Source organism: Streptomyces sp. F001 (genome assembly GCF_004187715.1).
GTDB lineage: Bacteria > Actinomycetota > Actinomycetes > Streptomycetales > Streptomycetaceae > Streptomyces > Streptomyces flavusporus.
Genome location: NZ_QZWF01000007.1, coordinates 229880 through 286192, shown reverse-complemented (window position 1 = coordinate 286192; position 56313 = coordinate 229880). Strand labels below are relative to the sequence as shown.

Here is a 56313-nt window from a genome sequence, read left to right as displayed (position 1 = left end):
TTCCCGGAGCAGCTGCGCCAGATAGGCGACTTCGTCCGGCGGGACGAACCGGTGATCTTCAGCCTGCCCGGCTTCCCCTGCAAGTCACCCAACCCGGACAAGGTCCTCAGCCACTTACCGGACCACGGGGAGCGGCTGGCGCTGCGCTTCCTGGGCTCCCTGTGCGCGGAGATCGCCAAGGTCTACGCCCCCGGCGCGAAGATCCTGATCTGCTCCGACGGACATATCTTCGGTGACGTCATCGGCGTCCCCGACGAGCACATCGACGCCTACGGCAGCGAGCTGCGCGCGATGATCCGCGCCGAGGGCCTCTCCGCGTATCTCGACACCTTCGACCTGAAGGACGTCTACGGCCCCGACCTGTCGTACGACGAGAAGCGCAAGGTCGCCGCCGAGACCCTCGGCCCGTCGGTCGAGGAACTCCGCGAGGAGGTGCGCAGCGACGAGTCCACCCTGCGCATGTACCGCGGCATCACCAAGTTCCTGATGGAGGACGTGGCCGAGTGGGACGGCTCCCGCTCGGCGCTCCAGCGGGACTGCCGCCGCCGCGCCTACGAGGTCATCGTCCGCAGCCGGGCCTGGGGCGAGCTGATCGCCGAGCACCACCCGCGCAACGTCCGGCTGTCCATCCACCCGCAGAGCCGCGGTGAGGCCAAGTTCGGTATCCGGCTGGTCGGCGCGGCCGACGTGTGGACCACACCGTGGCACTCCGTGGTGCTCCGGCACGCCGACGGCACCTGGCAGCTGATGCACCGCCGGGACGCCGAGCGCCTGGGCCGCGAGGTGTACGAGGACGGCCGGCCGAGCCACTTCGAGGCGACGGCTGCCGACGGGGCGGCCGAGGGGACCGGCGCATGAAGGGGATCATCCTGGCCGGCGGCCACGGGACCCGGCTGTATCCGATCACGCTGGGCGTCTCGAAACAGATGCTGCCGGTCTACGACAAGCCCATGATCTACTATCCGCTGTCCGTGCTGATGCTGGCCGGCATCACCGAGATCCAGATCATCGCCGCCCCGCAGGACGTCCCGGGCTTCCAGCGGCTGCTCGGCGACGGCTCCCGGCTCGGACTGCGGCTCACCTACGCCGAACAGGACAAACCCCGGGGCATCGCCGACGCCTTCGTCGTCGGCGCCGAGCACATCGGCGACGACTCCGTCGCGCTGGTCCTCGGCGACAACCTCTTCCACGGGCCGGGCTTCGGCGAGATCCTGCGCACCAGCGCGCGGGACATCGACGGCTGCGTCCTGTTCGGCTACCCGGTCGGCGACCCCGAGCGGTACGGGGTCGGCGAGGTGGACGCCGCCGGCCGTCTCCTGCGCCTGGAGGAGAAGCCCGAGGCACCGCGCTCCAACCTGGCCGTCACGGGGCTGTACTTCTACGACAACGACGTCGTCGACATCGCCCGCGGGCTGCGCCCCTCCGACCGCGGCGAACTGGAGATCACCGACGTCAACCGGGCCTATCTGGAGCGCGGGAAGGCCGAGTTCGTCCAGCTGGGCAGGGGCTTCGTCTGGCTCGACACCGGCACCCACGACGCGCTCACCGAGGCCGGCCAGTACGTGCAGATCCTCTCCCGCAGACAGGGCGTGCGCATCGGCTGCATCGAGGAGATCGCCTGGCGCATGGGCTACATCGACGCCGACACCTGCCACCGGCTCGGACTGGCCCTGTCCCACTCGCCGTACGGCCAGTACCTGCTGGAGATCACCACTGCCAAGGAGAAGAGCGAGTGAGCGTCATGCAGGTGCGCACGCCGGCCATCGAGGGCGTCCGCGAGTTCACCCCCCAGGTCTTCGGGGACGACCGGGGATGCTTCGCATCGCCGTACCAGGAGGCCACGTTCACAGCGGCCCTGGACCGGCCGCTGTTCCCGGTCAAGGACATCAGCCACAACATGTCCGCCCGCGGGGTGCTCCGCGGCATCCACTACACCGCCACCCCGCCCGGCCGGGCCAAGTACGTCTACTGCCCGTACGGACGGGTGCTGGACTTCCTCGTCGACCTCAGGGTGGGGTCGCCCACCTTCGGCCGGTGGGAGGCCACCGAGCTCAGCGGCGCGGACTGCCGTGCGCTGTACATCCCGGTCGGCGTCGGCCACGCCTTCCTGTCCCAGCAGGACGACTCGATCGTCGTGTACGTGATGTCGCAGGGGTACGTCCCCGAGCACGAACTGGCGGTGTCCCCGCTGGATGCGGCGCTCGGCCTGCCGCTGCCCGACGCACCCGAGCTGCGGCTGTCCGCCCGGGACAGCAGCGCCCCCACGCTCGCCGAGGCGCGGGAGAAGGGCCTGCTGCCCGCCTACGACACCTGCCGTGAAGTGGAGGCCGCGCTGTGGCCGTGACCCCCACCATCGCCCTGCTCGGCGCCACCGGCTTCGTCGGCTCGGCCGTCCTGCGGGAACTCGCCGCCCGCCCGGTCCGGATCCGGGCGGTCTCCCGGCGCCCCGCGGCCGTCCCGCCCGGGGCCCGCGCCGACGTCGAGGTACGGGCCGCCGACCTCACCGAGCCGGGCGCGACGGCCGCCGCCGTGGCGGACGCCGACGCGGTCGTCCTCGCCACGCTGTACAGCTCGGCCACCGCCACCTGGCGGATCGAGGACGGCGACACGGCCGCCGAGCGGGTCAACGTGGGCCTCGTCCGCGACCTCGTCGACACCCTCGCCGACCGCTCGTCCGGGCCCCGCACGAAGGTCGTGTTCACCGGCGCCGCCTCCCAGGTCGGCCCGACCGGCAAGGCGGTGCTCGACGGCACCGAACCGGACCGCCCGAAGGGCCCCTACGACCGTCAGAAGCTGGCCGCCGAGCGGCTGCTGCTCGACGCCGACGCCCGCGGTGTGCTGTGCGGGACGTCGCTGCGGCTGCCCACCGTGTTCGGGCCCGGCGCCGGGCCCACGGCCCGCGACCGCGGCGTCGTCTCGGCGATGGCCCGCCGCGCGCTGGCGGGGGAACCCCTGACGATGTGGCATGACGGGACGGTCCGCCGCGACCTGCTGTACATCGACGATCTGGCCCGTGCCGTGGTCGCCGGTCTGGACCACGCCGAGGCGCTGGCCGGGCGCCACTGGCTGCTCGGCACCGGCGAGGGCCGGCCCCTCGGGCCCGTCTTCGAGCAGGTCGCCGACCTCGTCGCGGTACGCACCGGGCGGCCGCGCGTACCGGTGCTGTCGGTGCCGCCGCCCGAGCACGCCGAGGCCGGGGACTTCAGCAGCATCACCATCGACGCCTCCGCGTTCCGGTCCGTCACCGGCTGGGAGCCGCGCACCGAGCTCGGCGAGGCGCTGCGGCGGACGGTGCACCATCTCGCGGACCAGACGGATCCGGCCGCAGAGGCGGTCGGGGGAGGCCGGGCATGAGCACCGCCGCGCTGCTGCGTCCCCGGGTCGCGGCGGACCTGCCCGCGCGGCTGGCCCGGTCCGCCGCCGTCACCGGGGCGGGCCGGCACCTGCGCACGGAGGACGTCACCGGCTGGCTCGCCGAGCGGGCCCGCGCCCACCGCTTCACCGTCCGCCGGGTGCCGCTGGACCGGCTCGAGCAGTGGTCCTTCGCCCCTGACACCGGTGACCTCGTGCACCGCAGCGGCCGGTTCTTCGCCGTGCGCGGCCTGGCCGCACGGGTCGACGAGGGGCCGTACGGCAGCTGGCAGCAGCCCGTCATCCACCAGCCGGAGGTGGGCATCCTCGGCATCCTCGCCAAGGAGTTCGACGGCGTCCTGCACTTCCTGATGCAGGCGAAGATGGAGCCCGGGAACCCCAACCTGATCCAGCTCTCGCCGACCGTGCAGGCCACCCGCAGCAACTACCAGCGGGTGCACGCCGGTTCGTCGGTGAAGTACCTGGAGCACTTCACGGGCGCCCCGCCCCACCTGGTGCTCGCCGACTCGCTCCAGTCGGAGCACGGTGCCTGGTTCTACCGCAAGGCCAACCGCAACATGCTGGTCGAAGCCGCCGACACCGAGGTTCCCTGCGGCCCCGACCACATCTGGCTGACCCTCGGCCAGCTCGGCGAGCTGCTGCGGCTGGACAACCTCGTCAACATGGACGCCCGTACCGTCCTGGGCTGTCTGCCGCTGCCCGAGACCGAGGCGGGCGCCCTGCACTCCGACCTCGAACTGCTCTCCTGGTTCACCGCCGAACGCGCCCGGCACGACGTCGACGTCCGGCTCATGCCGCTCGCCGACGTCGAGGGCTGGACCCGGGACGCGGACGGCATCCGCCGCCCCGACGGCCGCTTCTTCAAGGTCACCGGTGTCGCCGTCGAGGCCGGGAACCGCGAGGTCACCGGCTGGTCCCAGCCCCTGATCGAGCCGTGCGGCACGGGCGTGGCGGCCTTTCTGTTCCGGCGCCTGGGCGGCGTACCGCATCTGCTCGTGCACGCGCGCGTGGAGGCGGGATACCTGAACCGGGTCGAACTGGCCCCGACCGTGCAGTGCGCCCCACGCGACTGGGAGCCGGTCCCCGCCGCGGACCGGCCGCCGTTCCTGACGGCGGCCTTGCGGGCCGCGGAGCAGGGCGGCGCACCCTACTCGGCCGTGCACTCCGAGGAGGGCGGCCGGTTCCTGGACGCCTGCGTGCGGTACCTGTTCGTCGCGGCCGACGAGGACACCGCGCCGTCCGAGCCACCGCCCGGCTACACCTGGGCGACGGTCGGACAGCTCAACTCTCTCGCCGCCCACGGCCATTACCTCAACGTCCAGGCCCGCACCCTGCTGGCCTGCGTCAACTCCAGTGCCGTACGCCTGTGAGAGGGCGGCCGTCCAACCGGGCGGCCGCCCGGCGTGCGGGTGACAAAGTGGCGCGGCGCGCACGGCGCCGCGGCAGCTTGCGATGACACCATGCGGCCCATGAAGGCTGCCTACATCGAGCGACTCGGCCCGGCGGACGCCATTCGCGTCGGCGACCTCCCCCCGCCCCGAGGAGGGCCGACGGACGTGCTGGTCGACGTCCTCGCCACGCCGGTCAACCCGGTTGACACGTTCGTCCGCTCCGGGGCCTGGCGGACCCCGGTGACCTTCCCGTTCGTCATCGGCCGTGACCTGGTCGGCACGGTCGCCGCCGTCGGCGACGGCGTGGCCGGCTTCGCGGTCGGGGACACGGTGTGGTGCAACAGCCTCGGCCACGCCGGACGGCAGGGCGCGGCGGCTCAGCAGGCGCTGGTGCCGGTCGACCGCCTCTACCGTCTGCCGGACGCGGTGCCGCCGACGGACGCGGCAGCCGTGCTGCATCCGGCAGCCACGGCCCACCTTGCCCTGTTCGCCCACGGCGGGCTCCGCGCCGGCGAGAGAGTCCTCGTCGCGGGAGCCGCCGGAAACGTGGGCAGCGCCGCCGTGGTACTCGCCGCCGAGGCCGGCGCCCGGGTGATCGCGACCGCCGGTGCCGGCGACGCGGAGTACTGCCGGACGCTCGGTGCCCAGGCCTGCGCGGACTACCGCGACCCGGAACTCCCGCAGCGGCTACGGGACCTGGCGCCGGACGGCATCGATCTCCTCGTCGATGCCGCCGGCTGGAACGACCTGCCGGCCGCGGTCGACCTCCTCGCCTTCCGCGGCCGGATCGTGGTGCTCGCCGGCCTGCGCGCACGCCCCGTCCTCCCGGTCGGGCCGCTGTACCTCAAGGACGCCACGGTCACCGGCTTCGCCATCTCGCACGCCACGACCGCCGAACTCGCCGACGTCGCCCGCTCCGTGAACCGGCTGCTGGCCCGGGGGAGTCTGCGCGCCCGGGCGGTCGAGGAGGCACCGCTGAGCGCGGCCGCCGAGGCCCATGCCCGGCTGGAACGGGGCGAACTGCGCGGCAGACGTCTCGTGCTGCGTCCGGACCTCGACTCCTGAACGCCCGAGGCGACTTGACGGACCCGGTCGGCGTGCGTTGACCGGGTTCCGTGCCACTGGCGAGGCTTCCGGCCATGACGGATACCGAACTCGAGAACTTCAAGGACTCCAAGAACCTCGAGAACCTCGAGACCACCGCGCTCTTCCAGGTCAGCGCCGAAACCCATGTGCGTGCGTCCGCGGACGAGGTGTACGCCACGGTCAGCGACCTGCCGCGGAGCGGGGAGTGGAGCGTCGAGTGCACCGGCGGCCAGTGGGTCGAGGGAACCCCCGCAGCCGTGGGCGCGGTCTTCCGGGGCGAGAACCACCGCCCCGCCGACGTGGTCGCCTGGGCGCCCGTCGTCCGCGGCGCATGGACCACCGACTCCGAGGTCGTCGCCGCCGAGCCGGGCCGCAGCTTCCGCTGGGCGATCCGGGACAGTTCCGGACGGCGGCAGGAGAGCGTCTGGTCGTTCGACCTCAGGGCCGCGGACGACGGCTGCGTCCTGGTGCACAGCTTCTGGATGGGCGCGCCCACGGAGGGCATCCGCGGCATCACCGCGGACATGGCCGCGCACGAGAAGCAGCGGTTCTTCAGCGACTGGACGGCCAAGCTCACGGCCGACCTCGCAGCGACCGTGCACCGCATCAAGCAGGCCGTCGAGCGGACCTGACCCCGCTCAGCCGTACCCCGTGCACGACCTCCCGAACCGACCCCTGACTCTCCGCAGCGACCGGCGGAAGGCGGACAGATGCTGCTGCAGCGCATAGGAAACCGTGGAATCCGGCTGGGGACGCTCTTCGAGCGCGCGGCGTCCCGGCACCCCGCGAACGTGCTCATCCTCGACCACGACCTGGACCTGGCCCCCGACCTCGGCCGCCGGGCGACCGTGGCGGAGCTGGCGGACCTGGTGGCGGACGTGGCCTCGCGGCTGTGGGCGGCGAAGATCCGCCCCGGTGAACGCGTCGTCGTCCACAAGTCCGACACCTTCGACATCCCCCTGCTCGCCTGCGCGATCAGCCGGATCGGCGCGGTGCCGGTGCTGCTGTCGCCCCATCTCGACGGTGACACCGTGGCCGAACTGGTCCGGCGTGCGGACCGCCCCCATCTCGTCACCGACCAGGCCAAGCTCGACGACGAGCTGCCCGCGGAGGTCTTCGACCTCGCCGAGAGCGTCCTGCTCACCTCCGGCACCCATGCCCGCGCCGTCGAGCTGGAGGACTTCGCCGGCGTCCGGCGCGTCACCCCGGTGACCATGCCCGCCGACCACCCGACGCTGATCACGCACACCTCCGGGACCACCGGGGTGCCCAAGCTGGCGGTGCACACGGGCCGCACCCTGCAGGCCCGCTACCGCCCGCAGCGACTGGCGATCACCCCCGTCATCCGCAGGCGGGAAACCGTTGCCATGCACGTGTCGTTCGTGCACTCGCGGCTGTTCACCGCCCTGGCCATCTCCCTGTTGAACGGTCTCCCGATCGTGGTGCTGGCCGACGAGGACCCGGACCGCGCCGCCGACCTGTTCGCCCGTGTCCGCCCCGGCATCCTCGAGGCGCACCCCAACTCGTATCTGCGCTGGGAGAAGCTGGCCGACGACCACCGCGCACCGCTGGCCAACGTCAAGCTGTTCAGCAGTACGTTCGACGCCATCCACCCGCGCACCGTGCACCGGCTGCTGCGCGCCTCACGCCGCAGGGCACCCCTGTTCGGACAGCTCTACGGACAGAGCGAGGTGGGCCCGACGGTGGTGCGGGCCTTCACCCGGCGGCACGCCCCCGACGCCGACGGGCGCTGCGTCGGCATGCCCTTCCCCGGTATGACCGACGTCCGCGTGGTCAGCCGCGACGGCCGGCCGCCCTCGGAGGAGAACCCCGGCTACATCGAGGTGCGCAGCGACGGCCGGATCACCACCTACCTGGGCGAGGCGGAACGCTACGCCCGGCAGCTCGACGACGGCTGGTGGCGGATGGGCGACGTCGGCTTCAGGTCGAAGTGGGGGTGCCTGCACCTGCTGGACCGTGAGGTCGACCTGATCCCCGGGTTCGGCAGCACGCTCGCCGCCGAGGACACCCTCTTCGCCAAGCTGGACGAACTCGCCGAAGTGATCATCATCCCCGGCGCGGACGGCACCGCCGTACCCGTGGTGTGCACCAAGGACGACAGCCCCCTGGACCGGGAGGCATGGCGGCAGGCCACGGCCGGGCTGCCCGCGATGGCGGACCCGGTGCAGTGGCGGCTGTCGGACCTGCCGCAGACCGCGACCACGAAGATCAAGCGGCTCCAGCTGGCGCAGCTGCTGGCAGCCGCCGGCCAGGGCCGGTAGGGGGCGGCATGGCGAGGATGGTCGTCGTCGGGGGCGGCATCGGCGGGCTGGCGGCGGCCGTCGCCGTCGCCCGGCGCGGACACCGGGCGGTCGTACTGGAACGGGCCGAGGAGTTCGCCGAGATCGGCGCGGGCATCCAGCTGGCACCCAACGGGCTGCACGCCCTGGACCGCCTGGGCCTCGGCGACGCCGTGCGCGCGCTGGCGGTGCACATCGACGAACTGCGGTTCATGGACGGCGTGACCGGCGAGCACGTGGCGAGCATGCCGCTCACCGGCGGCTACCGGCGCCGGTTCGGCAATCCGTACGTCGTGGTCCACCGCGGCGAGCTGTACCGGCTGCTCCTGGACGCCTGCCGCCGCTCACCGGCGATCGAACTGCGCGCCGGCAGTCGCGCCACCGGATACCGCCAGGACGGCTCCGCTGCCACGGTGCTGCTGGACGGCGGCGGGCGGGTCACCGGTGACGCGGTGATCGGCGCCGACGGCATCCACTCGGCGATCCGGCGCCGGCTGGTCGGCGACGGCGCGCCGCGGGTGGCCGGCATCACCGTCTACCGCACGGTGATCCCGATGGAACGGGTCCCCGAGGAGCTGCGCCGGAACGCGGTGACCTGGTGGGCCGGACCGGGCTGCCACTTCGTGCACTACGCGATCGGCGGCGGCCGGTATCTCAACCTCGCCCCCAGCGTGGAGAACGGCGCCACCGAGGCGTTCGCCGCAGTCCCCGTCGAACAGGCCCGGGTGCTCGGCGAGTTGGCCGCACTCGGCGGGACGGCACAGCGGCTGCTCGCCCTGGGTGAGCACTGGAAGTCATGGGCCCTGGTCGACCGGGACCCGGTCGACCGCTGGACCGACGGCCGGGTGACCCTGCTCGGCGACGCGGCCCACCCCATGCTGCACTACGCCGCCCAGGGCGCCTGCCAGGCCCTGGAGGACGCCGTGGTGCTGGCCGGCCTGCTGGACGACGGGGCGGACACGATCCCCGACCGGTTCGAGAAGTACAACGCCGAACGACGCGAGCGCACCGCCCGGATCACCCACGCCGCCCGGGCCAGCACCCGGCTGTGGCACCCGGCCGGCGCCGAGGCGAAAGCGAGGAACGAGATGCTGTCGGCCCTGTCCGGACCGGCCCTGCACGACCATGTGGCCTGGATGCACGGAGCACGGGAGTTCGGCGCCGACGGAGCCCGCCGATGAGCGCCGGCCGGCTTCGGGTGTGCATCGTCGGCGCCGGCCCGCGCGGCCTGTGCGTGCTGGAACGGCTGTGCGCGGGCGAACGTACGGCCCGGTCCCACCGCTCCGTCACCGTGCACGTCGTCGACCCGGCCGCCCCGGGCGCCGGTGCCGTCTGGCGCACCGACCAGTCCCGGCAACTGCTCACCAACACCGTGGCCTGCCAGATCACCGTGTTCACCGACGCCGAATCCCGCATCGAGGGACCGGTCGAGCCGGGGCCCAGCCTGTACGAGTGGGCGGACAGCCTGGCCCGCTTCGGGGAACTCGGCGGTTACGACGAGGCCGTCCTCGCCGAGGCCCGGACCCTGCGGCCGGACTCCTATCCCACCCGCGCCTTCTACGGGCAGTACCTGCGGGACTGCTTCCGCCAGATCGTCGCCCGCGCCCCGGAGCACGTCACCGTCGAGGTGCACCGCTCACGCGCCGTCGCGATGGCGGACACCCACGGCACGCCCGGCGGCCCGCAGGGCGTACGGCTGGCGGACGGCACCAGGATCCACGAACTGGACGCCGTGGTGCTGGCCCTGGGGCACCTCCCGACCCAGCTGACCCCCCGTCAGGAACGGACGGCCAGCCTGGCCCGCATCCACCACCTCACCTACGTTCCGCCGGCCAACCCGGCCGACGTGGACACCTCCTTCGCCGAGGCCGGCGAGCCGGTGCTGCTGCGCGGCCTCGGCCTGAACTTCTTCGACCACATGGCGCTGTTCACCACCGGCCGCGGCGGCGTCTTCGACCGGCTCGGAGACCGCCTGGTCTACCGCCCGTCCGGCCGCGAGCCACGGCTCTGTGCCAGCTCGCGCCGCGGAGTGCCGTATCACGCGCGCGGCGAGAACGAGAAGGGCGCGTTCGGCAGGCACACCCCTCGGCTGCTCACCCCGGAGACCATCGCCGCCCTGCGCGGGCGCGCCCGAGGCGGCGAGCGGGCGCGCTTCCTGTCCGACGTGTGGCCGCTGATCGCCGCGGAGGTGGAAGGCGTCTACTACGGCACACTGCTCGCCGCCCGCAACGCCGCGTCCGAGCCGTTCGTACGCCGCTACCTCACCGCCTCGCCCCGCCAGCGGCCGGCCCTCCTGGACGAGCACGGCATCGGCCCCGCCGACCGCTGGGACTGGGACCGGCTCGCCCGGCCCTGCCACGGGCGCGCCTTCGCCGGCCGGGCGGAGTTCCGCGGCTGGCTGCTGGAGTACCTGGCCCGGGACGTGCGGGAGGCGAAGGCGGGCAATGTCAGCGGTCCGCTCAAGGCGGCGCTGGACGTCCTGCGCGACCTGCGCAACGAGGTACGCCTGGTGGTCGACCACTCGGGACTCGAAGGCGGCTCGCACCTCGACGAGCTGGAGGGCTGGTACACACCGCTCAACGCGTTCCTGTCCATCGGGCCGCCGGTCTCCCGCATCGAGGAGATGATCGCGCTGATCGAGGCGGGCATCCTCGAACTCACCGGCCCCGGCACCCAGATCCGCGTCGACACCGAACGCCCCGCCTTCGTCGCCCACTCGACCCTCGTGCCCGGCCCCCCGGTGCGCTCCGCGCATCTCATCGAGGCCCGCCTGCCCCCGCCCGACCTGCGTCGCACCGCCGATCCGCTGCTGCGCCACCTGCTCCTGACCGAGCAGTGCCGGCCCCATCGCATCGAAGGGGACTGCGGCGTCAGCCACGAGACCGGCGGACTCGCCGTCACCGAGCGGCCCTGCCGGGTCATCGACGGGCAGGGCCGCCCCCACCCGCGCCGGTTCGCCTACGGTGTCCCGACCGAGTCGGTGCACTGGGTGACCGCGGCCGGCGTCCGTCCCGGCGTGGACTCCGTGACGCTGGCCGACGCGGACGCCATCGCCCGTGCGGTGCTGACCCTGTCGCCGGCCCGGCAGGGCCTCGGAGGGACGCGGCTCACGGAGGTGGTCGTATGAACGACACCCTCATCGACGCGGGGCTGCTGTCGCCGGTGCGGGCGGGCACTCCCGTCGAGGCGGCCGTGTGCGACCTGGCCTGGCTGCAGGCCATGCTGGACGCCGAGGCCGCGCTGGCCCGGGCCCAGGCCCGGCTCGGCACGGTCCCACCGGAGGCGGCCGAGGCGATCACCCGCGCCGCCCGCGCCGACCGGCTCGACCTGCGAGCCCTCGCGGTCGCGGCCCGGGAGACCGCCAACCCGGTGGTGGGCCTGGTGGCGGCGCTCACCGCGGCGGTACGGTCCCGGTCCCCGGCGGCGGCGGAGTACGTGCACCGCGGCTCCACCAGCCAGGACGTCTTCGACACCGGCGCCATGCTGATCGCGCGGCGCGCCCTGGGGATCGTCCTGGCGGACCTGGACACCACCGCCGACGCACTGGCCCGCCTGGCGGCCGAGCACCGGGACACCCCGATGGCGGGCCGGACACTGGCCCTGCACGCGGTACCGACGACCTTCGGCCTGAAGGCCGCAGGCTGGCGGGAACTCGTCCTGGCCGCCGGCCACCGACTGCGCACGGTGGCCGGTCAGCTGCCCGTGTCTCTCGGGGGAGCGGCGGGCACCCTGGCCGGCTATCTCGCCTCGACCGCACTCACCGGGCCCGACCTCGACGCCTACCCGGACCGGCTCATCACCGCGTTCGCCGAGGAGACCGGGCTGGCCCGGCCGGTGCTTCCGTGGCATGCCGTGCGTACGCCGATGGCCGATCTCGCCGCGGCGCTGGCGTTCACGGCAGGGGCGTTGGGGAAGATCGCGGTGGATGTGCAGTCGCTGGTGCGCACCGAGGTCGGTGAGGTCGCCGAACCCGCCGGGCCCGGCCGGGGCAGGTCGTCGGCGATGCCGCACAAGCGCAACCCGGTCCTGGCCACGCTGGTGCGCAGCGCGGCGATCCAGGTCCCGCCGATCGCCGCCGGGCTCACCCAGTGCCTGGTGTCCGAGGACGAGCGGTCGGCGGGCGGCTGGCATGCGGAGTGGCAGCTGCTGCGCGAATGCCTGCGCCTGGCCGGCGGCGCCGCCCACACCGCCGTACAACTCGCCGAAGGACTGCAGGTGCGGCCCGAACGGATGCGGGAGAACCTGGAGTTGACCGGCTCCCGGGTGGTCGCCGAGCGGATCGCCGCCGTACTCGCACCTCGCCTGGGAGGCGCAGCCGCCAGGAAACTGCTCGACGAGGCGTCCCGGAAGGCCGAGGAGAGCGGGGCCGCCCTGGCGGAGATCCTCGGGGCGATGCCTGAAATCGGCCTCGACGCCGAAGAGTTGGCCGACCTGTGCGATCCCGTCGGCTACACCGGTGCCGCCGGGCCGCTCGTCGACCGTGCGCTGGGCGGCCGTAGCCGATAAGCAACAGGGGCGGCTGTGCGGTGGGCCGGAGCCCCTCGCACAGCCGCCCCCGTGTGTCCCGCTCAGACCAGGTTGCCCAGCAGTTCCGCGAGGATCCGCACACCCTCCCGCGTCAGCACCGACTCGGCGTGGAACTGCACGGACGCGAAGTGCGGCCCGCGCAGCGCGTGCACCTCACCGGTCTCCCGGTCCCGGCTCACCTCCACCGTGCCCACGCCCTCGCACTCCACCTTGTCCTCGGCCGCCCGCGCGGCGAACGTGTTGTAGAAGCCGACGCTCTCACGCGCCCCGAACAGGTCGATCTCCCGTCGCGTTCCCTGGTTGGGCACGTCCCTGCGGACCAGTTCGAACCCCAGCCGGGTGCACAGCACCTGGTGACTGAAGCACACGGCGAGGAACGGCCGGTGCCCGGCCAGCAGCGTGTCGACGACCGTACGCAGCCGCGCCACCTTCGGATGCCCGGCGTCCCGGGGGTCGCCGGGGCCGGGGCCGAGCACCACGAGGTCATGGTCGCCGAGGGCGTAACTCTCGTCGTACCGGCGTACCGTCACCGCCAGCCCGAGCGAGCGCAGTTGGTGGTCGAGCATCGCCGTGAACGTGTCCTCGGCGTCGACGACCAGCACGCTCGTCCCGGCCGGCGCCGGCGTCCGCGGCGGTGGTGTGCCGCGGTCGGCGAGCCAGAAGTCGGCCACGGAGGTGTTGCGTTCGGCCAGTGCCGTGCGCACGCTCGGATGGTCGGCGAAGCGGTCCGGCCGCCCGTCTTCCAGCGCCGCGAGCAGCCCGGCGGCCTTCGCCCTGGTCTCCGCGGCCTCGGACACCGGATCGGAGTGCCGTACGACGGTGGCTCCGACGCCGATCTCCAGCCGGCCCGCGCTGTCGATCTCCGCGGTGCGGATGAGGATCGCCGAGTCCAGTGTGCGCCCGCCCTCGGCGTCCCGGCCGATCAGTGCGGCGACGCCGCTGTAGTAGCCGCGGCCCTCGGGCTCGTACCGCTCGATCACCCGGCACGCACTCTCCAGCGGGCTCCCGGTGACCGTGGGCGCGAGCAGCGTCTCGCGCAGGATCTCCCGCGGGTCACGGGTGCTGCGCCCCTCGATGAGGTACTCGGTGTGCGCCAGCCGGGCCATCTCCTTGAGATACGGCCCCACCACCCGGCCCCCGTCCTCGCAGACGCGGGCCATCATCTTCAGCTCCTCGTCCAGCACCATGTACAGCTCGTCGGTCTCTTTACGGTCGGCGAGGAAGTCCAGCAGTTCCGACAGCCGTGGCCCGGAGGGCGGATAGCGGTACGTCCCGCTGATCGGGTTCATCACCGCCGTACCGCCGGACAGGCTCACATGCCGCTCCGGCGAGGCGCCGACGAACGTGCGGGTGCCGGTGTGCACCAGATACGTCCAGTACGCGCCGGACTCGGTCTGCAGCAGGTTGCGGAAGAACGACAGCGCGCTGCCCAGGCTGTAGTCACCGATCCGGGCCCGGTACGAGCGGCGGATGACGAAGTTGGCGCCCTCGCCCATGCCGATCTCCCGCTCGATGACCTCGCGCACGGTGGCGGCGTACGTCTCGTCGTCGGGCGTGAAACGCCCGTCCAGCAACGGCGTCGGCACCCGGTCCAGGCGGGCCGGCGCCTCAGCCGCCGACACCGTGTCCTGGTCGGTCACCTGCAGGGTGAGCAGCGGGGCGCCGTCGTCGACCGCGGCGAAACCGCGCTCGCGGACCTGCCGGTACGGCACGAGCGCGAGGACGTCATGACGGGCCGGGCCGGCGGCGGACGGCTCCGGCAGCGCAATCGCGTCGAGCGTCGGCCAGGTGTGCACCTCGCCGACGAGGACGTCCAGGCGTCCGCCGCCGGCCGCGGTGGACCGGTGGAGCAGGGCGAAGGGCGGGGGCTGCGCCACCAGCACCCTGCCGAGCAGATCGGACGTCACGCGATGACCTCCTTGGCCGTGGAGACGACGGCGCAGCAGCGCGCCGCGTAGTCGAGCGCCTGCCGGTGGTGGGCGGCGGAGAAGTCGGCGACCGCGTCGGCCACCAGGAACGTCTCGATGTCGTTGCTGAACGCGTCGACCGCCGTCATCAGCACGCCCACATGGGCGTACACCCCGCACAGGACCAACTGGTCGCGGTGGTGCGCCCGCATCCGCTCCAGCAGACCGGAGCGGAAGAACGCGCTGTAGCGCCACTTGGTGAACATCCAGTCCCGGCCGGTGGGAGCCAGTTCCGCCGTGATCTCGCGGTCGGCGGGGGAGCGTTGCATGCCCGGCCCCCAGAAGTCCTTCAGCAGCCCGCGCTCCGCATCGTCCATGGCGCCCGGCTGCGCGGTGTACGCGACGGGCATGCCGAGGGCGGCGCAGCGTGTCCGCAGCAGCACGGCGTTGCGCAGCAGCTGTTCGCGCAGGGGTTCCGGCAGCGTCCGGAGGAAGTAGTGCTGCATGTCGTGCACCAGGAGAACCGCGCGGCCGGGGTCGACCCGCCAGGGCGGGACGGGGTCGGGCAGCTCGCGCGCGCTGGGCAGCTCGTAGGGTTCGATGGGAGGTATCCCGGTGGTCCTCCCGGCCGGGGTCGTCCCGGTGGTGATCTTCCCGGTCATGGTCCTCTCTCCGCCTCGTCCGGTCCGGCGGGCTACCCGCCGAGGGTGGCGCCGCCGTCCACCGTGAGGCTGTGCAGGGTGATGTGGGCGGCCCGGTCGGACAGCAGGAAGGCCACGGCGTCGGCGACGTCCGAGGGCATGGCGAGCTTGCCGAGCGGGATACCGACGCGGTACTCCTCCGGCCGGCCGGCGATCGTGGTCCGCCGACCGCTGTTGTCCCGCCACATGGAGCTGAGCATCGGTGTGTCGGTGGAACCGGGGGCCACCAGATTGCAGCGGATGCCGTGCCCGGCCACCTCCAGGCCGAGGCACTTGGTGAACATCGTGGCGGCGGCCTTCGACGCGGCGTAGGCGGCCATCTGCGTGCGGGCGGTGCCGGCCGCGTTCGACGCCACGGTGACGATGGCCCCGCGCCGGCGCGGCACCATCCGGTTGACGACCGCGCGCGACACCACGAACACGCCCGTGGCGTTCACCGCGAACGTGGCGTCCCAGTCCTGGTCGGTGAGATGCCGGGCCTCGCCCAGGTGCAGCACGCCCGCCGCGTTGACCAGGAAGTCCAGTGGGCCCAGCTGCTGTTCGACGGTGTCGACCAGAGCGTCGACCTCGGCGCGACCGGTGATGTCGGCCGGGAACGCCCGGGCACTCACGCCGTCGGCGGTCAGCTTCTGCACCGTGTGCAGCAGCCCGTCCGCGTCCCGGTCGACCGCGGCCACCGTGACGCCGCGCTCACCGAGCGCGCGCGCCACCGCGGCGCCGATCCCTCCTGCCGCTCCCGTGATCAGGGCGACCTTGCCCTCCATGTGGAGTCCTCCTTCGTATGAGGTGACAGCTGAGGTGACAGCGACGGTGTCGGCCCTCGAGGCCGCTACGTCCCCCACGCCGAGACCGCGGCCACGGCCTGGTCCGGGCGCAGCCGCGGGTCGCACAGGCTGGTGTAGGTGCCGCGGTCCAGGTCGGCGGCGGACGGGTCGGTGGCGCACTCGGCCACCTGGTCCGGGGTGGTCTCCAGGTGCAGGCCACCGGCGACCCCGCGGGCGGTGAGGACGGCGGACCGGAAGTCCCGTACCTCCCGCACGATCCAGTCGAGGTACCGGGTCTTGCGCCCGTCGGGGGCCGTGACCGTGTTGCCGTGCATCGGATCGCAGAGCCAGATGACGGGATGCCCCGCCTCCCGTACCGCCGCCACCAGCGGTGGCAGACGGTGGGCCACCAGCTGCGCACCCATCCGGGCGATCAGGGCCAGCCGGCCGGGTTCACGCGCAGGGTCGAGGCGTTCGCACAGCGCCAGCAGCTCGCTCGCCGTCATACCGGGGCCGACCTTGCAGGCGACGGGGTTGGCCACCGCGGCGAGCAGGGCGACATGCGCGCCGTCCAGCTGCCGGGTGCGGTCGCCGATCCACGGCCAGTGCGTGGAGGTGAGGACCGGCGCCCCGGTGCTGTCGCGGCGCACCAGCGGGACCTCGTAGTCCAGCACGAGTGCCTCGTGGCTGGTCCACACCGGCGGATCGATGCCGGGCACCCCGGGCGCGCGGTGCCAGCCGAGGTGGCGCAGCACCGCACGGGAGGCGCGGTAGCAGTCCAGCATGCGGCGGGGATCCGGCCGCCTGCTCAGGGGGTCGGGTCCGGGGCCGTTGACCATGTGGCCGCGGTAGACGGGCAGTTCGAGCTCGCCGACCCACTCGGTCGGTTTTGAACGCGGCTTGCCGAACTGCCCCGCCATCCGCCCCGCCCGGACCACCGGCCGGTGTGTGATGCCCTTGAGTTCACCGGCGAGTACGTCCAACAGGCCGGCCTTGCGGGCGACATGGCCCTCGGTGCACTGAGCCGGGTCCTCCGCGCAGTCGCCCGCCTGCACCACATGGGCCCGGCCGGCGGCTACGACGGTCAGCACCGAGCGCAGAGTGCGCACGTCCTCGGGATCGACGAGCCCCGGCGAGGCCAGCAGCTGCCGCCGTACCCGCCCAACACTCTCCTTGTCCTCCCACCCCGGCTGCTGCCGGGCCGGCTTCGAGCCGATGTCGAGCACAGGGTTGTCCACTGATGTCTCCCATTCCGGATGGACCGGTGCGTGGGTACGTCCCCGACGGCCGAGGCGATGTGGTCGTAAGGAGCTGCGGATCGGTGCGATCGGGGCGAACTGCCCCTCGGTGTGATCGGGACGAGCTGCCGTCGGTGTGTCGATGAGGGCCGTCGCCCGGCGGACCGGGGCCTGTTGCGGCAGTGGCGTCGCGCGGCGGGCGCCCCTGCCGCAACCGGCTCTGTGGGCGACGCCGCCTCGGCCGTCCGCCGGGCCGGCCCGCTCCCGCGACGTGGGGGTTGCCGCGTCGGGCGGACCGGCCCGACACCCCGATCCTGGAGTCGTGGGTGGACGGCAACAACACGCCGTGGCGCACTTCGTCAGGTGCCGGGCTCCGTCGCCCCGCACGTCGGCGTGTTCCGCACCCGGCCGGGCGAGGAGAGCACGGCGACGGCGTGGGCGGCCGAGGCGAGGGTCATGTGCCGGTGCCATCCGTCGAACGAACGGCCCACGTAGTCCTCGATGCCCACGCTCTTGGCGACCTCGAAGTAGTCGTACTCGACCCGGTCGAGCAGGGTGAACAGCGTGAGCAGCGAAGCGGGCTGATGATCCGTCAGGCTGGTGAGCCACAGCTGGGGCGCGTCCTGCTGCCGGCCCTCGGCCAGCCCGATGAGGGCAAGGCGTCTGCCGTGTCCGGATCGCAGCCGCCCGCCTCTTTCCGGGGGGAGTTTCACGGCCGCGCTCGCCAGCAGCCCCGACCGTATGCCGGCCCCGCGGCCGCCCGGCCGCCATCGGACGGGCTGTCGGGTACCGCTGGCGGCCCGGATGACCTCGCCGGCCGGCATGCTCGCCGAGCCCCGGTGGCCGGTCAGCGCCGGGTCGTTGACGATCAGCGGCACGGACGGGTCGACCCGCGCCAGCAGGGGGACACCCTTGCGGCCCAGGCGGTCGAAGAGCCTGGCCGCGTTGAGGGAGCAGGCGTCCAGCACCACCGGCCGCACCGGCATCGCCCACTCCGTCACCAGGTCGACGCAGAGTTTCGCGGCCCGGTCGGACAGCGTCTCCACCTCGGCGCTGTCCGGGATCGAGGCCCGGCTGCGCAGCGACCGGTCGTCGATCCACGCCTGGGGCAGATGCAGCCCCCAGTCCACCGGGCTGCTCCGGTGCCCGGAGGCGGCCCACACACCCACCGCCTGCTGGGCGTTGAGCACCCGCCCCTCGGCCGGGACGAATCTGCGGTCCACGCCGACGGAGTGCTGTCCCGCCTTGCGGATCACCGTGCTGTGCACCACCCAGGCCTCGACGGGCAGCCGGGGCACCAGGTACCGGGCCAGTGCCTGGCGTACCGGGGTCCAGTCCCAGGTCGACTCGCTGATGAAGTGATGCAGGCTCTGGTCGGTCGCCCGGCCTCCGATCAGGCTCGCGATGTTCCGGATCGACTTGCGGCCGGGCACTTCCAGCAGGCCCCTCACGTACTCGACGCCCTTCTTGCGCTGGTCGGCGCGCGGCAGGGAAACGAAGAGGGACCGAGATATTTGCCGCAGTAAATCATCTGGCGCTTCGGTTTCCGTGAATAATCGATGCGATTTCTCGTTCCCCTTCTCGACAGTAATCAGCGGCAACCAGGATGCATTCACAGATTGACCCCCGCATAGCTGCTCCCGCTGGCTGGAAAATCTGCCCGCGGATGTGTTGAGCGAAACGTTCCGGCGCACCCTTCCCTCGCATATGTGCGAACAGGGGCGAATGGAATCTCCGCAATTCACCGGGCGTGCGGCAGTCGTGCCCCTCCCGCCGGGGCCGACCGTCCCTACGCCTTGGTCGCATCGCCCGATGCCGCAATACCGGACCAAATCGGGCGCAACTTTATCGATGTGTAGATCTGTGCACCACTGTTTGGATCTGCATCTGTCACCTACGGGACTGAGGAGCGACAACGCGACGGTCGCCCGGAAGAGCTTCAGGGGCCGCTCGGGTCAAGATGACGAACTGTGGCCGGCACTGTTGACGCCGCGGCATGGTCGCCGATACACCCGGCGGACAACGCCACCGACCGCCGCAATTCAGCCAACGAAGCGCAACGCCATTCCCGATTCCCCCGTGCTGTCCGAGTCCGCGGCGAAAGTCCGGGTGGCTGTTTCCAGGCGCAACGGGCGTCAGGTGGTCAACCGGCGGCCAGTAGATGGCCGGTGGTGACATAGACCGTTTCGCGCACATGGTCGCGGGCGGTGGCCTCGCGGACCAGGGCGTGGGCGAGGTCGGCTCGGGAGGTGACCGGACGGGGCGCCGCGTGGGTGGCGATCCGGTAGTCCGTGACGCCACTGCGGCTGACGAGCCGGCCCGGGCGGACCAGGGTCCAGTCGAGTCCGGACTCCTGAACGACGCTCTCCATGCGCCGTACGTCCTGGTGGGCGGCGCGTCGGCCGGTCAGCAGCGCGGCTCCGCGGCGCAGCCGGGCTCGGCGCGGCTCGTCGACGGCGTCGAGGCCGGCGTGGCTGACACAGACCAGCCGCCGCAGGCCGTGGTGCACCATCGCCTTGACGATGTTGTAGACCCCCTGCGAGTGGACGGTGCCGGGTCTCCTGGACGGTGGCGCGCCGATCACGGAGATGACCGCGTCGTGGCCCCACATGACCCAGTCGACCGCGTCGGCGTCCATCAGGTCCGCGTCGGCGACCTGCACCCCGCGGTCGTAGAAGGGGAAGTCGGCGGGGCGCCGGGTGATCGCCGTGACCGTGTGACCTTCGGCCGCCGCCATGGCGGTGACCAGGTGACCGGTCGGGCTGTCGGCGCCGAACACGACCAGTTTCATGCTTTCCCTCCTCGCGCACGGGCGTAGCGCGGCCAGGCCTGCGGGTGCGGTGGGGGACGCACATGGATGCGGCGCTTTTCGAACTGCGGGCTCTCGACCTGCGCGTCTTCGAACAGTGGTTCTCGAACAGTGATCGGGTGCCGGTACATCGATCGAGCGCGCCGATCAATGTACTACCATGAGGCTCGCCCCTACGAAGAGCCGGGAAAGGGCGGTGGGTGTCATCGTGAGCAAGCCGCGGAGCAGCGGTCGCGCGAGCTCCGGAGCCGCGCAGAGCGTCTGGCTGCGCCGCTCGCCGACGCCGCGCAACGAGCCGCCGCTGTCCAGGGAGCGCATCACCGAGGCGGCGATCGCCCTGCTGGACGAGGAGGGCATGGAGCGGTTGACCATGCGCCACCTTGCGGAGCGTCTCGGAGTCGGTGCCACGACCCTTTACTGGCACATCGACACCAAGGACGACGTCATCGACCTGGCGATCGACGCCATCTTCGCCGAGGCCCCGCTCCCCGAAGGGGACACCGGCAGCTGGCAGGAGAACGTGGTGGCCCTCCTCTCCGGATGCCGGGCCATGCTCCTTCGGCACCCGTGGTCCGCCGCGCTGCCGTTGCGTCGCCGGCCGTCGATCGGACCGAACTTCCTGACCTGGCTGGAGTTCCTTCAGGCGACCCTGGCGCGGGCCGGGTTCGAGGGGCGGCAGGTTCAGGCCGCCTGCTGGGTACTGTACAACCACGTCCAGGGTTCCACCGCCAGTCAGTCCAGCCTGCGCTGGTCCGGTACCGAACGGGCCGCTGCACAGGAGCAGTTGAGGATGCAGCAGGACAGCTATCCCACGCTGGTCGCGTACGAGTACATGCTGGACGACGCCTGGGACGAGAACTTCGATCTCGGCCTGAAGTACATCCTCGACGGACTCCAGGCGCAGATCGCGGCCTCGCACTGACGCCCCTCAGCGCTCCGTCGCGTAGCGCCCCGTGAAGTGGCCGGAGTTGATCCCCCGGCCCGTGCTCATCTGACAGATCCGCAGGCAGCGGCTGGACCACGCAGAGCGCGCGAACTGTCCTGATTCCATGCGGATCCGCCGGCCCCGGTACGCCGTTCCCCGCACGGCGCCTTGAGCGGCAGTGGGCGGAACCGCCATGAGCGGCGGGGCACACGGGACGACATTGGAGCAGACCATGATCACATGCGGTGCCGCCCACGGCGCACGGGGCGTGCTCGGTACGGGGTCCTACGTACCCAGTCGCGTCATCAACAACAAGGACATGAGCAGCCTGGTCGGTGTCTCCGAGGAGGCCATCCTGCGGAAGACGGGGATCCGCGAACGGCGTTGGGCGAAGCCCGAGGAAGCCACGTCGGATCTCGCGGTGGCCGCCGGCCGGGCGGCCCTGGAGCAGGCCGGCATCAGGGCCTCGGACCTCGGTCTCATCATCGTGGCGACCTCCACTCCCGACTCCCCGCAGCCGGCGACGGCCTGTGTGGTCGCGGACGAGCTGGGCGCGGGCAACGGCACCGCCGCCTTCGACGTCAACTCGGTGTGCAGCGGCTTCACCTTCGCCCTGTCCGTCGCCGAACGGATGCTCGCCGACGCCCCGGCCGACCACGCCCTGGTCATCGGCGCCGACGTGTACTCGCGCATCCTCTCGCCCACCGACCGGCGCACGACCGTGCTGTTCGGGGACGGCGCCGGTGCCGTCGTGCTGGGCCCGGGCGGCCGGCACCGGATGCTCTCCACCCGGCTGGCCAGCTTCGGGACCGCCCGCGAGCTGATCGGCGTACCGGGCGGCGGCAGCCGGATGCCCGCGACGGAGGAGACGCTGCGCGAGGGCAAGCACTACTTCTCGATGAACGGCCGGGGCGTGACCGAGTTCGTCGAGACGCAGGTGGTCCCCGGTATCGAGGCGTTCCTCGCGGACAACGGAGTGCGCCACGACGAGATCGCACACTTCGTGCCGCACCAGGCGAACGGACGGCTCCTGGAGAGCATGACCGGGCACCTGGGCATACCCTCCGACCGGCTGGCCACCACGGTGACGCGCTACGGCAACACCGGCGCCGCCTCCGTCCCCATCACCCTGGACCACCTGGCCCGTTCGGGAGCGGTGGCCGCGGGTGACCTGGTACTGCTGGCGGCGTTCGGCGGCGGCATGTCGATGGGCCTGACGCTGCTGCGGGCCGGCTGACGTACCGGCCGCGCATGACACGGCCCGGCCCCGTTCTCGACGGGGCCGGGCCGTGTCATGCGCGGCGGTTACTTCTTGCTGCCGCCGATGTGCAGGGCCTCCTTGACGAAGACCTGGAAGTAGCTGGGCACGCCCTGGGTGGTGATGACCTCGACGACGGCGCCGACGTTGCGGTGGTCGACGCCTTCGCGGACCAGTGCGTCCGCGAGGTCCTTGCGCGAGGTGAACCAGCCCGGGTGGCGGGTCTTGCTCACGACGTAGTCGGTCGTGGTCGTGCCGTCGAAGAGGCCGGCGGGGCGGATGACCGTCCAGTCCAGGTCGCTGGCGCGCACGATCTCCTCCATCCGGGCCGCGTCGTCGTACAGGGGGCGGCCCATCTTGAGCAGCACCGGCACGATCAGCTTCCGGAAGATGAAGGCCTCACCGGGGGCGTCCTCGTAGTTGACGCCGATGGAGCTGACGCAGACCAGGCGTCGGATGCCGTGCGACTGCATGGCCTTGACGACGTTCGCGGTGCCCTCCGAATAGACGGTCACCGGCTCCTTGGTGTACGGCACGCCGACGGTGGAGATGACCGCGTCATGGCCGGCCACCGCGCGGTCCACGGCCTCGGCGTCCATGATGTCCGCGCCGACCACCCGTAACGCGGCGCCGCTCAGCGGGAAGGCGTCGGGTCGGCGGGTCACGGCGGTGACGGAATGGCCCTCGGCGAGTGCCTGCTCCGTGGCCAGCCGCCCGGTCGGGCCGTTCGCGCCGAAGATGACCAGTTTCACGAGTTCCTCCTGCCAGCCGACTTCGTGCCGGACATCGATCGGGCATTCGTACAGTGATCTAGCACTAGAACAACGTACCATTCCTGGGGTCAGGGGCTGAGGAGCGGGGGGTTCCGCCCGTCGGCATGCGACGCACCCGCGGCCCGGCCGAGGCGCCGCGGGTGCGTGTTCCGTGCCGTTTCCTTGCGACGGTCCGCGGTCAGTCCACGGACAGGCGGGGGAACTTCTTCATGAGGAAGTCCATGTCGACGAAGTCGATGGCGGACTTCGTCTGCTGCAGCCCGATCTGGTAGGCGGTGGCGACCTCGACCAGGCGCAGGGTCTGGTACTCGATCGCCTTGATGTTGTCCTCGTGCACGTTGTCCGGCGCGTGCCGGGAGATGCTGCAGGTGCCGTACGGCGCTCCGTTGTGCTCGGACGCCAGGATCTCGACGCTGGAACCGTTGGGGACGATGAGGCAGCCCCAGTGGCACAGCACGTTGTGCAGGGCGAGGATCGTCGCCTGCTGGCCGGCGTGCGCGGCGGAGCCGGACGCGAACACGGTCGCGGCCTTGTTCGCCAGCTTCCCCGGGATGGCGACCGGTCCGGAGCGATCGATGAAGTTCAGGATCTGCGGGGCCGGCAGGCCGAAGTGGACGGGCGTACCGATCATGATCGCGTCCGCCGCCACGAGGTCGTCCAGGGTGGCGACGGGGATGTCACGGGTGGCGTCCTCCAGTTCGGCGTACGCCTCCTTGTCCAGCACCATCGGGTCCGGCAGCTCGGGGACCTTGAGCAGCTTGGGCTCGGCGCCCGCCTTCTCGGCCGCGGCGGCCGCCGCCGATGCCAGCCGGAAGATGTTTCCGCTCCGGGAATGGAAGATGATGGCCACTTTGACCATGGGACACTCCTCACCATTCGTCGTTGCCGGGAAAACGTCATCCCCGGGATACGAAGCGTCATCATCACGGCCGCCCGAACCGGCTGCCCAGGAGCACGTCACACAGTTCGTCAGGTAGCCGAAAAGCCCGTCGGACAAGGGGACTTGGAGCCCGGCGGACCTGACAGACTGGACGGCCGCCGGTTGAGTGCTCCACGGCGGTGCCCTGTGCTGTTTCCATGGCGAATCCCACAGGCGAGAAGATCGCTCTTCCGACCGATCCCATGCAGCTTCCGGCGGCTTTCGAGCAGGCTTTCAACTCGGGCAGCCTCGAAGCCATCAAGCAGCTTTTCGACCCGCAGGCCGTGCGCGTTCTGTCCCCCGGCAATTTCCAGACGGGGGAGGAGATGTGGAAGGCCGCCGCCGAGACCCTGCCCGACCGTCTCCCGGTCAAGCTGTCCGTGCGGCACATCTACACGGTCGGCGACACGGCCCTGATGATCTGCGACTACGTGCACGAAGGCCCCGGCCCGGACGGCAAGCACATGCGCCTGGAGGGCACCGCGGCGGACATCCTCCGGCGCGGCACCGACGGCGTCTGGCGCTGCCTGATCAGCAACCCGCCCGGCACCACTCGGGCCTGAGGGGCGGGTATGCCGCACAGCGCACCGGGTATTTCGCACAGCACACCGGGTATTCCGCACGGCACTCCGGGTGTGCGGGAAAACTCGCAGACACCCGCCGGGAAGCCGTGGTCGCGGGCCATCGACGTGCACCACCACATCCTCCCGGACTTCTATCTCGACGAACTCGAGAACATGGGAGTCCGGACCATTCTCCCCGGCATCGACCGGCCGACGTGGAGTGCGGACAGCAGCCTCGCCATGATGGACCGGCACGGCATCCGCGCCGCGGTGGTGAGCGTCTGGCCAGGGGTTCCGGCCGGCCTGGAACCCGAACCGGCGGCGGAGTTCGCGCGCCGGGTGAACGAATACCTCGCCGAACTGGTCGCCGCACATCCCGGCCGGTTCGGCGCGTTCGCCACGCTGCCCATTCCCCATACGGACCTCGTGCTCGAGGAATTCGAGTACGCCGTCGACACGCTCGGCCTGGACGGCGTGGGCCTCGTCAGCAACTACGCCGGCCTGTACGTCGGGGACCGCTCCATGGACCCCCTCTTCGCGGCCGCGGCCCGCCGCCGCAGCCCGCTGTTCGTGCACCCGACGGTTCCCCCGTCCACCGGCCAGCCGGACTTCGGCCTGCCCGCCTCGCTGTACGAGTTCCCCTTCGAATCGGTCCGGGTGGCCGCCCAACTCCTCTACAACCAGACCCTGGAGAGATTCCCCGAGCTGCCCGTGATCCTGCCGCACGGCGGTGGCGGCGTCCCCTTCTACGCCGGCCGGCTCTCCTGCGGCGGACTCATCAGCGCGGCCCTCACCGACCGGCTGCCCGAGGACCCCGTCGGCTCGCTGCAACGGCTCTACATCGACATCGCGATGACCGGCGACCCGCACGCACTGGCGGCCCTGCGCTCCTTCGCCCCGGCGAACCGGATCCTGGTCGGCTCGGACTTCCCGCTGATGCCCGAGTCGTACACCCTCGACACCGGTCACCGCGTCGTGCGGCACGGCGGATTCAGCGCCGAGGAGCGGACCCGGCTGGATCACGCGAACGCCGAGGGCCTCTTCCCGCGCTTCACCGGAAAGGACGGATGACACGCCGTGCTCGACAACAAGACCGTCGCCGCCTACCTGGACCGCATCTCGGCCGAGCCCCCGAAACGCCTCGACGCGGACGCGCTGCGGCACCTGCACGAACGGCATGTGCTGTCGGTGCCGTTCGACAACCTCGACTACCACCGCGGTGCCGAGATCTGTATGGACGAACGCGCCGTCGACAAGGTGGTCCACGAACACCGCGGAGGCCTCTGCGGTGAGATCAACACGGCGTTCTACTTCCTGCTCCGGTCGCTGGGCTTCGACGTGACCCTGCATCAGGGCCGGGTGCGGATCGCGGAGGGCGTCACGACGGCGCCGTACCACCATGTCCTGATGACGGTGGCCATCGACGGGGTGCGGTGGATCGCCGACATCGGGTTCGGCAAGAGCAGCCGGCACCCCCTGCGCCTCGACTGCGACGAGCTCCAGCCCGATCCGCACGGCGAGTTCCGTACGCGGTGGCTGGACCGGCGGTCCGTGGAGGTGCAGCGCAACGGGACACCGCAGTACATCGTCTACGACGAGCCGGTGGAGCTGATCGACTTCCGGCAGACGATGTGGTGGTACCGGACCAGCCCGGACTCTCCGTTCCTGCAGAACCTCGTCTGCTCGCTGCCCCTGGAGAACGGCTGGGTCATCCTGCGCGACGACGTGCTGACGGTCACCACCGGAGGGGAGCGGCGGACCGAGAAACTCCCCGACGACGCCGCGGTGCTGGCGGCCTACGAGAAATGGTTCGGGATCAGGCTCGAGAAACGCCCCGCGCCGAGCCCTCACATGAACAACGCGATCAGTTTCTCGTTCGACAGCGACTGACCCATCCCACACCACCAGGGGACAACGCACATGCTGGATGAAGTGACGACGGCCGCCTATCTGAAACGCATCGCGGCCGACCGCCCGGACCGCCCCGACCTCGCCGCGCTGCGCCACCTGCACGAACGGCATGTGATGTCGGTGCCGTTCGAAAGCCTCGACTATCACCTCGGCAGGGAGATCCACTACAAGGACGAAAGGATCGTCGACAAGATCGTGCACCAGCGCCGCGGCGGCGCCTGCGGCGAGACCAACAGCTCCTTCTACTTCCTTCTGAAGGCCCTGGGCTTCACCGTCCACGTACGCCACGGGCGCGTATGGATCGGCGGAAAGCTGCGCGATCCGTACAACCACCTGCTGGTCATGGCGGAGATCGAGGGAGCGCGCTGGCTCGTCGACGTCGGCTTCGGCAAGGGCAGCCGGTTTCCGATCCTCCTGGACTCGCCGGAGGCGCAGTCCGACCCGCACGGTGTGTTCTCCGTCCGGAAGGTGGACGACCGCGCCACCGACGTCCTGCGCGACGGAAAGCCGCAGTACCGGGTCTACGACGACCCGACCTCCCTCTCGGACTTCGACCAGGTCATCCACTGGTACCGCACCAGCCCGGACTCGATGCTCCTGCAGAACATGTTCTGTTCGCTGCCGCTTGACGACGGCTGGGTCGTGCTCAAGAACGACGTTCTGACCATCACCCGAGGCACGGAGAAGACGACCGAGAAACTCCCCGACGACGCCGCGGTGCTGGCCGCGTACGAGAAATGGTTCGGCATCACGCTGGAGAAGCGGCCCATGCCGAGCCCCTATCTCAGGGACTCCGTACGCATGGCGTTCGAGGAGAAGTAGTTCCAGGCGAAGAGGAGAGGTCGTCATGCCCAAGTGGGAACTCGCACCGGTCAGTCCCCGCAGCGTCGCCCTGGCGCTGCCCGACAGGGTGGTCACGAACGCCGAGCTGTGCGAAACGCTGGACACCACACCGGAGTGGATCGAGAAGAAGACGGGAATCCGGGAACGCCGTTTCCTGGAACCCCACGAAACCGTCCTTGACCTCGCGGTCGAGGCGGCAGAGAAGGCCCTCGCGGCGGCCGACGTCCAGGCCCGCGAGATCGACGTCGTGCTCGTCGCGTGCACGACCCCGGACTGGATCATGCCGTCGCTGGGCGTGAGCCTCGCCGAGCGCATGGGCATCGACACCCCGCGCATCCTCGACCTGACCCAGCACGCCTGCGCCTCGGCGGCGTACGGCATCTACACGGCCGCATCCCTGCTGCAGGAGCCGGACCTGGAAACGGCGTTGGTCGTCTGCGCGGAACGCGGCTCCGGCATCACCGACCCGACCGACCGCATCACGCGGATCTTCTTCGGGGACGCCGCCGGCGCCGTGGTGCTGCGCAAGGCGCCCGGCGGGGACGGGCTGCTCAGCTACGACCTCGGCAACGTGTACTCGGACGCCGTCCGCGTGGCGACGGCCTGGCGCCTGGACCAGGAGGTGCCGTCGTCGACGACCGAGACACCCCGGACGCCGTACATCTTCATGGACGGCAACGTGGTGCTGCGGGAGGCGATGACCCGGGTGCCCAAGTCCCTCAGCGAGGCGCTCTCGACGGCCGGCGTCACCGTGGACGAGGTGAGCGGCTTCGCCGTCCACCAGGCCAACGCCAAGCTGGTACGGCAGATCGGGCGGATGGCCGGCGCCGATGCCGAGCGCGTCCCCGTCACCGCCGACACCCTGGGCAACACCGCGGCCGCCTCGCCGCTGACGGCGCTGTGGCGGCTGGCCCGCGAGGGCCGCGCCCGGCGCGGCGATGTCGTCGTGCTCGGCGCGATCGGCGCCGGGTTCCTCTTCGGCTCGCTGGTCTTCCGGCTCCCGGACGACCTCCTCGCGGCGGACGTCGCCGGCCTGGACGTCCCGCGGGCGGCGTGAGCCGGTCGGGCTCGGGCTTCTTTCGCACGGCCGAAGGTGGACTATGGGGTTAGCGAGCGAAGGAGGCCCGTCATGCAGTCCAGAGCCTCGGATTCCGACCAGTGGCTGTACGCTCTCACCCCGTCGCAGGCCGAAGGCGAACGCAACGAACCGGGCGAGCGCAGCGCCATGGAACAGCACCCGGACGTGCCCAGGACCGAACCCTCCCAGGCCGAGGGCGAGCGGACGGAAGAGGTCTCGGGGAGAGAGTGAGCTACCGGGACGGGGGCCGTTTCTGCCGGGGTGATCGGGTAACCCGGCGTACATGCGCAATCCCCTGTCGAAGATCGAAGCGCTGGAGGACGCCGAGCACCTCGACCGCATCGCGACCCCCGTACGGACGCGCGTCCAGGCGCTGCCCCTCGGGCCCGTACGGGACGCGCTGCGCGGCCGTTGGCAGGGCCACCCGCTGCACCCGGTGCTGGTGCAGGCTCCCATCGGGGCCTGGACGTCCGCTGCGCTGCTCGATCTGACCCGCGGCAACGAGCGCGCGGCCCGACTGCTGGTCGCCACGGGGCTCGCCACCGCGGTCCCGGCCGCGCTGGCGGGGGCCGTCGACTTCGCGGACCAGTTTCCCGAGCAGGAGCGCGTGGGCGTGGTGCACGCGGCGGCGAACACCACGGCCGTCGCCTGCTACGCGGCCTCGCTCGTGGCCCGCAGCCGGGGGCGGAGCGGCCGGCTGCTCGGATTCGCCGGACTCGCGGCCGCCACGGCCGGCGGGTTCCTCGGCGGCCACCTGGCGTACCGGCAGGCGGCCGGCGTGAACCACAGCCAGTCCGTGCCGCACCTGATCTACGAGGGCTGGCACCCGGTCGGTGACCCGGAGGAGTTCCCGCGCGGCAGTGTCGTCCGGCGGATGGTCGGGGAGGTCCCCGTGCTGCTCGTGCGGGACTCCGAGGGCACCGGAGAGCTGCACGCGCTGGCGGACCGGTGCGCCCACCTCTCGGGTCCCCTGTCCCAGGGCGAGATCAGCGACGGCTGCGTGATCTGCCCCTGGCACGGCAGCACGTTCCGGCTCGCCGACGGCGCCTGCGTGGCCGGACCGGCCACGGCACCGCAGCCTTCCTTCGACGTACGCCTCAACGACGGCCTGGTCGAGGTCCGGCTGAGGGAGGGGCACGCGCAGTGACGGCGCCGGAGAGCAGATGGACGTCAGCGGGCGCAGCCGACGTCCAGCACCTCGATCACGTCACCACGGCGGGTGTACACAAGCCAGCACCATTCACCGAACGCTGCTGCCAGATCCGCGACCTGTGTCTCCGGGTCCTCGGCCACGGCCTGGATCAGCGTGATGATCTCCTCATGCACCTCATCCGGGACGTCGAACAGCACGTCAGCGGCCCGTTGGATCATTTGGACTTTCATGTCGACCCCCGCGACGCCAGGAGCACCTACGGCCAGGGTTCCCAGACCACGATAAATCCAATTACTCCGCCCGCACCGGCGGCAAGTGGCCGATCCGCGCCGACGGGCGCACGCTGGAAACCATGAGCGTGCACCCGTCCTCCGACGCTCCCCGCGTGCTGCCCGTGCTGTCCCCGATGCTGGCGGTGATCGGCCCGCCGCCGGGACCGGAAGCCGAGGCCGAGTACGCGTACGAAACGCTCTGGAACGGGGCCCGCGTGATCGTCCACCTGCCGGGGAACGGCAGCCTGCAGCTGCTGGCCGGCAACGGGATGGACGTCACGGACCAGTACCCGGAGCTCCAGGCGCTGGCTGCTCTGCTGCCCGGGCCGGAGGCGGTGCTGGACGGGGAGATCGTCGCCCGGGACCTCGAGGGCCGCCCGTCCGTGCAGCGGCTGCAGCAGCGCATGAGTCTGCACCACCCGGACGCGATCGCGCACGGCGCCAGGGACCTGCCCGTCAGGCTGATGCTCTTCGACATCCTTCATCTCGGGGAGCCGACCGTGCACCTGCCCTACACCGCGCGCCGCGATCTCCTCGACGACCTCGCGCTGGCCGGACCGGCCGTCGCCGTGCCCGCGGCCTGGCCCTCGATGGCAGCCGAGGCGATGGAGCAGAGCGCCATCGAGGGCTACGACGGTGTGGTCGCGAAACGCCTCACCAGCCCCTACCTGCCCGGGCGCCGCTCCCGCGACTGGATCAAGATCAAGCACCTGGACTCGGACACGGACACGGACAAGTGACGACCGGGCACAGGACCGGAACACGTCAGGAGCGGCTCGCCGCCCGGCTGGAGCTGCTCGAGGCCGAGCAGGAGCTGACGCGGCGCAGCGGCCAACTGGCGTGACAGCGACAGGAGTTGCTCTGGTTCTGTATCGACAGGGAGTACCGCTTCGAGACCGAGGAGGGCACAGCGTTCGAGAGGTGCCGCTTACGCGGCGAGGCGTTCGGCGAGGGTCTTGGCCTTGGTGAGCTCCGGGACGATGAAGTCCACGTCGAGGGTGGACGGGATCGAGCAGTTGTACATCGGGGCGCCGATCAGCACCGCGTCCGCCCGCTCCAGCTCCTCCATCAGCTTCACCCGCTCGGCGAAGGCGGCCGCCTGCTCGGGCGTGTGCGCGTCCGGAGCGGCGAAGCCGCCGGTGTGGGCGTCGGCGGTGAGGTGCGGGACGGGGTCGACGGCGAGGTCGCGGCAGATCACCGTGCCCTCCGGGTGCTGCTCCTCCCAGGCCTTGCGGAAGGTCTCCGTGACGGCCCGGGAGGCGGAGGCGGACGCGGGGAGCACGGACGAGTCGGGCGGGCGTCCGCGGCGGGTGCCGCGGGGCCGTGGTCGGTGAGGTCGTCGATGGGGCCGCGGTCAGGTCGGCGGCCGGGGGCGCAGGACGCCGTCGGGGTCGTAGCGCTTCCACAGGCCGGTGACGCGGGTGCCGGTCGGCCCGGGGTAGGCGCGGGCGAACGTGGCCTCGTCGGGGGCGCTCTCGAAGTTCACGTAGGCGCTGTTGGTGTGCCGGGCGAGCGGGGCCCAGGCGGTGGCCAGTGTCGCGCGGTCGTCCGGCGGGAACGCCGAGGCGACGACGAGGGTGTTCTGGTGGCGGTGGGCGAACGCCGTGGCCGAGGGGACCGGGTCGTGGGTCGCGCCGCCGAGCGACCGCAGCTGGATCAGGACCGGGTGGGGGGCGGCCGACGCCGTGACCAGGGCGCGGGCGGCGTCCGAAGTCAGGTCGGTGAGCAGTCCGTTGGTCGTGCTGGACCGCATCTGCCCGGTGTTGGCGTGCAGATGGTGCGGTGGGACCAGCTCGGTGTAGGGGACGACGTGGGCCTGCTGGACCATCACATCCCCGATGCCGAGCAGCGGTTCGACGGTGTCGCGGATGACGGACGGACTGTCCGAGGCCACGACCGCGGTGATGAACGCGGCGGCGGTGGCGCCCCGCGAGGACAGCGTCACCGCCGTCGACAGCTCGCGCGGTGCCCGCGCCATGACGTCGGCCCAGCGGCGCAGCGTCTGACCGGCCGGGTCCACCGCCGCGACCAGCTGCGCGTGGCCGACCGCACGAAGTTCCATGGCCTCGATCTCGAAGGCCACCGCGATCCCGGCTCCCGCGCCGGCCCCGCGCATCACCCACAGCAGCTCGGGCTCGGTCTCGGCGTCGGCACGCACGGCCGTTCCGTCGGGCAGGACGACCTCGACGGCACGGATATGGTCGATGGTGAGCCCGTACTGCCGTACCAGCCAGCCGACGCCGCCCCCGGTGGCGATGCCGCCGACGCCGACGTTGCCGTGGTCGCCCGAGCTGATGGCGAGCCCGTGCGGGGCGAGCGCCCGGGCGACCTGGGCCCAGCGCGCACCTGCCTCGACGCGGACCAGCCGGGAGCCGCGGTCGATGACATCGACCCGGTGCAGCGCGCTCAGGTCGATGACGAGCCCACCGTCGTTGGTGCCGCTGCCGGACAGGCCGTGGCCGCCGCTGCGGACGGCCACCCGAAGCCCCGTCTCCCGCGCGAGCCGCAGCGCCGCCGCGACATCGCCCGCGGACTCGGGCAGGACGACTGCGGCCGGATGGCCGACGGTGGTGTAGGTGGAGCGGAGCGCGCGGTAGCGCCGGTCGTCGGGCGTGACCACCTTGCCCGCGAGCTCGGCCGGCACGGCGGAGAGGGCGCGGTTCATCGCCCGCTCCGGATGGCCTCGACGCGCTCGCGCACCGCGGGCACGACCTCGCCGGCGAAGAGCGCGAGCTGCCGCTCGGGGTCGGTGGCGGGCCAGAAGACGAAGGTGTCGAAGCCGAGTTCCACGACCCACTCGGTGAGGGTGTCCACCCACCGCCGCACATCGCCGACGAGCCCGGGTCCGTCCCCGTGGTCGCCGATCACACCGATCACGTTGTAGACGCGCCGCAGTGTGGCCGGGTCGCGGCCCGCGTCGGCGGCCGCCTCGTCGACGATCCGCTGCCGCGAGGGCACCTCCTGCGGCGGGACGTAGATGTTCAGCGGAGAGATCCAGCCGTCGGCCGACCGGCCGGTGACGGCGAGCATCCTGGGCTTCTGGGCGCCGAGCCACAGCTCGACGGGCTTCGGGGGCACCGGTCCGGCACGGTAACCGTCGACGGAGTGGTACGGGCTGTGCAGTCGTACGGCATCCCCGGACAGGGCCGTACGCAGCAGCCCCAGGGACTCCTCGGCGTACGCCACCATGTCCCGGCCGCGTCGCGCCGGTCCCCCCATCGAGGCGATGGCGTCGGGGATGCCGCCCCCGCCGACCCCGAGCTGGATGCGTCCGCCGGTGAGCACGCTCAGCGATGCGGCGGCCTTGGCGAGCATCACCGGCGGCCGCAGCTGCAGATCGGCGACATCGGTGAGGAAGGAGATGCGGTCGGTGGCCGCGGACAGATGGGTGATCAGGGTCCAGGTGTCGAGGTGGCCGGGCTGGTACGGGTGATCCTGGACAGCTATGTGGTCGAGGCCCGAATCCTCCGCCGTACGCGCGAGGCGCCGGGTCTGGGCCCATGCCCCGGCGGAGGGGTCGAGGCTCACTCCGAAGGAGAGCGGGCGTCCGTAGTCGGTCATGCGTCCACGGTGCGCCGAACCGCGCCTTCGGACAAACAGTGAGTAAGGTGCTAATCTTTTGTAAGTGGACTCCATTCATGACGACACCTGCCCGCGCTTCGAGAGCACCCTCGAACTGATCGGACGCCGCTGGACGGGTTCGGTACTGCAGGCCGCCCACCAGGGGGCCCGGCGCTTCGGCGAGTACCGGGCCATGATCGACGGCATCTCCGACCGACTGCTCTCCCAGCGCCTGAAGGAACTCGAGGCCGCGGGCCTCATCGAGCGCACCGTCATCCCCACCACGCCCGTACAGATCCGCTACCAGCTGGCCCCGGACGGCCGGGCACTGCTGGACGCCCTGCAGCCGCTCGTGCAGTGGAACATGCACCGCTCGGGCCCCAGGGGTGCGGGGCGGGTTCCGTCGTCCGCGTAACCTCCTCGTCGGCGAGCGCGGCTTTGCCCACGGGGAGAGTGCTCCTCGGCCGCACCCTGGGCCTGCTCGGCGACGCAAGCGCGTACGACGGGACCTGGGCGGTGCCCAGTCGACGGACGACTCCACCGTACGCTTCTTCGCCCAGAAGCACGGGGCGCTGCAGAACGAACGGGCACTGCTCAACCAGGTGGAGGCCCTGCTCACCGCCTGCGATCCACGCGAGTTCCTCGATGGCAGGCAGGAGTTGGCCGTCGACGTGCCCGACGCCGTCGACGGCACGGACTGCCATGTGGAGGTGACGGCCGACGACGACCGGCTGCTGCTGTCCGCCGGCGCCGAGGACGCCGAGGCGGGCCGCACCGGCGGTCGCAAGACCCTGCGCAACCTCGGGGCCGGCCGCTATGACACCCACCTCACCCTGCCCGGCCCGGGGACCTGGCGGGTGACCGTGGGAGATCCGGTGAATGCCGGGCGGGTGCACGAGGTGAGCAGCGTCGTGCCGGCGGCCCAGCCGTAGCCCTCGTCGGGGCCGCGGGCGCGGAACCCGGGCGGCCGTTTCGCCGGCTTTGTCGGCGACCTCGGCGACCTCGGCGATCTGCCGGTCGTCCGGTTCGCCGTCGGAGACGGCCCTGGCTCGCCCGCCGTCGAGGCCGACGTCCACCGTCCGCACGCGGCACGCCTTGCCCGTCGTTCGGGCGGCTGCCGTCCGAGGTGCAACAAGAGGCCTGTAGCTCTTCGCTCGGGGACAGCCGGGATTCGTATACCCCCAGGGTGTATATTCAACTCGGCTTCCTATACCCCACCGGGGTATAGGCCCCTCGGGGGGTCCCCTCCGGGGGCCATTCCTGGGAGACGCTTATGAACACCTGGCCAAAGATCACTGGTTTCGCCGCAGCACTTGCCGTCGTGTTGGGCGCGGCGTACGGAGTGGGCAGCCTCGCCGGGTCCGACGACGCGGATACCAAGGCGGGTATGGAAACGAGCCGTGAGGCAGAGGCGGCGGAGGCCGGCGGCGCGGGCAATGCCGCAGAAGGCCCCGAGGGGCTGCAGGTCTCGGCCCACGGCTACTCGATCGACCTGAAGACCCCGCGGATCGAGCGCGGGCGCAGCGCCGAGATCCGGTTCGCCGTCCTCGACGCGCAGGGGCGGCCGGTCACCGACTACGAGGTGGAGCAGGAGAAGGAACTCCACCTGATCCTGGCCTCCCGCGACCTGACCGTCTACCGCCACCTGCACCCCACGCGCTCGGCTGACGGCACGTGGCGCACGCCCGTGAACCTGCCGACGGCCGGCGACTACCGCCTCTTCGCGGACTTCGCCCCGGCCGCCGAGGACGGCGAAAGCCTCACCCTGGGCACAGACTTGGCGGTCGCAGGGCACTACGAGCCGCAAGAGCTGCCCCAGCAGGTGAGCACCAGCAAGGTCGACGGCTACACGGTCACCCTGCACGGGGACCTCAACACCAGCTCCGCCCAGGACCTGACCTTCGAGGTCCGCAAGGACGGCAAGCCGGTGACCGACCTACAGCCCTACCTCGGCGCGTACGGGCACCTGGTGGCGCTGCGCGCCGGAGACCTGGCCTACCTGCACGTCCACCCCGACAGCGAAGCCGGTGACGCCAGGACGAAGCCCGGGCCGACCGTCTCCTTCACCGCCACCGCGCCCAGGCCTACCGCCTCTTCCTCGATTTCAAGCACGACGGCAAGGTGCGCACCGCGAGCTTCACCGTCCGGGCGGGCCTCGGCAGCGACACCGCCGCCGAGGAGGACGAGCACACCGAGGACAGCGGCTCGGCGGAGCACGGGCACGGGTGACGCCCCGCCGCCGGCACAGGCAACCGGCCCTCCAACGGCCCTGCCCGGTCGGCGTCGGGCGGCCACGACCGAGGACGCACCGCCGGCGGGCGGTCTCCAGGCGTCGGTTATGTTCCAGGTCGGACGAACGGCAGGACAGAGGGAGAGGCCATGGCGCAGCATCTGGGGCCGCTGGAGCTGATCGGGGACCGGTGGGTGATCGGAGACCCGACGCGGAAGGACGGCCTGTCCCTCGTGCTCACGCCCGAGGGCCTGGAGCATCGCCGGCGCGGGGAGGCGGCACCACTGCTCGCCATGGAGTGGTCCAGGTTCGTGGAGCTGAAGGTGCGAGCCGCTTACCGGAGGTGGCATGTCACCCCCTTCGGAGGCCTCGTCGGAGGCTTTGCGCCCGGTGCCGACATGGGCCGCGACGGCTGCTCCCTGCAGGGCATCCTGCGCCATCCGTACGAGCCGTGGTCGGTGCGGTACACGCATCACGAGCGCCCTTACACGGGCGGCCACGTCATTGTGCTGAAGGCGCTGTTCGACCAGCTCACCGAGGCGAAGGCGCTGGACCGGCTCGGCGATCCCGAGTGGCTGGGCGCGGCGGTTGCCAAGCTGTCGTCGTACACCTCGTGGTACGAACCCAAGGGCAACCGCCTGGTGAAGGAGACCATGCGGAGTCTCGGCGCCTGAGCGGTCACCCAGGACACACGATCAGTCCGCGGAGGGCCTGGTGGGTCATCCGGTGCCGCCGAAGAGGCCACAGTTCCCACTTGTGCCGCCGGTGCCGCCGGCAGCCAGGTCGCGGGGTCGGATCGCTCAGCGACATGTCCGTTCGCCGTAGCCACTCACTCGCCGTTCGCCGTACCCACTCACTCGCGACGAGCGGGAGCAACGACAAAGAGCGGAACCCAGTGAGGCTGGGTCCCGCTCTTCGCATGACGACGGTCGTGCGGCCGCTGACGACATCGTCGAGGGGCGTGGCGCCGATTGCCGTTTCGGCAAGGCCGGCCTGGAGCTGCTCCTCGCGATGGGTCCCGATCTCATCGGACACCTTGCCGCGCAGGGCAGGGAGGTCACGGACCGGCGGTGCGTCCGAGTGCTGGAGCGGCGGGCGGTTCGGCGGGGATCCGCTCCAGGACTCCGCCCGCAAACACGTCGTACAGCGGCAGGGTTTCCAGGTGCACGTAGCCGATGTGGCAGTCGCAGACGGCCAGTGGGCAGGGGCGGGGGCGCAGCGCACTCCGGTAGGAGCCGTCGTAGAGGTTGCCCAGCTCCGACCGGACGAAGTGGCAGCGGCGCACCGTGCCCTCGCCGTCCACGGATATGACGGACTCGCCCGTCCGGCAGGGCAGGCCCGCGCTGCGGTGGGGGTGGCGGCTGTAGGGGAAGAGCGGGTCGAGGGCGGTCCACCGGTCGGCCTCGGCATCGGTGTACGTATGGCCCTCGGCGGCGTTGACCCACAGGTACACATGGGCGGGGAGGTCGGCACGCAGACGGCGCGCGTGCTCCAGATGCTCGGGCAGGCCGACGACGCCGACGCTGTGGCGGATGTTGCGGGTGGCCAGGTCGTGGCACTTGGCCAGGAAGCGGTCGTACGGCGTCTGGCCGGGGTGGAAGGTGCACCACAGGGCGAGGGTGTCCCGGTCGGCGGCTGCCAGCCAGTCCGTACGGCAGCTGAGGTTGGTCTGGATCGCCACCCGGTGGATGTGCGGCAGCCGGCTCAGTTCCGCGAGCGTACGCCGGTACCAGGAGCGCACCAGGCCCTCGCCCCACGGTGTGAACAGCAGGGAGAGCCGGTCCTCCCGCTGTGCGGCCGCCCAGGTGGCGAAGCGTTCCAGCGCGGTGCGGTCGGCGGCCAGTTGGGCGCGGGTGTCCCGGCGCTTGGCGAAGGGGCAGTACGGGCAGTCGTAGTCGCACGACGCCAGCGGGCCGCGGTAGAGGATCGTCAGGTCCATGCGGGCTCCGTCACTTGAGCTCGTAGGCGGCCATGCGCTCCCGCACGGCGGCGGAGAACAGCTCGGGGCCCAGCGCGTCGGAGTGGGCCAGGCCCTCGGGGGAGAGCCGCAAGCGCTCCGGAGCGGCGGAGTCGTCCAGCCAGCCCCGGTCGCCGAACCGGTCCAGCTCGGCGGCGAAGTCGTCACCGGGCGCGGTGCCGAAGCGGGCCCGGTAGTCCGCGACGGGCATGCCCTCGGCCTGGAGCAGCGACTGCAGCAGGTGGCGGCGCCGGGACTCCTCCTCGTTCATCTCCCAGCCGAAGTCCGCGTGACGAAAGTCCTCGGCTGTGCGTGCCGTGTAGTCGTCGATGATCCCGCGTATGCGGTGCATGTCCACGGCGTAGTCGAAGGAGTAGTGCAGCCCGGAGGTGTAGGAGCGGGCGCCGCAGCCGAGGCCGATCATGCCGTCGGTCTGGCACGCGTAGTCCTCCCCGCCGGTGGTCGGCGCGTCCGCGCGACGGAACATGCGCATCGACACCTGCGCGTAGCCGTGCGCGAGCAGGTGGTCGCGGCCGTGGCGGTACAGGCGCAGTCGCTGCTCGTCCCACTCGGCGTCGCCGAGCGCCGGGCCGCGGTGCCGGCCGAGGCCGGTGAGCGGGCGGACGTAGAGCGGATAGAGGTACAGCTCCTCGGGGCGCCAGGCGAGCGCGGCGTCGAGGGAGCGGCGCCAGGACTCCTCGGTCTGGCCTCCGATGCCGTAGATGAGATCGATGTTGAGGACGGGGATGCCGGAGTCGCGGATCCGGGCGAGTGCCGCCTCGACGTCCGCCCGGCGCTGAGGGCGGACGGCGGTGCGTGCTTCGGCATCGACGAAGCTCTGCACGCCCAGGCTCAGCCGTGTGGTGCCGCGCGCGGCCAGCACGGTCAGCCGGTCGGCGGTCGCCGTGGCGGGCGAGGCCTCCACGGACAGCGGGATCGCCGTCAGATCGGCGCCCAGCCCACGCTCGGCCAGATCGCACAGCCGCTCCAGCTCGGCGGCCTCGAGGAACGTCGGAGTGCCGCCGCCGAAGGCCGCGTTCGCGAACCGCGCCCCGTCGCCCAGCGCCTCACGCACCGCGGCCGCCTGGCGCTCCAGCGCGTCCAGGTAGGCGGTGGTCAGGCCGTCGGGCGCCCCGATCCGGGTGAAGAGATTGCAGAAGCCGCAGCGCACCTCGCAGAAGGGGATGTGGAAGTAGAGGGAGAGGGCGGTCTTCGGCTCGTCCGCCCACAGTGCGCGCAGTGACGCGTGCTCCCGGGACAGCGGGCGGTAGGCGGTCTTGTGCGGGTACGCGTAGACATAGTGCTGGTACGGGCGGACGGCGGGCAGGGCCACCGCTTCGGTGCTGGTCGTCTCGGTGATGGTCATCGGGCCTCGTCGAGGAAGAAATGGGCGTAGGGCACGGTCCAGACGACGTCATGGCCGATGCGATGGCCGGTGTGACCGTCCTCGCCGTACGCGGTGCCGTGGTCGGAGCAGACGACGGCGAAGCACGGACGGCGGCTGCAGGCGGCCGCGAAGAGCCGGCCCATGTGCCGGTCCACGTACTCCAGGGCCGCGGCGTGGGTGGCCCGCGTGTCGCCCGCCTCGCGGGTGGCGCCGGGCAGATGGAACCAGTTGGGCTGGTGCAGGGCCGAGACGTTCACGAAGAGGAACAGCCGCTGCTCCCGCGGGAGTCCGGCGACGACCTTCTCTGCGCAGGCCACCTGTGCCTCGAAGGACGTGGGCGACGGCACGCCGAACTCCGGCTCCCAGTGGCTCTCCTGGAAGAAGCCGGGCAGCACGGAGCCCAGCGGCCCCCGCTGGTTGAAGAAGCCCACGCCGCCGACGCAGACCGTGCGGTAGCCGACGGCGGCCAGGCCGGACACCAGGTCGGGAGTGTCGTAGACGAAGGTGCCGTCCGCGGTGGTCTCGCTGCCCGCGAAGCGGGCGGCGAAGAGCCGAGGGTGCGGACCCGGCGTGGCCGGTGTGGGCAGGAAGCCCGCGAACATCGCCTGATGGGAGGCGTAGGTGAAGCTGCCGGGGGCGTGGCGGCGCTCCCAGAGGCCGCCGGGCAGATGCCGGGCCAGGTTCGGGATGCGGCCGGCCGCGGCCAGCTCCTGGGCCACGTCGTAGCGGAGCGTGTCCAGCGTGACCATCAGGAGGTCGTGGCTGCCCACGACCTCGTTCATGTCGATCGGCGGCATGCCCGCCGACGGGGTGTCAGCCGGTGGCGTCATGGTGGTGCTCCTTGTGCTCTGTGTGCCGCATCGCGGCCGGTACGGCGGCCACCTGCACGCCGTAGGTGTCCAGGCCCTCGGCGCCGCTGCCGGGCAGGCCGGTCAGGCGGGGCAGCAGATCCCCGAAGGCGTTCACCTCGCCGACGGTGAAGCGGCGCCACCCCGTGGCCGGCAGGACGTCCACGCCGACGCACAGCGTGCCCGGGAAGCACGCCGCGGCGCGCTCGGCGGCGTCCAGCGCGTCGTCGAAGCTGCCGCCCGCGGCCCGGATCGCCTCGCGTGCCGCGTCCAGGTCGCCGCGGGCGCCGCCCAGGTGCAGATTCGTCATGGGGTGCCGGCTGGTCCGTACGACGGCGTGCGTGGCGCGTCCGGCGACCACGACCACCCGCAGATCGGCGGCGCGGCCGCCCTGGTAGGCCTTGGGCAGCCACCGCTCGACGTGGATCCCGTCCGGGGCCAGCGCGTCGACAAGGGCGGCGACCTCGGGCTCCGCGTCGTAGTGCCGTACCCGCAGGGAGTTGAACAGCCGGCCGTCGGGGGTGGTCTCCACGGAGGTCGTCGCCCTGACCCGGCCGGGGCCGGCCACTGCGAGCGCCACAACGCCGGAGGCCGACGAGCCGTGCGCCGGCTTTACGAACGCCCGCCTGATCCGCGCGGCCTTCAGCCCTTCCCTCAGTTCCTCCCAGCCGCCGAGCGGACCCGTCAGGGCCGGGGGCACCGGGACGCCCGCGGCGGCCAACCGGGCATGACAGCGCCGCTTGTCGAACATCACCGCGACCTCCTCCGGGTCGGCGGACGGCACCGCACCCGCGCCGCGCGCCGCGCCCGTCACCTCCAGGACCGCCGTCGTGAAGCGGCGATACCACAGGGCCGTTCCCTCCACCCGGGTGGGATCGTCGGTGCCCCGCAGCAGCCGGTCGACCTCGGTGTTCTCGCCGGGTGAGTCGATTCGTACGAACTCGCCGGGCATGAAGGCGTACCGTCCGCGCAGCACATCGCGCCAGGCCAGCAAGCGTGGTGCCGGGTGGCCCGCCGCGCGGACGGCGTCGGCGAACATCGTCGTCCGCCGGTTCTCAGGGTTGCCGACGACGGCGAACCGAAGGCCGGTGCCCAGAGCGGCACTACTCGGAGACGGCGACATAGCGCCACTCCTCGTCCCGCCAGCGATGCGGCGTCTGATGTCCCGACAGGTCCACCTCGGTCCCGGCGGAGCCGAAGGCCGTACGAAGCCGGTCGGCCATGGCCTCACCCAGGAAGTGGTGATGCAGATCGAGCCGCTTGAGATGGGTCAACGGCTGGCCGCCGAGCAGGGCTTCGGCACCGGCGTCGGTGAGGGTGCCCATGGACAGGCTCAACGACTCGAGCTGTGCCACGACCGGAGCCGAGGCGACCGCAGCCGCGATCTCGTCCTGCAACTCGCTGTCCTGCAGCCCGAGATGCCGCAGCGCCGGGAGGCGGCCTGCGGACAGGATCGGCACGAGGTCGGCCACCGTCGCGTCGCCGCCGTACTGCGACACCCCGAGCCACAGCTCCAGATGCTCCAGAGCGGGCAGTTCGCACGCGCCGACGGCCCGTACCACCTGCCCGGGCAGGCCACCCGACTCGAACCGCAGCGCACGCAGTGCGTCGTGGCGCACCGGGCGCAGCGACAGGGGCTCCTCGCCGAGCCCCTGTGAGTCACCGCCGCGGACGCCGAACTCCTCCAGCAGGGGGAAGGCCTCCAGGACGGGAGTGACATCGGTGAGCTGCAGCCACGAGATCTCGCACTCCTCGCCGGTGACGTCGGCGAGGAACAGAGCGCGCAGCGCGGGGAAGCGGCCGGCGTCGGCCAGGATCAGCTCCAGCGCCGGACGCAGCTCGCTGTACTCGTCGTCCCACCAGGGCCCGATGACAAGAGCCTGTACGCCGGTACTGGGCACCCGGTCCGTGAAGCTCCGCCACAGCTCGGCGAACGGCAGCTCCCCGGCCTCGAAGCAGTCCAGTCGCCAGGCCACGCCGTCGGCCGCCGGAAGCGCCTTCTCACCGGGCTCGGGGAGGGTGAAGACGGGCAGCCCGTGAAAGGTCTCGAAGTGATCCGCGAAGGTCATGACCGCCTCACTCCGCGACCGCGGTGTAACGGTGGATCTCGCCGTCCCACTCGTCCTCGTCGCCGGACTCGGACAGGTCGACCTCGACGCCGGAAGGCTCCAGCGCCGCCCGAACCCGCTGGGCCACCGGCTCCGTGACGAAGTTATGACGGAGGTCGAGCCAGGTCAGGTGGGTGAGCGGCTGGCCGCCGAGCAGCGCTGTCACGCCCTCGTCCGTGAGCACGCCGAGGGACAGGTCCAGCGACTTCAGCTGGGCGACGACCGGGGCCCCGGCCACGGCGGCGGCGATCTCGTCCTGTATCTCGCTGTTGCGCAGGCCGAGATGCCGCAGCGCCGGGAACTGCCCGCCGGCCAGGATCTGGGTCAGGTCGGCGACCGTCGCGTCACCGCCGTACTCCTCCACACCGAGCCACATTTCGAGGTACTCCAGCGCGGGGAGTTCACTGGCGGCGACACCGCGCACGACCTCGCCGGGCAGGCCGCCGGCCTCGAAGCAGAGCGTGCGCAGGTGCTTGTGCCGGACCGCCGGGAAACGCAGGCCGGTGCCGCCGCGGATGCCGAACTCCTCCAGCAGCGGATAGGCGTCGAGGACCGGCGTGACATCGGACTGCTCGATCCAGGAGATCTCCGCCTCCTCCATCTCCAGGTCGCCGATGAAGACGGCCCGAAGCGCGCTCAGCCGGTCACGGGCGTCCACGAGTCGCTGCACGATGACGCCGGAGTCGTTCTCGTAGGCCTCGCCCCACTGGCCCACGACGATCGCGCGGACCCCGGCGGGATCGACCGAGTCGAGGAAGCGGTCCCACAGGGCACCGAAACCCTCCTCCGAGTCGTCGTAGGGGTCGACGGCCAGCCGCCAGGCGACGGCGCCCGCCTCCGGCAGCTCCTGCCGTGCGCCGGGCTCGGGGAAGTCGAAGGCCGGCAGGCCGTGCAGTTCCTTCAGATGCTCGACGTGGGACATGCGGCTGGTCTCCTCGGGTGGACGCACGCGGTGCGCTGTGCTGGCCCGAAGAGTTCTACCAAGCCCCTCTGACAACGCCTTTCGCGGGCTGCCCGGTTGCGGCCGGGGGCGTTCGTCCAAGGGTGTTGTCAGACCCTCGGCGTAGCGTCGTGGACATCGGTCGGCGAGGCGCCGGCGGTGAAGGGAGACATGCATGTACCGGCAAGGGGACGTCCTGATCGTGCCCGTGGCTGAGGCGGCCGTGCCACCGGGCACGGACCGGCTGCCGGGGCAGCCGCGGGACGCGCGGGGGAGGCTCGTGCTGGCACTCGGCGAGGTCACCGGACACGCCCATGCGGTGGTCGGGCCGGGGACTCTGGTCCGGGAGGCCGGGCCGTTCGGCGCTGCCTACCTCCATCTCCCGGACGGCGGACGGGTGGTGCACGAGGAGCACGCGGCGATACCGCTGCCGAAGGGCTGGTACCGGGTGGTGCGGCAGCGTGAGTACGCGCCCGGCGCGGTACGCGTCGTGGCGGACTGAGACAGCGGGGGAGCGGAACGATGACGACGCCGATGGAAGCGCCGATGGAAACGGCGCCGATGGACACGAAGGTGTTGGACACGATGGTGAGGTGGCGCGAGGTCGCGGCGGCGACCGGCCCGGCGGACCGCGCTGCGGCCGAGGGCGGTGTGCGCCTGGCCTACCGGCTGGCGGGTCTGCCCGAGCCGGAGCGCATCGTCTGGGCGGGCTCGCCCCGCGAGGGCGCGGCACTGGCCGCACGGCTCACGGCCGAGGGCGCGGCCGGCCGCAGCGTCCGCGACAAGGTGCGCACCCGGCCGTGGGCGGTCGCGCGAGCGTGTGTCGCCGACCGGCTCGGACCGGCCGGCTGGGCCGAGCACTGGACCCTGACAGGCGCTCAGTTGTGGAACAGCACGGTCAGTCTGACCGAGCGCATCAGGACGGGCGTGGTCGAGGCCTCGACCGGTGTGCCGAGTGGCGAGCAGACCGTCCGACTGGTGCTGCTCGACGCGGTCCTGGGACAGTACGACGCGGCCTGGCTGGCGGCCTTCGACGGCCAGGACGGCGGGGAGGCACTCGACGGGATCGCCGCGGTCGCCCGCGCCGCAGGCTGGTGGTGGCCGTACGAGAAGACCGCGGTCATCACCGAACGCCCCGTGGAACTGCACCGGGACGAGGCGGGCCGGCTCCACCGCGGGGACGGCCCGGCGCTCGCCTTCCCCGACGGCTTCGCGCTGCACGCCTGGCACGGCATGCCGGTGCCCGCCGCCTTCCTCGACGGGCTCGCCACACTGACCCCGCGGCGGATACGCGAGGAGGAGAACGCCGAGCTGCGCCGCGTGATGCTGGAGCACTACGGCTACGACCGCTACCTGGAGGAGTCCGGCGCCGAACCCCTGCAGCGGGACGAGACCGGGGTGCTGTGGCGGATCGAACTGGAGGGGGACGAGCCTCTGGTGATGGTCGAGGTCGTCAACTCCACCCCGGAGCCCGACGGCACCCACCGCACCTACTGGCTCCGGGTGCCGCCGCGGACCCGGACCGCCCGGGAGGGCGTCGCCTGGACCTTCGGACTGGACGAGGCCGACTACGCGCCGGAGAGGGAGACCTGAGCCGACTCCGGCGTGTGCGTGTCGATGCGGTGCGACTGCCTCGGGGCGCAGGCGTGGGACGGACGCTTGCGGCCCAACCGACCGCATACCCGCGACGCCCTCGCCCACCCGCCCGCCATCACCAGGCCGCGGTCGAAGCGGTGAAGGCGACGGAGCAGGCCCAAGCCGACTGGAAGTCCCACGACGAGCATCATGCGCACCTTTCCCAACTGCGGTCCGGGTCGCCGACCTGGAGGCGAAAGCCCTGCTCACCGACAGTATCGGCGGTGGTGCGACAGGTCTTCCGTACGCGCCGCCGAGGTGGTGATACGGGGTAGCCGACCACCGACAGCGCCGATAGCGTCACCGCATGGAACAGGACGAACGGCTGCTTCACGCCTCGTCGTTCGGCGCAGCGGCGGTCGCATACGCCGAGCACCGTCCGGACTATGCGCAGACCGCGGTCCGCTGGGCGCTTGAGTCCGCCCCCGGCCCACGCGTGCTCGACCTCGGCGCCGGGACCGGCAAGCTGACCGCCACGCTGGTCGCGCTGGGCGCCGAAGTCATTGCAGTCGAGCCCGACCCGGCGATGCTGACCGAGCTGTGCCGCTCGCTGCCGGCTGTCCGTGCCCTGTCGGGTAGTGCCGAGGCGATACCGCTGCCGGACGCGTCCGTCGATGCCGTGCTGGCCGGCAATGCCATGCATTGGTTCGACATGGCCGTCGCGGGACCCGAGATCGCCAGGGTCCTCGCACCCGGCGGTATCCTGGCCGGCCTGTGGAACGTCATGGACGACCAGGTCGACTGGGTTGCCGGGCTCGCGCGGGTCAGCGGGAGCGCGGCCATCGGCCCACGTGACACGCCCACCAGCTGGCGCACCGAAACGGCCGACATGCACCTCCCCAAGACTGGCGTGGCCGCCCGGTTCGGCTCGCCGGAGCAGGCCGAGTTCCCACACGGGCAGCGCCGCACCGCCGACTCTCTCGTCGCGACCATCGCGACGCGCGCGGGGGTGCTGGTCATGCCAGAACAGGAACAACAGGCCACACTGGGGCGGATCCGCGCATTTCTCGCGAGCAGGCCGGAGACCACCCGCGGCGAGTTCACTCTCCCGATGCTGACCGGCGTGCTGCGCGTCCGGCGGCTGTGCCTCGACGGACGACAGGACGTCGCCAACCGGCGGATCGGGGATCTGCTCCGCGAGTACGAGTAGGCACCCCTGCCCGCTTCCGAGGCCCCCTGGTATCGCGTCCAGGAGGCCTCGTCGTTGCTCTACGTCTCAGCTCGTCGGATAGCCGATTTCCGCAATGTCCTCTGAGAGATCTGCCAGGACGATCTCTGAGTTCAACGTGCGGACCACCTCTTCGGTCAGCGGACGGGAAGAGAAGACGTGCCGAACGGCCTCCAGGTCGACCGGGACCTGATAGTAGTCCTCGGCCCATCGCTGAAACGCTTCCGGCGAGCGATCCACCAACAGGTGGAAGAGGTATCCGGCGCCGTCCGGATCTTCCGTTGCCTCGTCGGGAAAGTCGATCGTCCCCGTTCTCCAACCGTCGTCGCCCGTCTCTCGCCACATACACGCAGTGACGAGCGACATCCCGTCCTCGTCCGAGAACGCCGGTTCCTCGACGCACGGCCGGAAGACGTCAGGAACCTCGTCGAGCACTCCGGGCCATGGCCCGCCCTCTGCATAGGGGCTCATGGGCGATTCGTGATCGAACCCCCGGACGTAGGCGCCGGCGGGCGAGAAGACGATCGAGTACTCGTCGCCCGATCCGCTGCGCATCGAGGCCATCGCCTCCGTCTCGGACCAGTGGTCGTCGAAGGAGTGGTAGCGGTTCTCCCACTCGGGGCTGATGACCGCCTCCAGGACGGCCATGGAGCGGCTGTGCTCACAGAGGACTGCTATCTCGGGCAGTTGTCGAGCAACATCATGAACGGTCACCCGCTCATCCAAGCGCACAGACCCGAGGACCGCGGACAGCGCGGCTCACCTGAGACAACGCTTCAAGATCCCGCCCACGCCCATGATCGTTCCTGTGGTGCATCAGCAGAGCTCAGCTAGGCCGCCGCCATCTGTTCACAAGTGACGCAGCAGACATCGACACGCTGCAGCCCTCGTACGGGACGTACGTGGGGCTTCCGGCCGGTGCGGCGAGTGGGGTACCCCTGCTCGAAGTCGCTGCGCTGTCGACTCTGGGGTTATGGGGCTATTACGGGGGGAGCCGCGTCGACCGAAGGGTGGGCAGCTGCGTTGCCCGTACTGCGGTTTGCTGCAGGCTCACGTGGCGACGCTTGAGCAGGAATGGTTCCTGTTGGAACCGGACATGACTCCGCTGGCCCATATGGTGCCGGCGGAGCATCGGTGGATCGAGCTCTCCGACAGTCGGGTAACCGTCTACGGCGTGTGCCCGCCAGATCCGTTGCAGTGGTGCCGTATCGAGCACCGGCTGGCCTGCTCGGCGCAACCGCTGCCGGATCTTTGGCCGTGGTCGACGACGCTGCGAGCGGAGAACGGGCGGCGAGTTACCCCGGTGCCGCCAGAGCCTCCGGAGGAATGGCCAGATGCGGGTAACGGCCACTTGGCGCGACCATGCAGCTGACGGGCATCGACTTCCAGGTGCCCACCAGCCTTTTCGCCGTGTGACCACCGGAGGTCAGAACCATCCGCGTTTCCGTATGAACTCACCGAGCGGGGAAGGTGAGCCGCAGAACGATCTCGCCGTCGTCGATCTCCCCGGTGGGCTCGAACCCGAACTTCTGGTAGAAGGGCCACGGTTCGCCCTGGCCGGGCTCGTAGCTGGTCAGCAGCTCGTTGGCGCCGTCCGCACGAACCAGGGCGGCGATCTGCAGGAGCGCCTCTCGACCGATCCCTCGCCCCTGGTACCGCTTGTCGACGAGGAGGCGCCAGAGGAAGTGCCGTCCTTTGTATGGACCGGTCGGCGGTTTCCACGACAGCATCACGAAGCCGACTGGCTCGTCGCCGCGGTACACGGCGCGGTACCAGGGATTGGCCTCCGGTTTCTTTGCCGCCTCCTTGAGCGACTTTTTCACGGAGGCGACGAACTGCTTCTGGTCACGTCGGACGCGGAGGGCACGAACGGCATCCCGGTTGTCGTCGGTGATCTCCCGTAGGTGCACGCCTGGGGATCTCATGCCACACCCCTTCCGCATCCGGCAGCTGCGCCATCCGGGCCTATGTGAAGAGCCCCATACGTACGAGTTGTCGAGGACGCCGGGTTGGACGTCTTCGAAGCGTATTCGACACAGGCGATGTGGAGCGGAACTGGCACGCCGGGCTGTGGCCGCGCCTGTGGCAGGTCCTAGGCCGACACCGCATGCGCGCCGGTCTCCTTCAGCTCGGGCGTGATGGTGCGGGCGGCGCCCACGACATGGACACCTTCGCCGATCAGGGTCCGGACAGTGGCCAGTCCAATGCCCCGGCTGGCACCGGTGACGACGGCTGTCTTGTTGGCGAGGTTGAGGTTCATGACACTCCAATTCCTTGAACTGTAGGTATGCGGAGGGTGGGCATGTGGGTCGGGGCGGTGCCCCGGGCCGGGCTCAGGCGTCGACCGGGCGCCAGACCGGTCGGCGGCGTCGGTATGGACGCGGCCGAAGAACACGTCGGTGACGTGAAGGCCGAATCCGGTCGTGCCGGGCCAGGCCGGCGACGGATGGCGTCGCGGTCGCGCGCCGGACCGGGTGCCATGCCGACGCCACCCGGTCAGGGGGTGTTTCAGTCGCGGATGGTCAGGCCGCCGTCGACCGCCCAGACCTGCCCGTTGACCCACTCCGCGTCGTCGGACAGCAGGAAGGCGGCGGTCGCGGCCACATCCGCGGGCTTGCCCAGCCGCGGACTGCGCATCGTGGCCAGAATCCTGGCCTGCCACTCCTCGCTGATCTGCTCCTGCGCGATTTCGGTCAGGGTCACGCCGATCCCGAGAGTGTTGGCGCGGATTTCCTGCTTGCCCCACGCGGAGGCGACGTGCCGGGCCAGCGAGTTGATGGCAGCCTTGGACGCCCCGTAGGCGGGGCGCTCGCTCTCGCCGATCCAGGCCGCGCCCGCCGAGGTGTTGACGATGGCCCCGCCGCCCTGGGCCAGCAGGTGCGGGATGACCGCGCGGCTGGCGACGGCGTAGCCGAACAGGTTCACCTCGAAGGTGCGCCGCCACACGGCCACATCCATCTCCAGCAGGTTCTTGTCCCGGGTTAGGTGCTGGGCGGAGATTTCGGCGCCGACGTTGAACAGCCCGTCGATACCGCCGAATTCGGTGGCGGCCGTGTCGATGAGCGCCTGGATCGAGTCCTCGTCGGCGAGGTCGAACTTCACCGCGATCGCCTTGCCGCCGGCCTCGTTCAGACGCTTGGCCAATATCTGCCCGGCGTCGAGGTTTCTGCCACCGATGACGACCGAGGCGCCCTCTTCCGAGAGTCGCTCGGCCGTGGCCGCGCCGATCCCGGCGGTACCCCGGCGATCACGATCCGCTTGCCCTGCAGTCCCCTCATGTCCCTCTCCCATTCCTGTGTGCGCAGAACACCGCTTCCCGTCCGGATCACGGCGTGGATGAGGGCCGTTGCCCGCAGCAGCGACCGTTCCGAGTTCACGTTAACCCACACCTGTCTGTTTTCCAACATGAGTCTATAAACCAACATGTGTTGGCTAAGAAGGGCGGGCGAAGGTAGGCTCGGAGGATGACCTCGACAAACAACAGCGCCCCGCCGGGCGATCGACGCGTGCGCCGCACCCGGGCGGCTCTGCAGGGCGCCCTGATCGGCCTCGTCGAGGAGCAGGACCTCTCACAGATCAGCGTCGCCGACGTCGTGGAGCGGGCCGAGGTGAACCGCTCGACGTTCTACGCCCACTACCAGGACGTGCACGAACTGGCCGAGGCCGCCTGCACCTCGATGATCGACGACCTGATCGGGGTCGTCCTCGCCCTCGACCCCGCCCGAGCCAACCCCTCCGGATTCCCGGAGGACCCCGACCCCTCGCTGACCGCCTTCTTCGCGCACTTCGCCGAGCATGCGGGTCTCTACCGAAGCCTGCTCGGACCGACGGGAAGCGCCCGCGTCATCGAGCACGTACGCCTGCGCACCACGGCAGCCGCCCACTCCTCCGGACAGCTTCCCGCCACAAACGATGCCCCACCGCCGGACACCGCGGACCCCTCCGGCATCCCGCACGACGTCCCCGCGGCCTTCGTCGCCGGCGCACTCATCGGCGTGGCCACCGACTGGCTCCAGCGCGGATGCCCGCGCACACCCACCGAAATGACCATCCTGACCAAGCCACTCCTGCGGGCCCTGGCGGCCGGCACCGACGCGCCGCCCACACCGTAGCCCCGGGCCCCCGGGTGTGCTCCCCAACAGCCCGGACGCGCTGTCCACCGCCACCGCCGACCCGAATGTGCGGCAGCTTCTCAGCGCTGCGGGAGCACACCGAACAGCGCACCACATCGGACAGCGTTCCGCTGGCGGGCACGAGGTCGTGCGGGCGCGCCGGATCGTCCGCGATCCCGATCCGAGTTCCGGCGGAGGTCTCGTCGCCGTTGAGCCTCCTCTGCGGCACGAGTGCGCTGTTCCTGATCACCAGCTCGTCCGCCCGCAGGATCGCGGTCGATCGCCGCGCGGGCCACCCATGGCAACAGGGCCTCCTGGTGCTTGTTCGGTTCCGCAACCTTTGAGCTGCCAAGAGGCCCTGTCCGCATGCCGGTTCGACCCTGTGATCACCCCAGGTCGGTCCGGGGAGGTGTGGTTACGGCTTCCACCAGGCGGCGGAGGCGTCGCGCAGGGTGTTGGTGCCGCAGTGGATCTCGCCCATGCCGACGTGGTACGTGTACCAGTCGTCGACGTACGACACCTTCATGCCGGCGCGCGTGTACGCGGCGGTGACGGCCTCGGTGAAGATGTCCTTGCCGCCGATGACGGGACCCCACTGGCGCGGGGCGAGGTAGCGGTCGCGGGAGAGCAGGATGCCGTTGACGGCGCCGGGGACGTACGCGCTGGTCATGACGGTCCCGGGAGCGGGCGCGGCGGAGGCGGCGCGGTCGAGGAACCGCTGCTGGCCGTGGGTCTCGGCGGCCTCCGTGGCGGCGCTGCCGCCGAGACGGCGGAGCAGCGGCATTCGAGTCCCCTCGTCGCCGGTCTCCATGCCCCGGGTGTACAGGGCGGGCACCCGGACGATCTCCCCGTCGGTGACGCCCGTCTCCCGCTTCAGGATCCCCAGGTTGGCCGCGATCTTCCTGGCCGCCATCTCGTTGTCGCCCACCAGGTGGCGGGAGGCGAGGGCCTGGTCGATGGTCTCCTTGGGGGCCTGCGCCCCGTCGAAGCCCGGGACGGAGAACATCTTGGCCGCGCCGTGGCCGCCCCGCTGCGCGTCGCGCAGGAGCCGCAGTCCGGCCTCGGGGTCGGCGACGCCGATCCGCCAGCCGCGCGGGGTGTCGGCCGGCAGGAACTGCACGAACTCGTCGACGTGCCCCACGTGCAGCCACGAGGTGTCCAGCAGGAGCGGGTCCTGCAGGCCCTGGGACTTCAGCAGCGTACGTATCTCCTTCGAGGGGCGCACTCCGCTGCCGTCCTTGCGTTCGCCCATGATGATCCGGCCGGCCGGGAACGACTTGCCGCCCTGCGCGTGGGGCGGAATGGTCTCCAGGTTGCCGAAGGAGTTCAGGGTCTCCCAGCGCTGCATGTCGCGGCCCTTGGCCTGGACGACGCCGATGTTCGGCCCGCGCACCTTCTCGTAGAGCTCGCGGCCCGCCTCCCTGTCCTGGGCGGAACGCAGCATGACGCGCATCGTCCGCTGCCTGCCGTCCGGGCCGGTCATGTTGAGGTAGGCCGGCTCGACGAAGTCCTGGGCCCAGATGTCGCCGTACTTCTCGAAGGTCACCAGCGGCTTGGTGATGCCGGCCGCGCGGGACTCGTTCTCCAGCTCCTTGACGAACTTCCGCTGCGTCTTGGCCCAGGGGTCGTTGCCTCTGACCTTGGTGACCATCAACTGCTGGGTGCTCTGCAGGGCGTGGTGGGTGAGCAACGGGGCCGCGCGCAGGGTGACGCTGTCGGAGGCGGTGCCGGCGGACGAGGCCACCTTCAGCCGGATCGCCACGCGGCCGTCCCACTGCGCGCTGTCGCGAATGACGTCCTTGCCCTCGACACCGAACTCGACGCCGGCGCGCAGCTCGGCCCGCGTCACCCGGGTCTGCGAAGTGACCGGCTTCCAGGCGCCGTTCCGCTTGACGAAGACCCTGGTCTGCGCGGCGCCCTTGGTGACCTTGACGCTGCCCTCGGCGTCGGACGGCAGGTTCCTGATCGGTACCGAGCGCACCCGGGCCAGGTCGGCCGCGTCGGCGCTGCCGTTGACCTTCTTGTCGGAGGCGTCGTTGCAGGCGGCCAGTTTGGCGTCGGAGAGCGGGCGGCCGCCCGGGCCGGTGGTCGGGCACCGCTTGCTGTCGTCGTCGATGTTGGGCAGGAAGACCGCCCCCCGTGCGACGGACCAGGTGTCCTCCCCGGCCGTGTCGGTGCCATCGGTGAGGTCGACCCGCCCGTCGCGGTTGACGTCCGCCCTCAGGTCGACGCGCAGCGGCTCGGCCGCGTACGCAGGGGCCGGGAGTGCCAGCACCGCTCCCGTTGTGGTGAGGGCGAGTAACACCCGTCCAGCACTTCTCGTACGCACATCGCTTCCCTTCGTTCCGAACGGTTGCCCCCGCTGAGGAGGATGAGGGGAAAAGCGTGCTGTGCGTTGACTGTGAGGGGCGAAGTCGTCCTTGTTGATGAGGGGTTGATGGCAGACCTCTCCCTTTTGGAGAGGGAGAGATATACCGGTGGGCGTGCGGTGAGCATGGGCGGAGGCGTGAACTCGCAGGTAGTCAGTGCGGTTGCCAGGAGGGGGCCGACGGTGAAGGCGCGCAGGAGAGGACGGTCTGCAGGAGCGCGCCCGCGGCCAACGTCTCGCCGCCCTCCTCGGACCGCCTCGACGACCAGGCCCAGCGGCACAAGACGATCCTCGACCGCTGCCCCGAACTCAACCGCACCGTCGAACACATCCGTTCCTTCGCCGAGTTGATGAACAACCGCCAAGGACAGCAGCTGGACCAGTGCCCGCCCTGCACGCTTTCGTCACCGGCCTCGGCCAGGACCTCGACGCCGGCATCAACCGTCCAGGCGGCTCACGCTCCCCGCAGCAGACCGGCCTCGTGCGCGAGGATCGCCGCCTGGACTCGGTTGGCGCAGCCCAGCTTGGCCAGGATGCTCCGCACGTGCGTCTTGACAGTGCCCTCGCCCAGGTGGAGCCTTCTGCCGGCTTCGGCGTTGGAAAGGCCCAGTCCGACCAGGGCCAGCACGTCCCGTTCGCGCGCGGTCAGCGTGTCCACCTGCCGCCGGGCCTCGGAGGCCCGACGCGCGTTGGTGACCACGTGCGCTTCGATGAGGCCGCGGGTGATACGCGGGGAGAGGATCGCTTCACCGCCCGCCGCTACGCGCACCGCCTGGATGATCTCCTGCAGGTCGCTGTCCTTGAGGACGAATCCCGCGGCCCCGGCAGCCAGCGCCCGGGTGACGTACTGGTCCTCGCCGAACGTGGTCAGCATGACGACCCGGACCGCCGGCGCCAGGTCGGCCAGCGCCTCGGTGGCGGTGAGGCCGTCCATGCCCGGCATGCGGATGTCCATCAGCACCACGTCGACGCGGTGGCGGGCGGCGAGATCGACCGCCTCCGATCCGTTGACAGCCTCCGCGACCACGTCGATGTCGTCGACATGCGCCAGAACGAGGCGCAGGGCCGCCCGCAGCAGTGCCTCGTCGTCGGCCAGCAAGACCCTGATGGGCCCGGTTAAGAGGTCATCTCATTTGGGATGTTCGGCAGGCTCTCGGCGTGGGGATCGTTGAGCGGTTGGTGCCGGATGAGCTGTGGGAGTTGTTCCAGCGGGTGGTGCCGGAGGCGCCGACTCGTCCGCAGGGTGGTGGCCGACGCCGGCACGGTGACCGGGAAGTGCTGGCCGCGATCGTGTTGAGCTGCCCAGGGAGCGCCTGCGACTCGCCCCGAGCGGGGACGCTGCGCTTACGGTCGAGTGCCGTCGATGTGCTCGAGCAGCGTTCGGGCTTCGACGGTGCGGCGGTGGTCCGGGCCGAAGGAGGCCAGGCAGGCATCGTGAGCGGCTGCAGCCTGACGACGGGCATCGGGAGCGCGGCGCAACCCCAACAGGGCAGTCGCAAAGGCCAGTTCGACGGCGCCCTTATCTGGATGGCGCTGGTATTCGGGCAGAGCGCGGTACAGCTTGTCGGCGCCCTGCGCCTCGGTGAGGGCGTCTTCGTGGCGGGCTTGGCCGTTGAGGCTGCGAGCCAGGCCGAGTCGCAGGACCAGGGACGTCCGGTCACGTGCGCGATAGGCGGCCAGGGCCTCGCGGGCGAGCGCCTCGGCCTCCTGGTGGCGCCCCTGCGCATTGAGGGCGAAGACCAGCCCATTGCGGGCGGCCGCTGCCAGGAGTGACATTTCCGGGCCGGTACCGCGGCCCGCGGCCTCGGCGACGGCCGCACATTCTGCCTCGCACTCGGCGTGCTGACCGAGCGAGATCATCTGCTGGGCGCGGTCCGAGCGGAGCTTCAGGGTCAGCCAGTGATCGGCTCCAAATATCCTGCTGAAGGCAGGCAGCGCTTCGTCGTAGGTGGCGAGTGCTTCGGCGTGGCGGCCTTGGGCGCCCGTCGCGATCGCGGCGATGTTCAGCGCCACCGCTGCGTACTCGTCGTCGCGTGGCCGCGATCGGGCCACGGCGCGGGCTTCGGCCTCCGCCTCGGCGTAACGCCCGGCTTCGTAAAGGGCTTTGGCCTCAGCCACAGGCGTTCCCGTCATTCGTTGGGCGTCGCTTCGGCCGCGCGGCCGGAAAAATCTCATGACCGGGAGCATACGGATGCTGCGCAGGCTGCTCTGCGAAGGGGCAAGGAGATGGTCGGCAGCCCCTGCGTCCTAAAGGTTCATATCATTTGGTGAGTCTGCGGTAGCAGATGAGGGTGCAGGCGATGCTGGTGAAGGCCAGGAAGTGGCTCGCCTTGCGTTCGTAGCGGCGGTGGAGGCGGCGGAATCCGGCGAGCCAGGCCATGGTGCGTTCGATGGTCCAGCGGTGGCGGCCGAGTCGTGTGGAGGACTCGCTGCCCCTGCGGGCGATGCGGTGCCGGATGCCGCGTCCGCGTAACCATCGCCGCAGGTGGTCGTAGTCGTATCCCTTGTCGGCGTGGAGCTTTCCGGGTCTGCGGCGCCGGCGTCCGCGCCGGGAGCGGATCGGCGGTATGCCCTTCACCAGCGGGATCAGCGCCTGGCTGTCGTGCAGGTTCGCCCCCGAGATTCCGGGCGGACAGGGGCAGACCGGTCCGTTCGGCGATCAGGTGGATCTTCGAGCCGTATTTGCCCCGGTCGACAGGATTCGGACCTGTCAGGTCCCCCTTATCTGTTGGAGGGGCCGGGTCAAGTCCGGCTGGGCATGGTGATGGACAGCGTGGTGCGTGGCCGGCCCAGCCTTATCTCGGTGCGCAGACACCTGGATGGGTTGTCTGGCGACATGATGATCGATGGGGTCGGGCTCACGGGGTGCGGCCGCTCGGTCTTTTGAGGCCGTCAGGTGGCACGAGGCCGCCGGGCAGGGGACCTGCGGGAGCTGGCCGCGGGCATCGTGGAAGTCATCGGGCAAGGCCGCGCACCGGGTGCCGGGGACGTCAGGCCGGGATGAGTGCCTCGTCGCCCAGTGCACGCAGGGCGTGGTGGGCCCGGCGGACGAGTTTGCGGGCCACCGACAACGCGGCCCGGTTGCCGCCGCACCGCTCCTTGACCTGCTGGTAGTAGGCGTAGTCGGGGACGCCGGGCCGGGCTGCGCATTTGGCCGCTTCGAACAGCGCCCAGCGCAGCAGCGGTGGCCCCTGCCGGGCGAGGTGGCCGGGGCTGCGCTTGCCGTCGGAGGAATAGACGGTCACGTCCAGCCCTGCGTGCCGGACGGCCTGTCGGGAGGAGGAGAAACGCCGCGCATCGCCGAGCTCCGCCCAGATGGCCACCGCCGTGATGGGCCCGACCCCGTAGTGCTGCAGCAGCACCGCGCAGCCGGGCTGCCTACGGGCGAATGTGCCCAACTGGCGGCGCAGTGGGGCCATTTCGTCGTCCAGGGCGTCGAGCGTGCGCAGGGCCGTCAGCACGGCCTGGTGGGCGGCGGGCGACAGGCCGTCCGCCGTCACCAGCCGGGCCCGCTGGTCGTCGGCGAGCAGGTTTCCGGCTGGGGCCGGGAGGCCGTGGTGGAAGAGGATGGCGTGGATGCGCTGCACCCAGGCGGTGTGCTCATCGCGCAGGTCCTTGTAGAGCCGCAGCAGGGTGCGCATCTCCAGCACCTGCTGTGGTGGGATCCAGGACTGGGGCAGCCGGCCGTCGGCGAGCAGCTCGCGGATCTTGCGGGCGTCGGTGCGGTCGGTCTTGGCCCGGTGCTTGGGGCCGTCGGCGGCCGCGGTGTCGGCCGGCTCCGCCAGCTGCACGTCCACGCTGGCCGCCTGGCACTCCTCGACGATGAACCGCCAGCCGGTGCAGCCCTCCACCGCCAGCACAGCCGGCCGCGGCAGCTGCTCAAGCCAGCACCGGAACGTCTCCCGTGTTGCGGGGGCGATCCGCCCCCGGCGGACCTGCCCGGTGGCGCTGTCCAGACAGTCGAAGGTGATCTGCCTGCGATGTACGTCTAACCCGCCTACGATGGCCGTGACGGGGTCTCCTCACGTTCCCGAAGACAGTGGCTCACCAAGCATCATGCTCCGCACCGGCGCGTCAGCCCATGAGCTGGGGAGGCCCCTCCTGCATGTCATCTTTTCAAGGCCCGCATGTTCACCGAGTCGATCGCGCAGCGGGACCAGTCCAGCTCGCCGCGGGCGCCGAGTTCGTCCAGGACCAGGCGGTGGAGCT

At 71.3% G+C, this 56313-nt stretch carries 53 protein-coding genes and 5 pseudogenes (2 of these 58 only partly in view); 30 read left to right on the top strand and 28 right to left on the bottom strand.

Annotated elements, in window-relative coordinates; genetic code table 11:
* From StrepF001_RS25995 to pcaB, 11 genes are all read left to right on the top strand, one after another.
* On the top strand, positions 1–858 hold the 3' portion of the coding sequence (locus tag StrepF001_RS25995; protein ID WP_129800630.1) for an isocyanide synthase family protein. Its footprint begins 120 nt before the window's first position; 858 of the gene's 978 nt are visible here — the last part of the coding sequence; its start codon lies beyond the left edge, outside the window; it ends in the stop codon at positions 856–858.
* Complete coding sequence (gene rfbA, locus StrepF001_RS25990; RefSeq protein WP_129800629.1) at positions 855–1736, top strand: glucose-1-phosphate thymidylyltransferase RfbA; 882 nt, start codon at positions 855–857, stop codon at positions 1734–1736. The genes StrepF001_RS25995 and rfbA overlap by 4 nt, the downstream gene beginning before the upstream one ends.
* A 5-nt stretch (positions 1737–1741) precedes the next feature.
* Positions 1742–2344, top strand: coding sequence for a dTDP-4-dehydrorhamnose 3,5-epimerase family protein (locus StrepF001_RS25985; protein WP_129800704.1), 603 nt, complete (start codon positions 1742–1744; stop codon positions 2342–2344).
* On the top strand, positions 2335–3354 hold the full coding sequence (locus StrepF001_RS25980; protein WP_129800628.1) for an NAD-dependent epimerase/dehydratase: 1020 nt from the start codon (positions 2335–2337) through the stop codon (positions 3352–3354). Before StrepF001_RS25985 ends, StrepF001_RS25980 begins: the two co-directional genes overlap by 10 nt.
* Positions 3351–4742: an NDP-hexose 2,3-dehydratase family protein gene (locus tag StrepF001_RS25975; protein ID WP_129800627.1), complete on the top strand. Its 1392-nt coding sequence runs from the start codon at positions 3351–3353 to the stop codon at positions 4740–4742. The genes StrepF001_RS25980 and StrepF001_RS25975 overlap by 4 nt, the downstream gene beginning before the upstream one ends.
* A gap of 99 nt (positions 4743–4841) precedes the next feature.
* Positions 4842–5828: an NADPH:quinone reductase gene (locus StrepF001_RS25970; protein ID WP_129800626.1), complete on the top strand. Its 987-nt coding sequence runs from the start codon at positions 4842–4844 to the stop codon at positions 5826–5828.
* Between the two features lie 74 nt (positions 5829–5902).
* Entirely contained in the window at positions 5903–6481 is a 579-nt protein-coding gene (locus tag StrepF001_RS25965; RefSeq protein ID WP_129800625.1) for an SRPBCC family protein, read from the top strand.
* A gap of 78 nt (positions 6482–6559) precedes the next feature.
* Positions 6560–8131, top strand: a complete 1572-nt coding sequence (locus StrepF001_RS25960) for an AMP-binding protein (protein WP_129800624.1) — start codon at positions 6560–6562, stop codon at positions 8129–8131.
* An 8-nt stretch (positions 8132–8139) separates the two neighbouring features.
* The gene (locus StrepF001_RS25955; RefSeq protein ID WP_129800623.1) at positions 8140–9330 is read left to right on the top strand and encodes an FAD-dependent monooxygenase; all 1191 of its coding nucleotides are present in this window, start codon (positions 8140–8142) and stop codon (positions 9328–9330) included.
* Positions 9327–11276, top strand: a complete 1950-nt coding sequence (locus StrepF001_RS25950; RefSeq protein ID WP_129800622.1) for an FAD/NAD(P)-binding protein — start codon at positions 9327–9329, stop codon at positions 11274–11276. Before StrepF001_RS25955 ends, StrepF001_RS25950 begins: the two co-directional genes overlap by 4 nt.
* The gene (pcaB, locus tag StrepF001_RS25945; RefSeq protein WP_129800621.1) at positions 11273–12655 is read left to right on the top strand and encodes a 3-carboxy-cis,cis-muconate cycloisomerase; all 1383 of its coding nucleotides are present in this window, start codon (positions 11273–11275) and stop codon (positions 12653–12655) included. The genes StrepF001_RS25950 and pcaB overlap by 4 nt, the downstream gene beginning before the upstream one ends.
* A gap of 62 nt (positions 12656–12717) precedes the next feature.
* Here pcaB and StrepF001_RS25940 read toward each other — a convergent pair whose 3' ends face one another.
* From StrepF001_RS25940 to StrepF001_RS25915, 6 genes are all read right to left on the bottom strand, one after another.
* The gene (locus StrepF001_RS25940; RefSeq protein WP_129800620.1) at positions 12718–14583 is read right to left on the bottom strand and encodes an anthranilate synthase family protein; all 1866 of its coding nucleotides are present in this window, start codon (positions 14581–14583) and stop codon (positions 12718–12720) included.
* Positions 14580–15245 (bottom strand): isochorismatase family protein, encoded by a 666-nt coding sequence (locus StrepF001_RS25935; protein WP_129800619.1) that lies wholly within the window; start codon positions 15243–15245, stop codon positions 14580–14582. The genes StrepF001_RS25940 and StrepF001_RS25935 overlap by 4 nt, the downstream gene beginning before the upstream one ends.
* Positions 15246–15277: 32 nt before the next feature.
* Positions 15278–16048: a 2,3-dihydro-2,3-dihydroxybenzoate dehydrogenase gene (locus tag StrepF001_RS25930; RefSeq protein WP_129800618.1), complete on the bottom strand. Its 771-nt coding sequence runs from the start codon at positions 16046–16048 to the stop codon at positions 15278–15280.
* Between the two features lie 65 nt (positions 16049–16113).
* Positions 16114–17286 carry a 3-deoxy-7-phosphoheptulonate synthase gene (locus StrepF001_RS25925; RefSeq protein ID WP_240797684.1) on the bottom strand — a complete coding sequence of 391 codons (1173 nt, stop codon included), beginning with the start codon at positions 17284–17286 and terminating at the stop codon, positions 16114–16116.
* 359 nt (positions 17287–17645) lie between these two features.
* Positions 17646–18902 (bottom strand): transposase, encoded by a 1257-nt coding sequence (locus tag StrepF001_RS25920; RefSeq protein WP_276322842.1) that lies wholly within the window; start codon positions 18900–18902, stop codon positions 17646–17648.
* A gap of 527 nt (positions 18903–19429) precedes the next feature.
* Positions 19430–20077: an NAD(P)H-binding protein gene (locus StrepF001_RS25915; protein ID WP_129800616.1), complete on the bottom strand. Its 648-nt coding sequence runs from the start codon at positions 20075–20077 to the stop codon at positions 19430–19432.
* Positions 20078–20303: 226 nt separating this feature from the next.
* On the opposite strand from StrepF001_RS25915, the gene StrepF001_RS25910 reads away from it, so the two are divergent.
* Both StrepF001_RS25910 and StrepF001_RS25905 read left to right on the top strand, forming a co-directional pair.
* Positions 20304–21017 (top strand): TetR/AcrR family transcriptional regulator C-terminal domain-containing protein, encoded by a 714-nt coding sequence (locus StrepF001_RS25910; protein WP_240797682.1) that lies wholly within the window; start codon positions 20304–20306, stop codon positions 21015–21017.
* A 235-nt stretch (positions 21018–21252) separates the two neighbouring features.
* Positions 21253–22257: a beta-ketoacyl-ACP synthase III gene (locus StrepF001_RS25905; RefSeq protein ID WP_129800614.1), complete on the top strand. Its 1005-nt coding sequence runs from the start codon at positions 21253–21255 to the stop codon at positions 22255–22257.
* 68 nt (positions 22258–22325) lie between these two features.
* On the opposite strand, the gene StrepF001_RS25900 is transcribed toward StrepF001_RS25905, so the two are convergent.
* Both StrepF001_RS25900 and StrepF001_RS25895 read right to left on the bottom strand, forming a co-directional pair.
* Entirely contained in the window at positions 22326–23030 is a 705-nt protein-coding gene (locus StrepF001_RS25900) for an SDR family oxidoreductase (protein ID WP_129800613.1), read from the bottom strand.
* 199 nt (positions 23031–23229) lie between these two features.
* Positions 23230–23910 (bottom strand): NAD(P)H-dependent oxidoreductase, encoded by a 681-nt coding sequence (locus StrepF001_RS25895; protein ID WP_129800612.1) that lies wholly within the window; start codon positions 23908–23910, stop codon positions 23230–23232.
* Between the two features lie 218 nt (positions 23911–24128).
* Between StrepF001_RS25895 and StrepF001_RS25890 the strand changes: the two genes are divergently transcribed.
* From StrepF001_RS25890 to StrepF001_RS25860, 7 genes are all read left to right on the top strand, one after another.
* Entirely contained in the window at positions 24129–24533 is a 405-nt protein-coding gene (locus StrepF001_RS25890) for a nuclear transport factor 2 family protein (RefSeq protein ID WP_129800611.1), read from the top strand.
* Between the two features lie 72 nt (positions 24534–24605).
* The gene (locus StrepF001_RS25885; RefSeq protein ID WP_165396369.1) at positions 24606–25604 is read left to right on the top strand and encodes an amidohydrolase family protein; all 999 of its coding nucleotides are present in this window, start codon (positions 24606–24608) and stop codon (positions 25602–25604) included.
* A gap of 6 nt (positions 25605–25610) precedes the next feature.
* On the top strand, positions 25611–26423 hold the full coding sequence (locus StrepF001_RS25880) for an arylamine N-acetyltransferase (RefSeq protein ID WP_129800609.1): 813 nt from the start codon (positions 25611–25613) through the stop codon (positions 26421–26423).
* Between the two features lie 30 nt (positions 26424–26453).
* Entirely contained in the window at positions 26454–27266 is an 813-nt protein-coding gene (locus StrepF001_RS25875) for an arylamine N-acetyltransferase (protein WP_129800608.1), read from the top strand.
* Between the two features lie 25 nt (positions 27267–27291).
* Positions 27292–28344, top strand: coding sequence for a ketoacyl-ACP synthase III (locus tag StrepF001_RS25870; RefSeq protein WP_129800607.1), 1053 nt, complete (start codon positions 27292–27294; stop codon positions 28342–28344).
* 72 nt (positions 28345–28416) lie between these two features.
* On the top strand, positions 28417–28596 hold the full coding sequence (locus StrepF001_RS25865) for a hypothetical protein (RefSeq protein WP_129800606.1): 180 nt from the start codon (positions 28417–28419) through the stop codon (positions 28594–28596).
* Between the two features lie 52 nt (positions 28597–28648).
* Positions 28649–29512, top strand: a complete 864-nt coding sequence (locus StrepF001_RS25860) for a Rieske (2Fe-2S) protein (RefSeq protein WP_129800605.1) — start codon at positions 28649–28651, stop codon at positions 29510–29512.
* A gap of 23 nt (positions 29513–29535) precedes the next feature.
* On the opposite strand, the gene StrepF001_RS25855 is transcribed toward StrepF001_RS25860, so the two are convergent.
* On the bottom strand, positions 29536–29736 hold the full coding sequence (locus StrepF001_RS25855; RefSeq protein WP_240797681.1) for a hypothetical protein: 201 nt from the start codon (positions 29734–29736) through the stop codon (positions 29536–29538).
* A 134-nt stretch (positions 29737–29870) separates the two neighbouring features.
* Here StrepF001_RS25855 and StrepF001_RS25850 point away from each other — a divergent pair, with 134 nt between their 5' ends.
* Positions 29871–30530, top strand: coding sequence for a hypothetical protein (locus tag StrepF001_RS25850; RefSeq protein ID WP_129800603.1), 660 nt, complete (start codon positions 29871–29873; stop codon positions 30528–30530).
* A 254-nt stretch (positions 30531–30784) separates the two neighbouring features.
* Here the strand turns inward: StrepF001_RS25850 and StrepF001_RS25845 are convergent.
* The 3 genes and pseudogenes from StrepF001_RS25845 to StrepF001_RS25835 form a co-directional block, all read right to left on the bottom strand.
* Positions 30785–31072, bottom strand: a pseudogene (locus StrepF001_RS25845) (NAD(P)H-dependent oxidoreductase); the annotation flags it as partial.
* Positions 31073–31144: 72 nt separating this feature from the next.
* Entirely contained in the window at positions 31145–32455 is a 1311-nt protein-coding gene (locus StrepF001_RS25840) for an FAD-dependent oxidoreductase (protein ID WP_129800602.1), read from the bottom strand.
* Positions 32452–33351 (bottom strand): LLM class flavin-dependent oxidoreductase, encoded by a 900-nt coding sequence (locus StrepF001_RS25835; protein WP_165396368.1) that lies wholly within the window; start codon positions 33349–33351, stop codon positions 32452–32454. The genes StrepF001_RS25840 and StrepF001_RS25835 overlap by 4 nt, the downstream gene beginning before the upstream one ends.
* Before the next feature lie 64 nt (positions 33352–33415).
* Here StrepF001_RS25835 and StrepF001_RS25830 point away from each other — a divergent pair, with 64 nt between their 5' ends.
* From StrepF001_RS25830 to StrepF001_RS25815, 4 genes and pseudogenes are all read left to right on the top strand, one after another.
* Positions 33416–33766 carry a helix-turn-helix domain-containing protein gene (locus tag StrepF001_RS25830; RefSeq protein ID WP_129800600.1) on the top strand — a complete coding sequence of 117 codons (351 nt, stop codon included), beginning with the start codon at positions 33416–33418 and terminating at the stop codon, positions 33764–33766.
* Positions 33738–34283: a hypothetical protein gene (locus StrepF001_RS25825; RefSeq protein WP_129800599.1), complete on the top strand. Its 546-nt coding sequence runs from the start codon at positions 33738–33740 to the stop codon at positions 34281–34283. Before StrepF001_RS25830 ends, StrepF001_RS25825 begins: the two co-directional genes overlap by 29 nt.
* Before the next feature lie 341 nt (positions 34284–34624).
* A pseudogene (locus StrepF001_RS25820) lies at positions 34625–35580 on the top strand (hypothetical protein).
* A 150-nt stretch (positions 35581–35730) separates the two neighbouring features.
* On the top strand, positions 35731–36255 hold the full coding sequence (locus StrepF001_RS25815) for a hypothetical protein (protein WP_129800598.1): 525 nt from the start codon (positions 35731–35733) through the stop codon (positions 36253–36255).
* 383 nt (positions 36256–36638) lie between these two features.
* On the opposite strand, the gene StrepF001_RS25810 is transcribed toward StrepF001_RS25815, so the two are convergent.
* The 6 genes from StrepF001_RS25810 to StrepF001_RS25785 are packed head-to-tail and all read right to left on the bottom strand — an operon-like array spanning position 36639 to position 42803.
* The gene (locus StrepF001_RS25810) at positions 36639–37520 is read right to left on the bottom strand and encodes an STM4011 family radical SAM protein (RefSeq protein WP_129800597.1); all 882 of its coding nucleotides are present in this window, start codon (positions 37518–37520) and stop codon (positions 36639–36641) included.
* Between the two features lie 10 nt (positions 37521–37530).
* Entirely contained in the window at positions 37531–38904 is a 1374-nt protein-coding gene (locus tag StrepF001_RS25805) for an STM4012 family radical SAM protein (RefSeq protein WP_129800596.1), read from the bottom strand.
* The gene (locus tag StrepF001_RS25800; RefSeq protein ID WP_129800702.1) at positions 38901–39707 is read right to left on the bottom strand and encodes an STM4013/SEN3800 family hydrolase; all 807 of its coding nucleotides are present in this window, start codon (positions 39705–39707) and stop codon (positions 38901–38903) included. Before StrepF001_RS25800 ends, StrepF001_RS25805 begins: the two co-directional genes overlap by 4 nt.
* A 31-nt stretch (positions 39708–39738) precedes the next feature.
* The gene (locus StrepF001_RS25795) at positions 39739–40896 is read right to left on the bottom strand and encodes an STM4014 family protein (protein ID WP_129800595.1); all 1158 of its coding nucleotides are present in this window, start codon (positions 40894–40896) and stop codon (positions 39739–39741) included.
* Positions 40877–41842 (bottom strand): STM4015 family protein, encoded by a 966-nt coding sequence (locus StrepF001_RS25790; protein ID WP_129800594.1) that lies wholly within the window; start codon positions 41840–41842, stop codon positions 40877–40879. Before StrepF001_RS25790 ends, StrepF001_RS25795 begins: the two co-directional genes overlap by 20 nt.
* 7 nt (positions 41843–41849) lie before the next feature.
* On the bottom strand, positions 41850–42803 hold the full coding sequence (locus StrepF001_RS25785) for an STM4015 family protein (protein ID WP_129800593.1): 954 nt from the start codon (positions 42801–42803) through the stop codon (positions 41850–41852).
* Positions 42804–42996: 193 nt separating this feature from the next.
* On the opposite strand from StrepF001_RS25785, the gene StrepF001_RS25780 reads away from it, so the two are divergent.
* From StrepF001_RS25780 to StrepF001_RS25770, 3 genes are all read left to right on the top strand, one after another.
* On the top strand, positions 42997–43323 hold the full coding sequence (locus tag StrepF001_RS25780; RefSeq protein WP_129800592.1) for a hypothetical protein: 327 nt from the start codon (positions 42997–42999) through the stop codon (positions 43321–43323).
* Between the two features lie 83 nt (positions 43324–43406).
* Positions 43407–44414: a DUF6745 domain-containing protein gene (locus tag StrepF001_RS25775; protein ID WP_129800701.1), complete on the top strand. Its 1008-nt coding sequence runs from the start codon at positions 43407–43409 to the stop codon at positions 44412–44414.
* Positions 44415–44763: 349 nt separating this feature from the next.
* On the top strand, positions 44764–45606 hold the full coding sequence (locus StrepF001_RS25770; protein ID WP_240797680.1) for a methyltransferase domain-containing protein: 843 nt from the start codon (positions 44764–44766) through the stop codon (positions 45604–45606).
* Between the two features lie 66 nt (positions 45607–45672).
* On the opposite strand, the gene StrepF001_RS25765 is transcribed toward StrepF001_RS25770, so the two are convergent.
* Entirely contained in the window at positions 45673–46338 is a 666-nt protein-coding gene (locus tag StrepF001_RS25765) for a hypothetical protein (RefSeq protein WP_129800591.1), read from the bottom strand.
* Positions 46339–46597: 259 nt separating this feature from the next.
* Between StrepF001_RS25765 and StrepF001_RS48290 the strand changes: the two genes are divergently transcribed.
* Complete coding sequence (locus StrepF001_RS48290) at positions 46598–46996, top strand: DUF6083 domain-containing protein (protein ID WP_129800590.1); 399 nt, start codon at positions 46598–46600, stop codon at positions 46994–46996.
* Positions 46997–47078: 82 nt separating this feature from the next.
* Here the strand turns inward: StrepF001_RS48290 and StrepF001_RS25755 are convergent, their stop codons facing one another.
* The 3 genes and pseudogenes from StrepF001_RS25755 to StrepF001_RS25745 form a co-directional block, all read right to left on the bottom strand.
* Positions 47079–47549 (bottom strand): GNAT family N-acetyltransferase, encoded by a 471-nt coding sequence (locus StrepF001_RS25755; RefSeq protein ID WP_240797679.1) that lies wholly within the window; start codon positions 47547–47549, stop codon positions 47079–47081.
* A gap of 170 nt (positions 47550–47719) precedes the next feature.
* Positions 47720–47884, bottom strand: a pseudogene (locus StrepF001_RS25750) (SDR family NAD(P)-dependent oxidoreductase); the annotation flags it as partial.
* A 248-nt stretch (positions 47885–48132) separates the two neighbouring features.
* The gene (locus tag StrepF001_RS25745; RefSeq protein WP_206306943.1) at positions 48133–48915 is read right to left on the bottom strand and encodes an SDR family oxidoreductase; all 783 of its coding nucleotides are present in this window, start codon (positions 48913–48915) and stop codon (positions 48133–48135) included.
* Positions 48916–49088: 173 nt separating this feature from the next.
* On the opposite strand from StrepF001_RS25745, the gene StrepF001_RS25740 reads away from it, so the two are divergent.
* Complete coding sequence (locus StrepF001_RS25740; protein WP_129800589.1) at positions 49089–49736, top strand: TetR-like C-terminal domain-containing protein; 648 nt, start codon at positions 49089–49091, stop codon at positions 49734–49736.
* 415 nt (positions 49737–50151) lie between these two features.
* On the opposite strand, the gene StrepF001_RS25735 is transcribed toward StrepF001_RS25740, so the two are convergent.
* From StrepF001_RS25735 to StrepF001_RS25705, 6 genes and pseudogenes are all read right to left on the bottom strand, one after another.
* On the bottom strand, positions 50152–52011 hold the full coding sequence (locus StrepF001_RS25735; protein ID WP_276322841.1) for a protein-arginine deiminase domain-containing protein: 1860 nt from the start codon (positions 52009–52011) through the stop codon (positions 50152–50154).
* Between the two features lie 547 nt (positions 52012–52558).
* Complete coding sequence (locus StrepF001_RS25730) at positions 52559–53212, bottom strand: response regulator transcription factor (RefSeq protein ID WP_129800587.1); 654 nt, start codon at positions 53210–53212, stop codon at positions 52559–52561.
* Between the two features lie 236 nt (positions 53213–53448).
* Complete coding sequence (locus tag StrepF001_RS25720; protein ID WP_206306947.1) at positions 53449–54237, bottom strand: tetratricopeptide repeat protein; 789 nt, start codon at positions 54235–54237, stop codon at positions 53449–53451.
* 127 nt (positions 54238–54364) lie between these two features.
* A pseudogene (locus StrepF001_RS25715) lies at positions 54365–54827 on the bottom strand (IS5 family transposase); the annotation flags it as partial.
* A 267-nt stretch (positions 54828–55094) separates the two neighbouring features.
* On the bottom strand, positions 55095–56108 hold the full coding sequence (locus tag StrepF001_RS25710) for an IS110 family transposase (RefSeq protein WP_129800585.1): 1014 nt from the start codon (positions 56106–56108) through the stop codon (positions 55095–55097).
* A gap of 110 nt (positions 56109–56218) precedes the next feature.
* A pseudogene (locus StrepF001_RS25705) lies at positions 56219–56313 on the bottom strand (transposase) (its annotated part continues 277 nt past the right edge of the window); the annotation flags it as partial.

Bases quoted from the DNA above. Each gene is read 5' to 3' on its own strand.
- StrepF001_RS25865 (WP_129800606.1), top strand. From the start codon at position 28,417: ATGCAGTCCAGAGCCTCGGATTCCGACCAGTGGCTGTACGCTCTCACC.
- StrepF001_RS25780 (WP_129800592.1), top strand. From the start codon at position 42,997: ATGTACCGGCAAGGGGACGTCCTGATCGTGCCCGTGGCTGAGGCGGCC.
- StrepF001_RS25800 (WP_129800702.1), bottom strand. From the start codon at position 39,707: ATGAACGAGGTCGTGGGCAGCCACGACCTCCTGATGGTCACGCTGGAC.
- StrepF001_RS25840 (WP_129800602.1), bottom strand. From the start codon at position 32,455: ATGAACCGCGCCCTCTCCGCCGTGCCGGCCGAGCTCGCGGGCAAGGTG.
- StrepF001_RS25960 (WP_129800624.1), top strand. From the start codon at position 6,560: ATGCTGCTGCAGCGCATAGGAAACCGTGGAATCCGGCTGGGGACGCTC.
- StrepF001_RS25915 (WP_129800616.1), bottom strand. From the start codon at position 20,077: ATGAAACTGGTCGTGTTCGGCGCCGACAGCCCGACCGGTCACCTGGTC.
- StrepF001_RS25850 (WP_129800603.1), top strand. From the start codon at position 29,871: ATGAGCGTGCACCCGTCCTCCGACGCTCCCCGCGTGCTGCCCGTGCTG.
- rfbA (WP_129800629.1), top strand. From the start codon at position 855: ATGAAGGGGATCATCCTGGCCGGCGGCCACGGGACCCGGCTGTATCCG.
- StrepF001_RS25810 (WP_129800597.1), bottom strand. From the start codon at position 37,520: ATGGACCTGACGATCCTCTACCGCGGCCCGCTGGCGTCGTGCGACTAC.
- StrepF001_RS25970 (WP_129800626.1), top strand. From the start codon at position 4,842: ATGAAGGCTGCCTACATCGAGCGACTCGGCCCGGCGGACGCCATTCGC.
- StrepF001_RS25935 (WP_129800619.1), bottom strand. From the start codon at position 15,245: ATGACCGGGAAGATCACCACCGGGACGACCCCGGCCGGGAGGACCACC.
- StrepF001_RS25790 (WP_129800594.1), bottom strand. From the start codon at position 41,842: ATGACCTTCGCGGATCACTTCGAGACCTTTCACGGGCTGCCCGTCTTC.
- StrepF001_RS25805 (WP_129800596.1), bottom strand. From the start codon at position 38,904: ATGACCATCACCGAGACGACCAGCACCGAAGCGGTGGCCCTGCCCGCC.
- StrepF001_RS25975 (WP_129800627.1), top strand. From the start codon at position 3,351: ATGAGCACCGCCGCGCTGCTGCGTCCCCGGGTCGCGGCGGACCTGCCC.
- StrepF001_RS25930 (WP_129800618.1), bottom strand. From the start codon at position 16,048: ATGGAGGGCAAGGTCGCCCTGATCACGGGAGCGGCAGGAGGGATCGGC.
- StrepF001_RS25905 (WP_129800614.1), top strand. From the start codon at position 21,253: ATGATCACATGCGGTGCCGCCCACGGCGCACGGGGCGTGCTCGGTACG.
- StrepF001_RS25870 (WP_129800607.1), top strand. From the start codon at position 27,292: ATGCCCAAGTGGGAACTCGCACCGGTCAGTCCCCGCAGCGTCGCCCTG.
- StrepF001_RS25955 (WP_129800623.1), top strand. From the start codon at position 8,140: ATGGCGAGGATGGTCGTCGTCGGGGGCGGCATCGGCGGGCTGGCGGCG.
- StrepF001_RS25985 (WP_129800704.1), top strand. From the start codon at position 1,742: ATGCAGGTGCGCACGCCGGCCATCGAGGGCGTCCGCGAGTTCACCCCC.
- StrepF001_RS25875 (WP_129800608.1), top strand. From the start codon at position 26,454: ATGCTGGATGAAGTGACGACGGCCGCCTATCTGAAACGCATCGCGGCC.
- StrepF001_RS25855 (WP_240797681.1), bottom strand. From the start codon at position 29,736: ATGATCCAACGGGCCGCTGACGTGCTGTTCGACGTCCCGGATGAGGTG.
- StrepF001_RS25745 (WP_206306943.1), bottom strand. From the start codon at position 48,915: ATGGGAGAGGGACATGAGGGGACTGCAGGGCAAGCGGATCGTGATCGC.
- StrepF001_RS48290 (WP_129800590.1), top strand. From the start codon at position 46,598: ATGGGGCTATTACGGGGGGAGCCGCGTCGACCGAAGGGTGGGCAGCTG.
- pcaB (WP_129800621.1), top strand. From the start codon at position 11,273: ATGAACGACACCCTCATCGACGCGGGGCTGCTGTCGCCGGTGCGGGCG.
- StrepF001_RS25895 (WP_129800612.1), bottom strand. From the start codon at position 23,910: ATGGTCAAAGTGGCCATCATCTTCCATTCCCGGAGCGGAAACATCTTC.
- StrepF001_RS25795 (WP_129800595.1), bottom strand. From the start codon at position 40,896: ATGTCGCCGTCTCCGAGTAGTGCCGCTCTGGGCACCGGCCTTCGGTTC.
- StrepF001_RS25965 (WP_129800625.1), top strand. From the start codon at position 5,903: ATGACGGATACCGAACTCGAGAACTTCAAGGACTCCAAGAACCTCGAG.
- StrepF001_RS25835 (WP_165396368.1), bottom strand. From the start codon at position 33,351: ATGACCGACTACGGACGCCCGCTCTCCTTCGGAGTGAGCCTCGACCCC.
- StrepF001_RS25720 (WP_206306947.1), bottom strand. From the start codon at position 54,237: ATGACGGGAACGCCTGTGGCTGAGGCCAAAGCCCTTTACGAAGCCGGG.
- StrepF001_RS25755 (WP_240797679.1), bottom strand. From the start codon at position 47,549: ATGAGATCCCCAGGCGTGCACCTACGGGAGATCACCGACGACAACCGG.
- StrepF001_RS25775 (WP_129800701.1), top strand. From the start codon at position 43,407: ATGGTGAGGTGGCGCGAGGTCGCGGCGGCGACCGGCCCGGCGGACCGC.
- StrepF001_RS25890 (WP_129800611.1), top strand. From the start codon at position 24,129: ATGGCGAATCCCACAGGCGAGAAGATCGCTCTTCCGACCGATCCCATG.
- StrepF001_RS25815 (WP_129800598.1), top strand. From the start codon at position 35,731: ATGGCGCAGCATCTGGGGCCGCTGGAGCTGATCGGGGACCGGTGGGTG.
- StrepF001_RS25740 (WP_129800589.1), top strand. From the start codon at position 49,089: ATGACCTCGACAAACAACAGCGCCCCGCCGGGCGATCGACGCGTGCGC.
- StrepF001_RS25770 (WP_240797680.1), top strand. From the start codon at position 44,764: ATGGAACAGGACGAACGGCTGCTTCACGCCTCGTCGTTCGGCGCAGCG.
- StrepF001_RS25950 (WP_129800622.1), top strand. From the start codon at position 9,327: ATGAGCGCCGGCCGGCTTCGGGTGTGCATCGTCGGCGCCGGCCCGCGC.
- StrepF001_RS25860 (WP_129800605.1), top strand. From the start codon at position 28,649: ATGCGCAATCCCCTGTCGAAGATCGAAGCGCTGGAGGACGCCGAGCAC.
- StrepF001_RS25785 (WP_129800593.1), bottom strand. From the start codon at position 42,803: ATGTCCCACGTCGAGCATCTGAAGGAACTGCACGGCCTGCCGGCCTTC.